The 57,671-nt window shown below is 60.3% G+C and carries 50 protein-coding genes and 1 pseudogene; 27 read left to right on the top strand and 24 right to left on the bottom strand.

Going from position 1 to position 57,671, the window contains the following annotated elements:
- Window positions 1-215 precede the first annotated feature (215 nt).
- The 7 genes from MA884_RS13665 to MA884_RS13635 all read left to right on the top strand — a co-directional run bounded on the left by MA884_RS13665 (window position 216) and on the right by MA884_RS13635 (window position 3,324).
- Complete coding sequence (locus MA884_RS13665) at window positions 216-395, top strand: hypothetical protein (protein ID WP_256231023.1); 180 nt, start codon at window positions 216-218, stop codon at window positions 393-395.
- A 315-nt stretch (window positions 396-710) separates the two neighbouring features.
- A complete protein-coding gene (locus MA884_RS13660) occupies window positions 711-1,094 on the top strand; it encodes a DUF3757 domain-containing protein (RefSeq protein ID WP_256231022.1) in 384 nt (127 codons plus the stop codon).
- A gap of 227 nt (window positions 1,095-1,321) precedes the next feature.
- On the top strand, window positions 1,322-1,534 hold the full coding sequence (locus tag MA884_RS13655) for a cold-shock protein (protein WP_256231021.1): 213 nt from the start codon (window positions 1,322-1,324) through the stop codon (window positions 1,532-1,534).
- 26 nt (window positions 1,535-1,560) lie between these two features.
- Window positions 1,561-1,755 carry a hypothetical protein gene (locus tag MA884_RS13650; protein WP_256231020.1) on the top strand — a complete coding sequence of 65 codons (195 nt, stop codon included), beginning with the start codon at window positions 1,561-1,563 and terminating at the stop codon, window positions 1,753-1,755.
- 243 nt (window positions 1,756-1,998) lie between these two features.
- Window positions 1,999-2,202 carry a cold-shock protein gene (locus MA884_RS13645; RefSeq protein WP_256231019.1) on the top strand — a complete coding sequence of 68 codons (204 nt, stop codon included), beginning with the start codon at window positions 1,999-2,001 and terminating at the stop codon, window positions 2,200-2,202.
- Window positions 2,203-2,824: 622 nt separating this feature from the next.
- Window positions 2,825-3,028 carry a cold-shock protein gene (locus MA884_RS13640; RefSeq protein ID WP_256231018.1) on the top strand — a complete coding sequence of 68 codons (204 nt, stop codon included), beginning with the start codon at window positions 2,825-2,827 and terminating at the stop codon, window positions 3,026-3,028.
- 77 nt (window positions 3,029-3,105) lie between these two features.
- Window positions 3,106-3,324 carry a hypothetical protein gene (locus tag MA884_RS13635; protein ID WP_256231017.1) on the top strand — a complete coding sequence of 73 codons (219 nt, stop codon included), beginning with the start codon at window positions 3,106-3,108 and terminating at the stop codon, window positions 3,322-3,324.
- 94 nt (window positions 3,325-3,418) lie between these two features.
- Here MA884_RS13635 and fdhA read toward each other — a convergent pair whose 3' ends face one another.
- The 8 genes from fdhA to MA884_RS13595 form a co-directional block, all read right to left on the bottom strand.
- Window positions 3,419-4,618: a formaldehyde dehydrogenase, glutathione-independent gene (gene fdhA / locus MA884_RS13630; protein ID WP_256231016.1), complete on the bottom strand. Its 1,200-nt coding sequence runs from the start codon at window positions 4,616-4,618 to the stop codon at window positions 3,419-3,421.
- Window positions 4,619-4,773: 155 nt separating this feature from the next.
- The gene (gene purU / locus MA884_RS13625) at window positions 4,774-5,631 is read right to left on the bottom strand and encodes a formyltetrahydrofolate deformylase (RefSeq protein ID WP_256231015.1); all 858 of its coding nucleotides are present in this window, start codon (window positions 5,629-5,631) and stop codon (window positions 4,774-4,776) included.
- Window positions 5,632-5,814: 183 nt separating this feature from the next.
- On the bottom strand, window positions 5,815-6,447 hold the full coding sequence (locus tag MA884_RS13620) for a sarcosine oxidase subunit gamma (protein WP_256231014.1): 633 nt from the start codon (window positions 6,445-6,447) through the stop codon (window positions 5,815-5,817).
- A 160-nt stretch (window positions 6,448-6,607) separates the two neighbouring features.
- On the bottom strand, window positions 6,608-9,625 hold the full coding sequence (locus MA884_RS13615; protein ID WP_256231013.1) for a sarcosine oxidase subunit alpha: 3,018 nt from the start codon (window positions 9,623-9,625) through the stop codon (window positions 6,608-6,610).
- Window positions 9,622-9,951 carry a sarcosine oxidase subunit delta gene (locus MA884_RS13610; RefSeq protein ID WP_003206305.1) on the bottom strand — a complete coding sequence of 110 codons (330 nt, stop codon included), beginning with the start codon at window positions 9,949-9,951 and terminating at the stop codon, window positions 9,622-9,624. The genes MA884_RS13615 and MA884_RS13610 overlap by 4 nt, the downstream gene beginning before the upstream one ends.
- Before the next feature lie 14 nt (window positions 9,952-9,965).
- Window positions 9,966-11,216, bottom strand: a complete 1,251-nt coding sequence (locus MA884_RS13605; RefSeq protein WP_003177603.1) for a sarcosine oxidase subunit beta — start codon at window positions 11,214-11,216, stop codon at window positions 9,966-9,968.
- A 21-nt stretch (window positions 11,217-11,237) separates the two neighbouring features.
- Window positions 11,238-12,491 (bottom strand): serine hydroxymethyltransferase, encoded by a 1,254-nt coding sequence (gene glyA, locus MA884_RS13600; protein ID WP_123343752.1) that lies wholly within the window; start codon window positions 12,489-12,491, stop codon window positions 11,238-11,240.
- 445 nt (window positions 12,492-12,936) lie between these two features.
- Complete coding sequence (locus MA884_RS13595) at window positions 12,937-13,641, bottom strand: TraX family protein (protein WP_256231012.1); 705 nt, start codon at window positions 13,639-13,641, stop codon at window positions 12,937-12,939.
- Between the two features lie 194 nt (window positions 13,642-13,835).
- On the opposite strand from MA884_RS13595, the gene MA884_RS13590 reads away from it, so the two are divergent.
- Window positions 13,836-14,876, top strand: a complete 1,041-nt coding sequence (locus MA884_RS13590; protein ID WP_256231011.1) for a low specificity L-threonine aldolase — start codon at window positions 13,836-13,838, stop codon at window positions 14,874-14,876.
- 138 nt (window positions 14,877-15,014) lie between these two features.
- On the opposite strand, the gene gbcB is transcribed toward MA884_RS13590, so the two are convergent.
- Complete coding sequence (gene gbcB / locus MA884_RS13585; RefSeq protein WP_256231010.1) at window positions 15,015-16,115, bottom strand: glycine-betaine demethylase subunit GbcB; 1,101 nt, start codon at window positions 16,113-16,115, stop codon at window positions 15,015-15,017.
- Between the two features lie 283 nt (window positions 16,116-16,398).
- Here gbcB and gbcA point away from each other — a divergent pair, with 283 nt between their 5' ends.
- Window positions 16,399-17,694, top strand: a complete 1,296-nt coding sequence (gbcA, locus tag MA884_RS13580; protein WP_256231009.1) for a glycine-betaine demethylase subunit GbcA — start codon at window positions 16,399-16,401, stop codon at window positions 17,692-17,694.
- A gap of 107 nt (window positions 17,695-17,801) precedes the next feature.
- Here the strand turns inward: gbcA and MA884_RS13575 are convergent, their stop codons facing one another.
- From MA884_RS13575 to MA884_RS13535, 9 genes are all read right to left on the bottom strand, one after another.
- The gene (locus MA884_RS13575; protein ID WP_256231008.1) at window positions 17,802-19,046 is read right to left on the bottom strand and encodes a metallophosphoesterase; all 1,245 of its coding nucleotides are present in this window, start codon (window positions 19,044-19,046) and stop codon (window positions 17,802-17,804) included.
- A gap of 27 nt (window positions 19,047-19,073) precedes the next feature.
- A complete protein-coding gene (locus MA884_RS13570; protein WP_256231007.1) occupies window positions 19,074-20,942 on the bottom strand; it encodes a hypothetical protein in 1,869 nt (622 codons plus the stop codon).
- A gap of 154 nt (window positions 20,943-21,096) precedes the next feature.
- Window positions 21,097-24,549, bottom strand: coding sequence for a GMC family oxidoreductase N-terminal domain-containing protein (locus MA884_RS13565; RefSeq protein WP_256231006.1), 3,453 nt, complete (start codon window positions 24,547-24,549; stop codon window positions 21,097-21,099).
- 1,120 nt (window positions 24,550-25,669) lie between these two features.
- Window positions 25,670-26,440: an electron transfer flavoprotein subunit beta gene (locus MA884_RS13560; RefSeq protein WP_256231005.1), complete on the bottom strand. Its 771-nt coding sequence runs from the start codon at window positions 26,438-26,440 to the stop codon at window positions 25,670-25,672.
- Window positions 26,441-26,455: 15 nt separating this feature from the next.
- Window positions 26,456-27,676: an electron transfer flavoprotein subunit alpha/FixB family protein gene (locus tag MA884_RS13555; protein ID WP_256231004.1), complete on the bottom strand. Its 1,221-nt coding sequence runs from the start codon at window positions 27,674-27,676 to the stop codon at window positions 26,456-26,458.
- Entirely contained in the window at window positions 27,676-29,640 is a 1,965-nt protein-coding gene (gene dgcB, locus MA884_RS13550; protein WP_256231003.1) for a dimethylglycine demethylation protein DgcB, read from the bottom strand. The genes MA884_RS13555 and dgcB overlap by 1 nt, the downstream gene beginning before the upstream one ends.
- A gap of 110 nt (window positions 29,641-29,750) precedes the next feature.
- A complete protein-coding gene (gene dgcA / locus MA884_RS13545) occupies window positions 29,751-31,811 on the bottom strand; it encodes a dimethylglycine demethylation protein DgcA (protein ID WP_256231002.1) in 2,061 nt (686 codons plus the stop codon).
- Window positions 31,812-31,826: 15 nt separating this feature from the next.
- On the bottom strand, window positions 31,827-32,357 hold the full coding sequence (locus tag MA884_RS13540; RefSeq protein WP_256231001.1) for a DUF5943 domain-containing protein: 531 nt from the start codon (window positions 32,355-32,357) through the stop codon (window positions 31,827-31,829).
- A gap of 78 nt (window positions 32,358-32,435) precedes the next feature.
- Window positions 32,436-33,413: a dipeptidase gene (locus tag MA884_RS13535; RefSeq protein ID WP_256231000.1), complete on the bottom strand. Its 978-nt coding sequence runs from the start codon at window positions 33,411-33,413 to the stop codon at window positions 32,436-32,438.
- 235 nt (window positions 33,414-33,648) lie between these two features.
- Between MA884_RS13535 and MA884_RS13530 the strand changes: the two genes are divergently transcribed.
- The 5 genes from MA884_RS13530 (at window position 33,649) to MA884_RS13510 (ending at window position 35,869) form a co-directional block, all read left to right on the top strand.
- The gene (locus tag MA884_RS13530) at window positions 33,649-34,050 is read left to right on the top strand and encodes a lysozyme inhibitor LprI family protein (RefSeq protein ID WP_256230999.1); all 402 of its coding nucleotides are present in this window, start codon (window positions 33,649-33,651) and stop codon (window positions 34,048-34,050) included.
- Between the two features lie 152 nt (window positions 34,051-34,202).
- The gene (locus MA884_RS13525; RefSeq protein ID WP_256230998.1) at window positions 34,203-34,664 is read left to right on the top strand and encodes a hypothetical protein; all 462 of its coding nucleotides are present in this window, start codon (window positions 34,203-34,205) and stop codon (window positions 34,662-34,664) included.
- Window positions 34,665-34,858: 194 nt separating this feature from the next.
- Entirely contained in the window at window positions 34,859-35,113 is a 255-nt protein-coding gene (locus MA884_RS13520; RefSeq protein ID WP_256230997.1) for a type II toxin-antitoxin system RelE/ParE family toxin, read from the top strand.
- Window positions 35,097-35,420 carry a helix-turn-helix domain-containing protein gene (locus MA884_RS13515; protein ID WP_256230996.1) on the top strand — a complete coding sequence of 108 codons (324 nt, stop codon included), beginning with the start codon at window positions 35,097-35,099 and terminating at the stop codon, window positions 35,418-35,420. Before MA884_RS13520 ends, MA884_RS13515 begins: the two co-directional genes overlap by 17 nt.
- Before the next feature lie 32 nt (window positions 35,421-35,452).
- Window positions 35,453-35,869: a DUF3010 family protein gene (locus tag MA884_RS13510; protein ID WP_256230995.1), complete on the top strand. Its 417-nt coding sequence runs from the start codon at window positions 35,453-35,455 to the stop codon at window positions 35,867-35,869.
- Window positions 35,870-36,060: 191 nt separating this feature from the next.
- Here the strand turns inward: MA884_RS13510 and MA884_RS13505 are convergent, their stop codons facing one another.
- Both MA884_RS13505 and MA884_RS13500 read right to left on the bottom strand, forming a co-directional pair.
- Window positions 36,061-37,233 (bottom strand): ATP-binding protein, encoded by a 1,173-nt coding sequence (locus tag MA884_RS13505; protein ID WP_256230994.1) that lies wholly within the window; start codon window positions 37,231-37,233, stop codon window positions 36,061-36,063.
- A gap of 68 nt (window positions 37,234-37,301) precedes the next feature.
- On the bottom strand, window positions 37,302-38,261 hold the full coding sequence (locus tag MA884_RS13500) for a GlxA family transcriptional regulator (RefSeq protein ID WP_256231111.1): 960 nt from the start codon (window positions 38,259-38,261) through the stop codon (window positions 37,302-37,304).
- 169 nt (window positions 38,262-38,430) lie between these two features.
- Here MA884_RS13500 and MA884_RS13495 point away from each other — a divergent pair, with 169 nt between their 5' ends.
- The 5 genes from MA884_RS13495 (at window position 38,431) to MA884_RS13475 (ending at window position 43,282) form a co-directional block, all read left to right on the top strand.
- Window positions 38,431-39,375, top strand: a complete 945-nt coding sequence (locus MA884_RS13495) for a choline ABC transporter substrate-binding protein (protein ID WP_256230993.1) — start codon at window positions 38,431-38,433, stop codon at window positions 39,373-39,375.
- Window positions 39,376-39,446: 71 nt separating this feature from the next.
- Complete coding sequence (locus MA884_RS13490; protein WP_256230992.1) at window positions 39,447-40,334, top strand: 3-keto-5-aminohexanoate cleavage protein; 888 nt, start codon at window positions 39,447-39,449, stop codon at window positions 40,332-40,334.
- Window positions 40,335-40,492: 158 nt separating this feature from the next.
- Window positions 40,493-41,458, top strand: coding sequence for an L-carnitine dehydrogenase (locus MA884_RS13485; RefSeq protein WP_256230991.1), 966 nt, complete (start codon window positions 40,493-40,495; stop codon window positions 41,456-41,458).
- Between the two features lie 163 nt (window positions 41,459-41,621).
- Complete coding sequence (locus MA884_RS13480) at window positions 41,622-42,098, top strand: thioesterase family protein (RefSeq protein ID WP_256230990.1); 477 nt, start codon at window positions 41,622-41,624, stop codon at window positions 42,096-42,098.
- Between the two features lie 20 nt (window positions 42,099-42,118).
- Window positions 42,119-43,282, top strand: a complete 1,164-nt coding sequence (locus tag MA884_RS13475; protein ID WP_256230989.1) for a gamma-butyrobetaine dioxygenase — start codon at window positions 42,119-42,121, stop codon at window positions 43,280-43,282.
- Window positions 43,283-43,370: 88 nt separating this feature from the next.
- Here MA884_RS13475 and MA884_RS13470 read toward each other — a convergent pair whose 3' ends face one another.
- Window positions 43,371-44,285, bottom strand: a complete 915-nt coding sequence (locus MA884_RS13470) for a hypothetical protein (RefSeq protein WP_256230988.1) — start codon at window positions 44,283-44,285, stop codon at window positions 43,371-43,373.
- Complete coding sequence (locus MA884_RS13465) at window positions 44,282-45,589, bottom strand: AAA family ATPase (RefSeq protein WP_256230987.1); 1,308 nt, start codon at window positions 45,587-45,589, stop codon at window positions 44,282-44,284. The genes MA884_RS13470 and MA884_RS13465 overlap by 4 nt, the downstream gene beginning before the upstream one ends.
- A gap of 444 nt (window positions 45,590-46,033) precedes the next feature.
- On the opposite strand from MA884_RS13465, the gene MA884_RS13460 reads away from it, so the two are divergent.
- A complete protein-coding gene (locus tag MA884_RS13460) occupies window positions 46,034-46,297 on the top strand; it encodes a hypothetical protein (RefSeq protein ID WP_256230986.1) in 264 nt (87 codons plus the stop codon).
- 109 nt (window positions 46,298-46,406) lie between these two features.
- Here MA884_RS13460 and MA884_RS13455 read toward each other — a convergent pair whose 3' ends face one another.
- Entirely contained in the window at window positions 46,407-47,510 is a 1,104-nt protein-coding gene (locus MA884_RS13455; RefSeq protein ID WP_256230985.1) for a GlxA family transcriptional regulator, read from the bottom strand.
- A 445-nt stretch (window positions 47,511-47,955) separates the two neighbouring features.
- A complete protein-coding gene (locus MA884_RS13450) occupies window positions 47,956-49,332 on the bottom strand; it encodes an L-serine ammonia-lyase (protein ID WP_256230984.1) in 1,377 nt (458 codons plus the stop codon).
- 426 nt (window positions 49,333-49,758) lie between these two features.
- On the opposite strand from MA884_RS13450, the gene MA884_RS13445 reads away from it, so the two are divergent.
- The 7 genes and pseudogenes from MA884_RS13445 to MA884_RS13415 form a co-directional block, all read left to right on the top strand.
- Complete coding sequence (locus tag MA884_RS13445) at window positions 49,759-50,706, top strand: choline ABC transporter substrate-binding protein (RefSeq protein WP_256230983.1); 948 nt, start codon at window positions 49,759-49,761, stop codon at window positions 50,704-50,706.
- Between the two features lie 66 nt (window positions 50,707-50,772).
- A complete protein-coding gene (choW, locus tag MA884_RS13440; protein WP_256230982.1) occupies window positions 50,773-51,618 on the top strand; it encodes a choline ABC transporter permease subunit in 846 nt (281 codons plus the stop codon).
- Window positions 51,615-52,793, top strand: coding sequence for a choline ABC transporter ATP-binding protein (gene choV / locus MA884_RS13435; RefSeq protein WP_256230981.1), 1,179 nt, complete (start codon window positions 51,615-51,617; stop codon window positions 52,791-52,793). The genes choW and choV overlap by 4 nt, the downstream gene beginning before the upstream one ends.
- A 293-nt stretch (window positions 52,794-53,086) precedes the next feature.
- Window positions 53,087-53,680: a transcriptional regulator BetI gene (gene betI, locus MA884_RS13430; protein WP_256230980.1), complete on the top strand. Its 594-nt coding sequence runs from the start codon at window positions 53,087-53,089 to the stop codon at window positions 53,678-53,680.
- 108 nt (window positions 53,681-53,788) lie between these two features.
- The gene (gene betB, locus MA884_RS13425; protein ID WP_256230979.1) at window positions 53,789-55,261 is read left to right on the top strand and encodes a betaine-aldehyde dehydrogenase; all 1,473 of its coding nucleotides are present in this window, start codon (window positions 53,789-53,791) and stop codon (window positions 55,259-55,261) included.
- A 148-nt stretch (window positions 55,262-55,409) separates the two neighbouring features.
- Window positions 55,410-57,113 carry a choline dehydrogenase gene (gene betA / locus MA884_RS13420; protein ID WP_256230978.1) on the top strand — a complete coding sequence of 568 codons (1,704 nt, stop codon included), beginning with the start codon at window positions 55,410-55,412 and terminating at the stop codon, window positions 57,111-57,113.
- Window positions 57,114-57,489: 376 nt separating this feature from the next.
- Window positions 57,490-57,671 (top strand): annotated as a pseudogene (locus MA884_RS13415) (IS110 family transposase); the annotation flags it as partial.

Below are 57,671 nucleotides of genomic sequence, written 5' to 3'. Positions count from 1 at the left end.
CTCGGGTTTGGCGACTCGATACACTATGGTCAGAAGCCCTGCTTTTGGCACGGGCTTTTGCACTCGCAGAATTGCTCAATGGCAGTTGTGCGCGGGAGGCCTTCGGGTCTGCCGGCTTCCATGGTGTCCGGTTCGCCAACCTGCGTACAGCTGCCACCCATTCGTTTGGCGACGGGTGAGTGGCGGCATCATCGAACTCCATGGAGATCTACCGAATGAACCGATACATGCCCCTCACCGGCGTCGACTGCTCCCCCGCTGCCCTGCTCATCGACACCCAAGCCCCCCTCGACGTCCTCCACGACTTCGCCTTGCTCCTGGCGATTCCGTTGCGCGATGGCTGCGATGTGCTGGACGTGATCGGCCGCCGATTGCAGGCACAAGCCATGGCATGACCGCTGCGTCAGTCATCCGACTATCAACGCGCAAACCGTTATTTCCTCTCGGTCTTGCCTACTGTCAACGTTGACAGTAGGCAGCTGTATGTACCGGCTCTTAAGTTGCAGGCGCACCGTCCGCACCTGCACCCAGCGCTTATATCTCAGGGGGTGCTCATCAGCGAACTCGAGGGTTCGATACAACGATCGATTTCCCATTATTCCAAACAGGTCTAAACCGCTGTCAACTCTGACAGTAGCCACAGCCAGCAACGCCCCTCAGCATCAAAGCTCCTTTCAATTAATGAGTGAACAGCGAACATGCAAAGGAAAATGAAAATTGGACTGATGGCGATCGCCTTGTCCACAGGCTATGTTCACGCGGATATCGCCACCTGCCCCCACGTTGCAACCATCAAACAGCAAGCGCTTGACAGTGGCTTCAGCTATAGCGCACCGGGCCCCGAACAACGGATGTGGACGGGAGAGAATGAGTATGCCGACGAAAACTATCTGACTAAGGTTCATTTCACAGATGCTCGTTTCAACACCAACAGCCAGGCCGTCATCTGTAGCTACGAGGGTGAAGGCGACGCGGGTGTAAGGCTCGCCCTGAAGCCTTTCAATCAATGGAAAGCGGCAGCAGGAACAGCTTGGCAGGGAGAAACCTGCAAGGCTTCGGATATTTCAAAGTGCTCTTTTGAGTATATGAAATAGAAGGCGACACCTGCCGCCCCCCCAAGCGCAAGCAATGACCTACTCGTTGGTCCATCCGACTATCAATGCAAGCGGTTATTCCCTCTCGGTATTACCTTCTGTCAACGTTGACAGTAGGCAGCTGTTCATACGGTCCTTAAGCTGCAGCCGTGACAACGAAAAACAAGGCTATGGGCAAACCACAGTCCCTGTGCCTTTCTTCATTCGGGCAAGCAGGAAAAATAAAAATGAACGACCGAATCAAAGGAACCGTGAAGTGGTTTAACGATGCAAAGGGCTATGGCTTCATTACCTGCGGCAATGGAGGCGAGGAGTTGTTCGTTCATTACTCGGCGATAGCCGGCGAGGGTTATAGAACATTGAAACAGAAGCAAACGGTCTTCTTTGAAATCGAGAAGAGCGACAAAGGCATGCAAGCCATGAGAGTGACGCCGGATTAACCCTCGGCTCACGCAGGAGTCAATCGATGTCGGCGAACCGCAAAACGCTGCTCTGCCGCTACCATTACGATCCAGTGGATCGCCTCGCCGACTGCACGCCATCGGAACTGGCCCGGACCCAGCGCTTCTACCTAAACAGCCACCTGACCAGTGAAATAACAATGAAGGGCCATGGAAGTTATCAAACGGGGGAAGGCAATTCGATACATTCGATAAAATAGAGCGTCTCCAAGTGTGTTTCTTTATTGCCTAAAATCTCATGGTGTGCTGAGCAACCTTGGGTACTCTCTAAGCTCAGGCTAACGAACAAATCAAGAATAATAGGACCAGCAGTTACTCCAGAAACCCATAAGTTGCTGTCAACTCTGACAGTAGGCCACCCCTTTCCACTGAGTTAATCTCAATCATGCATCAACGAAACACAAGCGAACGCCATCTCAACCCTTCATTCAGGCGGAACGACAATGAGCAGCGGAACGGTTAAGTGGTTCAACGAAAATAAGCACCATGGATTTATCACACCCGATGACGGCAGCGCTGATGTCTATGTTCAGGAATCAGCTATAAGAACTGTCGGCTACCAGACCTTACATGAAGGGCAAAGAGTGACCTATGAAGCCGTCATGGGACCAAATGGCATGCAAGCCACAGATGTTTACCCTGCATGAATTGGCCCCAGTGCGGGTGTGTTTCGACAGCCCGCACCCTGACCGCACGCCTAAGCTCTTTGCCAATGAAGTCGCAGCTTGTAAAGCGTTACGACTTCGCTGAAGGCCTCCCGTGCCGACGCTGCCGCCCTTGCCAACCGCGGAACCCGGCGCGACGCCGCGTCGGATTAACGACGATCAATGAAAATGGACAAGACATCTTATTAGCGTCAAGTTGATGTTAAGCGACGATGGTCAATACCACGCGATCAGCACGCCCGCATCGAACTCGCCGTCCCCCTTCCGCCAGCGATATTCCAATAAAAGAGATACAAGGACAAGAATCTTCAATTAGCAACTAAAAGCACACTTATTAAAGTCGAGCCGCGGGTTAAAACTTGACCCCCAAAAAATTCACCAATGAAATCAAAAATAAAGTCATCATCACAGTCTGAGCGCCGGTGAACAAAACCAACATTTTCGGGCATAACCAGACCAACAGTTATTACCTATCGCCCTCACACACTGTCAACTCTGACAGTAGCCAACCCTTTCCACTGAGTTAAGCTCAATCACGCATCAACGAAACACAAGCGAACCCCATCGCTAACTCGCATCAACCATTCACCCAGGCGGAACGACAATGAGCAGCGGAACGGTTAAGTGGTTCAACGACGATAAGGGCTATGGTTTTATCACACCGGATGACGGCGGTGATGATCTCTTCGTCCATTTCAATGCGATAAAAACTGAAGGTTTCAAGTCCTTGAAAGAAGGACAAAAAGTGACCTATGAGGCCGCCAAAGGTCAAAAAGGCATGCAAGCTGAAAACGTTTATCCTGCATGAATTGGTCCCGGTACGGATGTGTTTCGACAGCCCGTACCCTGACCGCAGGCCCAAGCTCTTTCAATAGGAGTTTTGCCATGGAAAAGCAGCCTGTAAAGCGTTACGACTCGGCTGGAGGCGGTACTGGGTTAACGAACCCCCATGAAAATCGACGAGACATCTTCTTTAGCGTCAGGCCAATCGAAGAAGGCGGGCCGGTCATAAAACCCGGACAGAAAGTGGCGTACGAGTTGATGTTGGGCGACGATGGGCAATATTACGCGATCAATCTTCAGGTCATCAGCGACGACGAGTAAGCCCAGTCGCTTCAGTACTGCAAGCTGCCGCTTGCGCTGTGCCGAATAAAAAGGGCGACATCACTGCCGCCCTTTTTCCGTCTTGCCTACTGCCTTACGCCGCGCTGAACAACTTGTGCGGGTCAATCACAAATTTCTTCGGCACGCCCGCATCGAACTCGCCGTAGCCTTTAGGCGCGTCGTCCAGGCTGATGACCTGTACGCCGACGATTTCGGCGATGTTGATGCGGTCCCACATGATCGCCTGCATCAGTTGGCGGTTGTACTTCATCACCGGGGTCTGGCCGGTGTGGAAGCTGTGAGACTTGGCCCAGCCCAGGCCGAAACGGATGCTCAGGCTGCCCATTTTTGCCGCGGCATCGACCGCGCCCGGGTCTTCGGTGACGTAGAGGCCGGGGATGCCGATTTTGCCGGCCACGCGAACTACGCCCATCAAGGAGTTGAGCACAGTGGCCGGGGCTTCGTGCTTGACGCCGTCATGGCCGTGGCCGCGGGCTTCGAAGCCTACCGCATCGACAGCACAGTCGACTTCAGGCTCGCCCAGCAGCGCGGCGATCTGTTCGTGCAACGGGGTGTCGGTGGACAGGTCGGCAATTTCGAAACCCTGAGCCTTGGCGTGAGCCAGGCGGACCGGATTGACGTCGCCGATGATCACCACCGCCGCGCCCAACAGGCGAGCGGAAGCAGCCGCAGCCAGGCCAACCGGGCCGGCACCGGCGATGTAGACGGTGCTGCCAGGGCCAACACCCGCGGTGACGGCGCCGTGGTAGCCGGTCGGCAGAATGTCGGACAGGCAGGTCAGGTCGCGGATTTTCTCCATGGCCCGGTCGCGATCCGGCAGTTTCAGCAGGTTGAAGTCGGCGTACGGCACCATCGCGTACTCGGCCTGGCCGCCGGTCCAGTCGCCCATGTCGACATAACCGTAGGCACCGCCCGGACGCGCCGGGTTAACGCTCAGGCAAACGCCGGTGTGCATTTCCTTGCAGGAACGGCAGCGCCCGCAAGCCACGTTGAACGGTACCGACACCAGGTCGCCAATTTGCAGGTTCTCGACGTCGCTGCCTTTTTCGATCACTTCGCCGGTGATTTCGTGGCCCAGGACCAGGCCGGTCTGGGCAGTTGTGCGACCGCGCACCATGTGTTGGTCGGAGCCGCAGATGTTGGTGGATACCACGCGCAGGATGACACCGTGCTCAATCTTCCTGCCGCGCGGGTCCTGCATTTTTGGATAGTCGATTTTCTGTACTTCGACCTTGCCGTTGCCGAGATACACGACACCACGATTACCAGACATGCTTTCACCTCGCTGTTGTTTTTGTGGAACTGCGTTGCCCAGGCAGGCAGCGCGTTGATTGCTCGGGTTGATGCCTGAGCTTCAAGCGGCAAGCTACAAGCCGCAAGAAGCACGCATACCGCCTTTTCTTGCGGCTTGAAGCTTGAAGCTTGTGGCTAAAGCACCACAGTGCGATTGGCGTTCAGAAATACTCGTCTTTCAATGTGATACCCCACCGCCCGGGCCAGGGTCAGCCCTTCGATGTCCCGTCCCTTGGCGATCAGGTCTTCGGGATAGTGGCTGTGGTCCACCACTTCCACGCCCTGGGCGATGATCGGGCCTTCGTCCAGGTCGTTGTTGATGTAGTGCGCCGTGGCGCCGACCAGTTTCACGCCTTTGTTGTAGGCCTGGTGATACGGCTTGGCGCCCTTGAAGCCCGGCAACAGCGAGTGATGGATGTTGATCGCCTTGCCGTCGAGTTTGCGGCACAGCTCCGGCGACAGCACTTGCATGTAGCGGGCGAGAATCACCAGCTCGGCGCCGGTGTCTTCGATCACCTGCCACACCTGCCGCTCCTGGGACGGTTTGTCGTTCGGGTCCAGGGGGAAATGGTAGTAGGGAATCTGGTGCCAGTCGGCCAACGGCTTGAGGTCGGGGTGGTTGGACACCACCGCCACGACGTCCATGGACAGCTGGCCGATACGCTGACGGTAGAGCAAGTCGTTGAGGCAGTGATCGGCCTTGGAGACCATGATCACCACCTTGGGCCGGTAGTTGGGCGCTGTCAGTTCGAAAACCATGCCAAAAGCCTCGGCGCGCTCGGCCAGGCCAGCGCGAAAGTGCTGTTCGTCAAAACCATCGGGCTGGCGGAACTCCACCCGAATGAAGAAACGCCCCGACAGCCGGTCGTCAAAGGAATGGTGCTCGGTGACGTAGCAGCCCTGCTCGAACAAAAAGCGCGTCACCGCGTCCACCGTGCCGAGCACGCTAGGGCAGTCGGCGGTGAGGATCCATGTGTCTGGGGCGCGGCTCATTGCGGTGACTCCTGTTTGTTATGGATAACCCTGCGCCGGACACAGAACCTGTGGCGGAGGATTTATCTGTGGGAGCAAAGCTTGCTCGCGATAAAAACAACGCGGTCTATCTGGAGCTCAAGCGCCTGCATCGCGAGCAAAGCTTTGCTCCCACAGTTTTGCTACCACAAGGACTGCGGTGTCTCAGCCCTGCACGCTCAATCCATACTCAGCCGCTGCATCCTGCAACCACAGCCACCAGTAATCGGAGAAGCTGCGGCGAATCAGCAGTTCCCAAGTGTCTTCACCGGTATGGCGGATCACCAGTTGCGACTTGGCGAACACCGTGCCCACGGCCTTGCCCACCGGGAAGTTGTTTGGGTGTACATCGTAGCTGGTGGATTTCATCAGCACGTCGCGCACGTTCGGGCCGGACAGCTCGAGGATCTGCTGGCCGCCGCTGACGTTGACGATCTGGATGTGCAGGTCGCCCAGGGCTTCACGCAGTTTCTGCTCGGCGGCGAATTCTTCGCCGGTGGGCACCACTAGCAGCCATTCATCCGGGCCGAGCCATTGCAGGCTGGTTTCGCCCTTGACGATGACGGTCAGCGCACCCGGCAGCTCCAGGCCCAGAGCCTTGTGCACGCCGGCGGCGAATGCGGGATCATGACCATCGCCACGGATGGTCAGGTGGCCCAGAAGCTTCTTCTCGCGCACGGTCACGCCGGCGTTCTTGCGACCCTTGCCCACCAGGCTGGCGAGGTCGGCATGGTGCAGCGACGACTCGGCCTTGGCCCCGGTGGCTGGGCGTTGTTGGTACACGTTGACTGCGGTCATATGGAGCACCTGTCTTGAATTCTGCTTTGACCTGCCGATGCGTGGGGCTGTGGGAGCATGGCTTGCCCGCGATCAACGATAACGCGGTCTGACGGCTACCGTGTCGCCTGCATCGCGAGCAAGCTTTGCTCCCACATGCCCCCACCACAGGGCTTAAGATTTAAATGTTCTGCCGATCCCCCTTCGGATCGAAGAACACCGAAGAAACAATCTCTGCCTCGATCACGCTGCCGTCGGCCAGTGGCGCGAACACTCGCTCGCCCATCCGCTTGAGGCCGCCCTTGACCACACCCATGGCAAATGAATAACCCAGGGAGTTGTGGGCGTAGCTGGAGGTCACGTGACCGACCATGGACATCGGGATCGCCTGCTTGGTGTTGAACACCAGTTGCGCGCCTTCCGGCAGCCAGACATTCGGGTCGATCGGCTTGAGGCCCACCAGTTGCTTGCGGTCCTCGCGCACACAGTCTTCGCGATTCATACCACGCCAGCCGATCCACGAGAACGGTTTGGTACGGCCCACACACCAGCCCATGTTCAGGTCATCCGGGGTCATCGAGCTGTCAGTGTCCTGACCGACAATGATGAAGCCCTTCTCGGCCCGCAATACGTGCATGGTCTCGGTGCCATACGGGGTCAGGTTGTACTTCTTGCCCGCCTCGACGATCTGCTCGAGCACGCCCATGGCGTAGTCGGCCTGCACGTTGACTTCGTACGACAGTTCACCGGTGAACGAGATACGGAACACCCGCGCCGGTACACCACCCACCAGGCCTTCTTTCCAGGTCATGAACGGGAAAGCGTCCTTGTCCAGGTCGATGTCGGTGACTTCGCTCAGCAGCTTGCGGCTGTTGGGGCCCGACAGCGTCATGGTCGCCCAGTGGTCGGTGACCGAAGTGAAGTACACCTTCAGGTCCGGCCATTCGGTCTGGTGATAGATCTCCAGCCATTGCAGCACGCGCGCGGCGCCACCCGTGGTGGTGGTCATCACGAAGTGGTTGTCCGCCAGACAGGCCGTCACACCGTCGTCGAAGACCATGCCGTCTTCCTTGCACATCAGGCCGTAGCGGGCCTTGCCCACGTCGAGCTTGGTCCAGGCGTTGGTGTAGATGCGGTTAAGGAACTCGCGGGTATCCGGGCCCTGGATATCGATCTTGCCCAGGGTCGAGGCATCCAGCAGGCCGACGCTGTCGCGCACGGCTTTGCATTCGCGCTTGACCGCAGCGTGCATGTCTTCGCCGTTCTTCGGGAAGTACCAAGGGCGCTTCCACTGGCCGACGTCTTCGAATTCAGCACCATTTTTCACATGCCAGGCATGCAGCGCGGTGAAGCGTACCGGCTCGAAGATATGCCCGCAGTGCCGCCCGGCTATCGCGCCGAAGGTCACAGGTGTGTAGTTCGGACGGAACATCGTGGTGCCCATCTGCGGGATGCTCACGTTCAGCGAACGGGCCGCGATGGCCAGGCCGTTGACGTTGCCCAGCTTGCCCTGGTCCGTCCCGAAGCCCAGTGCGGTGTAGCGCTTGACGTGCTCGACCGACTCGAAGCCTTCGCGGGTGGCGAGTTCGATAGCGGCGGCGGTCACGTCGTTCTGCAGGTCGACGAATTGCTTCGGCGCCCGTGCGGTGGTTTTTTCATGCGGCACCTGGAACAGCGCCAGGGTCGGTTCTTCGTGACGGCTGAGGGCTTTGGGCAACACACCCTCCACCGCTTTGAAACCGGCTTCGCTGGCCGCGCGCACGCCACCTTCGAAACCGTCAGCCAAGGTGTCACCCAGGCTGTAGACGCCGTTCACGCCGCCGACGCAAACGCGCTTCTGCGGTGCTTCGCCCGGTACGAAACCGAGGATGTCTTCACGCCAGATCGGCTTGCCGCCCAGGTGCGAAGCCAGGTGGACCACCGGGCTGTAGCCGCCGGAGCTGGCCACCAGGTCGCAGTCCAGCCATTCGCCGGGGCTGGTGACTTTGTGGGCACGGACGTCGATCGCGGCAACACGTGCCCCGGTGACGCGCTTGCTGCCACGGGCTTCGACCACGGCGCTGCCGGTGAGGATGCGGATACCCTTGGCGCGGGCCTCTTCCACCAGCGCACCACGCGGGTTGCTGCGGGCGTCAGCCACGGCCACCACTTGCAGGCCGGCGTCGAACCAGTCCAGGGCCACGCGATAGGCGTGGTCGTTGTTGGTGCTCAGCACCAGTTTCTTGCCCGGAGCCACGCCGTAGCGACGCACGTAGGTGGACACCGCGCCGGCCAGCATGTTGCCCGGCACGTCGTTGTTGCCGTAGACCAGCGGCCGCTCGCAGGCGCCGGTCGCCAGCACCACGCGCTTGGCGCGGACCCGGTTGATGCGCTGGCGGACCTGGCCGATTGGCGCACGGTCACCCAAGTGGTCGGTGAGGCGCTCGTGGATGGTCAGGAAGTTATGGTCGTGATAACCGTTGACCGTGGCGCGTGGTAGCAGCACCACATCTGGCATCGATTTGAGTTCAGCGACAACAGCGGCCACCCATTCGCTCGCCGGCTTGCCGTCCAGGCTCTCGCGGGAATCGAGCAGGCTGCCGCCGAACTCTTCCTGCTCGTCGGCCAGGATGACGCGCGCACCGCTGCGGGCCGCAGCCAGTGCGGCGGCCAAACCAGCAGGGCCGGCACCGACGATCAGCACGTCGCAATGACGGTTCATGTAGTCGTAGGTGTCCGGATCGTTCTCGGTTGGCGAGCGACCCAGGCCAGCGGCCTTGCGGATGTACTTCTCGTAGGTCATCCAGAACGATTGCGGGTACATGAAGGTTTTGTAGTAGAAACCCGGCGGCATCAGCTTGCCGCCGACCTTGCCGAGAATGCCCATCATGTCGTTGTTCACGTTCGGCCAGCCGTTGGTGCTGGTGGCGACCAGACCCTGGTACAGCGCCTGTTGCGTGGCGCGCACGTTAGGGATTTGCGTGGCTTCGGTGGCACCGATCTGCAGCACCGCGTTCGGCTCTTCGGCACCGGCAGCGTAGATGCCGCGCGGGCGGGAATACTTGAAGCTGCGGCCGATGATGTCGACACCGTTGGCCAGCAGCGCAGCGGCCAGGGAGTCGCCCTCGAAGCCTTTGTAGGTCTGGCCGTTGAAAGTGAAGCTCAGCGCTTTGTTGCGGTCGATCCGTCCGCCGTTGGACAGGCGATTGATCTGGCTCATACCTTCTCTCCCAGAGCCTGTGCAGCCGCTTTCGGACTGTCAGCCTTGTCGGTGAACTGCGGCTTTTGGCCGATCTTGTAGGTTTCGAGAATCTCGTAGGTCACGGTGTCACGGGTCACGTTGAAGTACTGACGGCAACCGGCGACGTGGTCCCACAGTTCATGGTGCAACCCGCGCGGGTTGTCACGGAAGAACATGTAGTCGCCCCACTGCTCGTCTGTGCAGGCATTCGGATCCAGCGGACGCGGGATGTGCGCCTGGCCGGATGCATGGAATTCCTCTTCGGAGCGCAGTTCGCCGCAGTGAGGACAGAAGATGTGCAACATAGGGATTTCTCCTGTTAGTGGGCGACGGCAGCAGCGCCGTGTTCGTCGATCAAGGCACCGTTGTGGAAACGGTCGATGGAAAACGGCGCGGCCAGCGGGTGCATTTCACCCTTGGCCAGGCTTGCAGCGAAGACGTTGCCCGAGCCCGGGGTGGCCTTGAAGCCGCCAGTGCCCCAACCGCAGTTGAAGAACATGTTCGGCACCGGCGTCTTGGAGATGATCGGGCAGGCGTCCGGCGTGGTGTCGACGATGCCGCCCCACTGGCGGTTCATGCGTACGCGGGACAATACCGGGAACATTTCGACGATGGCCTGGACCGTGTGTTCGATCACCGGGTACGAGCCACGCTGGCCGTAGCCGTTGTAGCCGTCGATACCGGCACCGATCACCAGGTCGCCCTTGTCGGACTGGCTGATGTAGCCGTGCACCGCGTTGGACATGATGACGCTGTCGATGATCGGCTTGATCGGCTCGGACACCAACGCTTGCAGCGGATGGGATTCGATCGGCAGGCGGAAGCCCGCGAGCTTGGCCATGTGCCCGGAATTACCGGCGGTGACCACGCCGACACGCTTGGCGCCGATGAAGCCTTTGTTGGTTTCCACACCGATGCACACGCCGTTTTCCTTGCGGAAACCGATCACTTCGGTCTGCTGGATCAGGTCCACGCCCAAGGCATCGGCAGCCCGGGCAAAGCCCCAGGCCACGGCATCGTGACGGGCCACACCGCCGCGACGCTGGACGGTGGCGCCCATCACCGGGTAGCGAGTGTTTTTCGAGCAATCCAGGTACGGAATCTCGTCGGCCACTTGCTTGGCGTTGAGCAGCTCGCCGTCCACACCGTTGAGGCGGTTGGCGCTGACGCGGCGCTCGGAATCACGGATGTCCTGCAGGGTGTGGCACAGGTTGTAGACGCCGCGCTGGGAAAACATCACGTTGTAGTTCAGGTCCTGGGACAGGCCTTCCCAGAGTTTCATCGCATGTTCGTACAGGTGGGCCGATTCATCCCACAGGTAGTTGGAGCGCACGATGGTGGTGTTGCGCGCGGTGTTACCGCCGCCCAGCCAGCCCTTCTCGACCACTGCCACATTGGTGATGCCGTGTTCCTTGGCCAGGTAGTACGCCGTGGCCAGACCATGCCCGCCACCGCCGACAATGACTACGTCGTAGACCTTTTTCGGGGTCGGCGTGCGCCACATCCGCTGCCAGTTTTCATGATGGCTGAGAGAGTGTTTGAAGAGGCCGAAGCCCGAATAGCGTTGCATAGTCATTACTCCAAAACCGACTCAGCGATAAACCGGGAAGTCCGCGCACAGGGCCGCCACTTGCTGGGCAACATTGGCCTCGACATCGGCGTCGCCGAGGTTGTCGAGGATGTCGCAGATCCAGCCGGCCAGCGTCACACACTGGGTGACCTTGAAGCCACGCGTGGTCACCGCCGGGGTGCCGATGCGCAGGCCCGAGGTCACGAACGGCGATTGCGGGTCGTTCGGCACGGCATTCTTGTTGACGGTGATGTGCGCACGGCCCAGGGCAGCATCGGCGTCCTTGCCGGTCAGGCCCTGACGGATCAGGCTGACCAGGAACAAGTGATTGTCGGTGCCGCCGGACACTACATCGTAGCCGCGCTTGATGAACACGCCAGCCATGGCCTGGGCGTTGTCGATCACTTGCTGCTGGTAGACCTTGAAGCCTGGCTCCGCCGCTTCCTTGAAGCACACCGCTTTACCAGCGATGACGTGCATCAGCGGGCCGCCCTGGGCGCCGGGGAATACGGCAGCATTGAGCTTTTTCTCGATCTCTTCATTGGCCTTGGCCAGGATCAGGCCGCCACGCGGACCGCGCAGGGTCTTGTGGGTGGTGGTGGTGACCACGTCGGCGTATGGCAGCGGGTTTGGATACAGGCCGGCGGCGACCAGACCGGCAACGTGGGCCATGTCGACGAACAACAGCGCTCCGACCTTGTCGGCGATCTGACGGAAACGCGGGAAATCCAGGGTCTTGGAATAAGCCGAGAAGCCGGCGACGATCATCTTCGGCTTGTGCTCGACCGCCAGGCGCTCGACTTCGTCGTAGTCGATCAGGCCGGTGGTGGTGTCGATGCCGTATTGCACCGCGTTGTAGAGTTTGCCCGAGGACGACACCTTGGCGCCGTGGGTCAGGTGACCGCCGTGGGCCAGGCTCATGCCCAGGATGGTATCGCCGGCCTGCAGCAAGGCCAGGTACACGGCGCTGTTGGCCGAAGACCCGGAGTGCGGCTGGACGTTGGCGTAGTCGGCGCCGAACAGCTGCTTGGCGCGCTCGATAGCCAGGGCCTCGACTTTGTCGACGTGCTCGCAGCCGCCGTAGTAGCGCTTGCCCGGATAGCCTTCGGCGTACTTGTTGGTCAGCCCGCTGCCCTGGGCCTGCATCACACGTTTGCTGGTGTAGTTTTCTGACGCGATCAGCTCGATGTGATCTTCCTGGCGTTGCTCCTCGGCATTCATCGCCGCCAGCAGTGCATCGTCGTAACCCTGGATCTGGTCTTGCTTGCTGAACATCGCGTCTCTCCCAGCGGCGGCGGTGCGCCTTTCGTCTCGGTGAGGCACTGACCACCGTTCGGTCGTGCCCTTTGGAAGCGATGGTATGGCCGGCGCAGGCAGGTCAAATGCCTATGGACGCCACGCAAAGGTGCGTTTACGACATGCGCTCAAAGAGTCTGAGTCAAGGCCTGTGGGATACCCCTGTGAGAGCAAGGCCTGTGGGATAGCACTGGGATAACCCTGTGGGAGCAAGGCATATGGGATAGCACTGGCATAACCCTGTGGGAGCAAGGCTTGCCCGCGATGAAAGCGACGCGGTCTCCCATGGACCGAGGCGCCTGGATCGCGAGCAAGCTTTGCTCCCACAGGGGTATCCCACAGACCTTGCTCTTACAGGGCTATCCCTGTGCTATCCCACAGACCTTGCTCTCACAGTTATCCCACAGACCTTGCCCCCACAGGGCTAGGCGGCGATCTGGCGAACTGTGAGCAAAATCAAAAAGTGCGCGGGATACAGCGCATAAGCCCAACGCCGCATCGCCGGGGGATGAATGCCGCCCGCCTGTCGCAAAAGCATCAGCCCAAGCCATGGCGCAAACAGGCACGCCAGCAACCCGCCGATCGCCACCGCATCCCCCAGCCAGGCCGCGCCATACAGCACCCGCCACTGGTTGGCCGCCAGGCACACCAGCCCTGGCAGCAACGCGAAGTACCAGGGCCGGCGAAACACCAGCAACATCGCCAACGGCAGCAGGACGCCGAAAAAACCGAACATCAGCCGCGACGAAAACAGCGCCGCCAGCAGCAACGCCCCCGCCGCCAGCAAACGCGCCTCCAGCGTATGGGTTTGCCAGCTACGCGCCACCAGCAACCCGAGGGTCAGGGTCGGCAGCACGTTCAAGGTAGCCGGCACAGGAATAAATAACCGATAAGGAATTTCGCTCACCGAGCTGAACAGCAACAGCCAGCCCAGGTAACGCCAAGGGCTCGCACTGGCCCCGTTGCGTGCCAGGTTCGCCGCCATCGCCAGGCAGAACCAGGGAAACGCCAGGCGCCCCGGCACATACAACCAATCGGCGGAGTAACCGACATATCGCAGATGATCGAGCACCATCGTCAATAGTGCCAGCCACTTGAGCAGATCCAGGGCTCCGTCACGCCGGCTCACGTGTACAGCCGCCCGAGGGTTTTGTGCGTTTCTGACAGAAACATCCAGTGTGTTCCCCCGCTAATCTTGGGTAAAGTGCGCACCACTATCGACCACCGCGTGCCGGACTCAAAGCACGCCGGACACGGAATTCTCCATCCGGGAATTCTGTCAGGGATCTCTTACCCAGGACTCTCTATTTCAGGAGCAAGGCCATGACCGACAAGAGTCAACAATTCGCCAGCGACAACTATTCCGGCATTTGCCCCGAAGCCTGGGCCGCCATGGAAGAAGCCAATCAAGGTCACCAACGCGCCTACGGTGACGACCAGTGGACCCATCGCGCGGCGGATGATTTCCGTGCCTTGTTCGAAACCGACTGCGAAGTATTCTTCGCCTTCAACGGCACCGCGGCCAACTCCCTGGCGCTGTCCTCGCTGTGCCAGAGTTACCACAGCGTGATCTGTTCGGAAACCGCCCACGTCGAAACCGACGAATGCGGCGCGCCGGAGTTCTTTTCCAACGGTTCCAAGCTGCTGGTGGCGCGCACTGAAAATGGCAAGCTGACCCCGGACTCGATCCGCGAGATCGCCCTCAAGCGCCAGGACATCCACTACCCCAAGCCTCGCGTTGTGACCCTGACCCAGGCCACGGAAGTCGGCAGCGTCTACACCCCGGAAGAAATCCGCGCCATCAGCGCCACCTGCAAGGAACTGGGGCTGAACCTGCACATGGACGGCGCACGCTTCTCCAATGCCTGCGCCTTCCTCGGCTGCTCACCGGCAGACCTGACCTGGAAGGCCGGCGTGGATGTGTTGTGCTTCGGCGGCACGAAAAACGGCATGGCGGTGGGAGAAGCGATCCTGTTCTTCAACCACGACCTGGCAGAAGACTTCGACTATCGCTGCAAACAGGCCGGGCAACTGGCCTCGAAGATGCGCTTCCTTTCCGCGCCCTGGGTCGGCCTGTTGCAAAACGACGCCTGGCTCAAGCACGCCCGCCACGCCAACCACTGCGCCCAACTGCTGGCGCAACTGGTGAGCGACATTCCCGGCGTGGAACTGATGTTCCCGGTCCAGGCCAACGGCGTATTCCTGCAACTCTCGGAACCAGCCATCGCCGCCCTCACCCACAAGGGCTGGCGCTTCTACACCTTCATCGGCAAGGGCGGCGCGCGGTTCATGTGCTCGTGGGATACCGAAGAAGCGCGGGTGCGGGAATTGGCGGCGGATATTCGGGAAGTGATGAGCGCGTAGGAGCTGCCGAGCGGAGCGAGGCTGCGATCTTTCCCCCGCCAGTTGAATCTCAAGCGAAAGATCAAAAGATCAAAAGATCGCAGCCTCGCTCCGCTCGGCAGCTCCTACAGGGCCGAGTGGGAATTGTGTGCGGGCAGATCAGAACTCGATCCGCACATCCCCCTTCGGCACACTGCAGCACGACAGGATGTAACCTTCGGCCTCGTCGTCCTCGGTGATGCCACCGTTGTGGTCCATCTCCACTTCCCCGCCCAGCTTCATGACCTTGCAGGTGCCGCAGATGCCCATGCCGCAAGCCTTGGGGATCATCATGCCGAGCTTGGCGGCGGCGGCGTGGACGGTTTCTCCCGGCCCCACGCGAATACTCTTGCCAGAGGCGGTGAACTCCACCAAATGCAGGTCCGCCATATCGACTTCCGGGGCATCGGCAGCCTGTTCGGCCTGCTCCACCGCGTCGGCGCGGGCTTCCGGTGGCGTGGCGCCGAAGGATTCCTCGTGGTAACGCGTCATGTCGAAGCCAGCGGCTTCCAGCAGGCGCTTGACCGCGTTCATGTAGGGCGTCGGGCCACAGCAAAACACTTCGCGCTCCAGGAAGTCCGGCGTCATCAGCTCCAGCATCTTGTGGTTCAGATAGCCGCGATACCCGGCCCAGGGCTCGCCCAGCCCATGTCTTTCGCAGATCAGGTGCAGGTTGAAGTTATCGATCCGCGACGCCATGTGCTCCAGCTCGCGGTGATAGATGATGTCCTTGGGCGAGCGGGCGCTGTGGATAAACACCATATCGACGTTGGCATTGGTGTCGTAGTACCAGCGCGCCATGGACATCACCGGCGTGATGCCGACGCCGCCGCTGAGGTAAAGCACCTTCGGGTTCGAGAAATCGATGGCATTGAACAGGCCAACCGGCCCGTGCACCGCCAGCTCCTGACCTTCGTGCAGGGTGTCGTGCAGCCAGTTGGAAACCTTGCCCCCCGGTACGCGCTTGATGGTCACCGAAAAACTGTAAGGCACCGACGGCGAGCTGGAGATGGTGTAGGACCGCATGATCGGCTGGCCTTCGATTTCCAGCTCAAGGGTCACGAACTGCCCCGGCTTGAAAAAGAACAGAATCGGCTGATCAGCCATGAAACAAAAGGTGCGCACATCCCAGGTTTCCTGGATGACTTTGACGCAACGGACAATGTGACGACCATTGGCCCAGGTCTGGGTGGTTACCGGGTTCAGGAAGCTGTTGGACATGCTGATCTCCACGGCCGACTGTCGGCCTCTTATGAGGCGATTCTGCGTATAGCGCGAACCGCCCATTTACCTATCTGCGACATTCACATGCTTACCGCGACCAGCCCCCAACGACCGGACCTTGCGCGTCGGGAACAGATTGGGCCATGTCGCCCATGGATAAGGTTCGGCCCCTGCGCGGCCCCACACTCGCCCCCAACAGACAAATAATATTTTCTGCCTTGCGTAGCACATTTGATCAGCCACTTTCGCCGGCCACGTAGAGGGCCATGAGGATAAAACGATGGACGTCACCGCAACCCTGAGCCTGGGCGATCCGCTGGAACCCGCACGCAAGGCCACCGCGCAAATGCTGCAGGAACGCGAGCGCACTTTCTCGCTGCCGCAGCCGTTCTACTCCGATGAGCGCCTGTTTGATATCGACATGCAGGAAATTTTCCAGAAGGAGTGGTTGATCGCCGGCATGACCTGCGAAATTCCGACCAAGGGCAACTACCTGACCCTGCAGGTTGGCAAGAACCCGATCATCGTGATTCGCGGCGCCGACGGCGTGGTGCATGCTTTCCATAACGTCTGCCGTCACCGCGGTTCGCGGCTGTGCACCAGCGAAAAGGGCAAGGTCGCCAAACTGGTCTGCCACTACCACCAGTGGACCTACGAGCTGGACGGTCGCCTGCTGTTCGCCGGCACCGAGATGGGCGCCGACTTCGACATGAAGCAGTATGGCCTCAAGCCTGTAAACGTGAAGACCGCTGGTGGCTACATCTTCATCAGCCTGGCGGAGAACCCGCCGGCCATTGACGATTTCCTGGCGACCTTGACCCATTACATGGAACCCTATGACATGGAAAACACCAAGGTGGCGGTGCAAACCACCTTGATGGAAAAGGCCAACTGGAAACTGGTGCTGGAAAACAACCGCGAGTGCTACCACTGCGGCGGCGCGCACCCGGAACTGCTCAAGACCCTGCTGGAATGGGACGACGTCACCGACCCGCGGGCCGACCAGGCCTTCAAGGACCATGTGGCGGCCTCTGCCGCAGCCTGGGACGCCGAGAAAATCCCTTACGCCCATGCCAGTTTCGGCCTGCGCAACCGTATCGTGCGCATGCCGCTGCTCAAGGGCACTGTGTCGATGACCCTGGACGGCAAGCAGGGCTGCGCCAAACTGATGGGCCGCATCAAGAACCCGGACCTGGGCTCGATGCGCATCCTGCACCTGCCCCACTCGTGGAACCACTGCATGGGCGACCACATCATCGTGTTCACCGTGTGGCCGATCAGCGCCCAGGAAACCATGGTCAGCACCAAGTGGATCGTGCACAAGGACGCGGTCGAAGGCGTGGACTACGACGTGGCGCGCATGCGCCAGGTCTGGGACGCCACCAACGACCAGGACCGTCGCCTGGCCGAAGAAAACCAGCGTGGCATCAACTCCACCGCCTACCAGCCAGGCCCGTACTCCAAGACCTATGAGTTCGGCGTGGTGAACTTCGTGGACTGGTACAGCGAGCGCATGCTCAACAACCTGGGGGCCGAGCCGGCGCCGTACCTCAAGGGTGTTCCGGTCCAGGGCTGACAGCAAAAGCATCGCGAGCAGGCTCGCTCCCACATTTGATCTTCGGTGCGCCAAAGATCCCTTGTGGGAGCGAGCCTGCTCGCGATAGCGGCCTCACATTCACCCGATTACTGTGAAGACCACCGCACCGACCCATCCTCCCCATAAAACGTCTCGACAATCTCCTCCCCCACCAGCCGCACCTTCACATACCCGTTCAACACCCGTTCCGGGTACGCCTCGTCCCCCGCCAGTTGCGTTTCCGACCACAACACCCCGGCATGTCCGTTCAACTCGCTGGTGGTGCCGTAGGGAATCGCCCCGTGCCCGGCACAGCGTGCGTGCAGCCCCCCTTGGGGCGCGTAGCAGATGCCATTGTGCAAATGCCCCCAATACCAGTAGTCCGGCTCACGCCCCAGGGCCACGCAGACCGGTTGGTAAAGCGCGGTCTTGTGATGCCCGGAAATATCGAAACCCTGGTGATGGCTGAGCACCATCAGCTTCTTGCGCTTGGGCAGGCTTTTCATCCAGTCGGTTTGTTGCGCGTTGAGGGTGCCGTCCATGTACAGGTTCATCACGTCCGATGCGTAGGCCGTGTCGAGACCGACTATCAGCCAATCGTCGTTATAAAGGGCGAAGTAACTGGTGCCTTGCTGCACCGGGAAACGCTTGGCCAGTTCCTTGAAATAGCCGTGGGCGCCGCTGTACATCTCGTGGTTGGAATTGAGGGTGAACGAGCCATGCTTGCCCTGGGGCCAGCCGACCATATCGACGTCTTCCTGGGAATGGGTGCCGGCGTAATACACATCGCCCAGATGAATGGTGAAGTCGGCCTCAGCCAGTTGCATCTGATTGGCGACAGCCACGGCCGGAGCATGACTATCAAAGGGGCCGGTGCCCCAGTCGCCAGCAATCGCCAACACCACGTCGCTGTCCATTTTCACCAGCGCCGGGTTGGTCGCGAACGGCGCGTGGTGACGCAGGTTCTCAATCCACTTGAGCAACGCCTCACTCCACAACAGGTCGAGCAATTCCCATTTGCGGCAACCGAGCAAGGTGCCGTCCTTGAGTACGCGGGTCGGCAGTTCGTCCTCGGTTTGTGGCAAGGCGCTGGCATTGCCGATCTTCAGGATCGAAAGACCGTGGGCCAGCTCCCACGGCACGGCCGGCTCGTCATCCGGCAGGTCGCCGTGGTCGATCACATGCCGGGCCTGGTCGTGGCCGCGCTGGAGCAGCTTGACGATAGCCTCGAACTCCTCGGGCTCCAGGTCGTTGACGAGTTTTTTCCAGGACATCTCTAGCCGCGTGACCAACCCGTGCAGGCGGACCTTGACCTTGTCGAACTCATGTTCCCAATGGTGCAGTAATGACATGTGAACGCTCCTTCGCAGTGCCCTGGGCTACAGGGTTTTCATGAATTCGATCAGGGCCCGCTTGTCGACGTCCGACAACTGCGTGCCATACAGGTGGCCGCCGTTGTGGTTGCCTTCCAGGCGGGTGTCGTATTTGAAATCCGCCGACGCCTTCATCTGCGCGCCGCGGGTGATGAAGCCGACCTTCTCCTGGTCGTAGATGTCGGAACCGGTGTAGAACACTTGCGGGCGCTGCTCGGGCGGCTGCAGCAAATCCCACAGGGTCGGCACCGAGCCGTTATGCAGGTATGGCGCCCTTAGCCAGATGCCGTCGGTGGGCGTGTTGCTGTAACTCTGGGTCTTGCGGTAGGCGCCGAAGTCGAACGGCGGTTTCTTGAAGCCGTGGAACGCCGTCACCAGCCCGACGGTGAAGGAATTCAGGCGATGGGGATCGGTGCCCAACTGGTCGATGTTGGTGGTGACCTGTCCCGTGTCGGTACGGCCGAAGGCGTGGCAAGCGGCGCAGTTCTGCTCCCAGATCGGTTTGCCCTGGGTGGCTTTCGCCTGGTCCAGGGCGAACGGCCAGGCCGGCGCCTTGTGGCCCAGCAGCCAATTGGTCACCCGGTTGAAACTCGGTGGCAGCACCGATTGCGGCGTCGCGCCCACGGCCATGGCCGCCGCGTAGTTGCGTTCGTGGATCTTGTTGTTATTGCCGTCCCAATGCAGGTACATCGACTCGCGGGGTTTCTGGTTCCAGACCTGCGGCAAGTCCACGGTGCCGATGGTGGAGTCATCCGGGAAGCCGAACACCACCATTTTGGTCGGGTTGAAGGTATCGGTCCGCCCCGGGCCTTGGGCCGGGCGCAGCTTCTGCCAGGCGTAAGCCTGCTTCTGCTTGAGCAGGGCGCTCTTGGCCATCGGGATGATCAGGTAGCGGTTGTACAGCTTTTCGAAAAAACCCAGCTGGAACTTGCTGTTGATCGCCGCCATGACCGCATCAGGGGTGAATTTCGGGTCGCTGGCACACTCGTAGGCAAACCACTGGAAGGCCTGCAGTTGCAGGGTGTTGGCCGGCGCGGTAGCGACCGGAACCGCCACGTCACTGGCATTGGCCCGGTACGAGCCGGTGTGGCACAGCGCGCAGTTCGGCTCCACGGTGGGATAGCCCAGTTGCCGCTTGGCCATGCCGATGGGCAGGTCATTGCCGTTCTCATAGAGAAACCCGAACACCTCGTAACCGCCGGGCTTGGGCAGTTTTTCCGGGCACATCTGCGGCAGCACGGCGAACAGGTAGTACGGAATCCGCGCCTCGATGCCCAGGCCGATGGCGGCGTATTTGTAGTGGTCTTCGTCGGAGGCGAAGTCCGGTTGCGGCACTTCCCGGATCATCTGGTACCAGGTCTGGTAGCCGATGAAGCCCAGCAGCAATACCACCACCAACGTGCCGACCTTGAAACCATGACTGTGCCAGCGCCGCGCCCAGCCGGCGCGCCACTCCCGCCAACCGGCACAGAGCAAGGCCAGTGGACGATGGGCCACCGGGCAGCCGAGGTACAGCAGCACGCCCAGGATCAGGAACATGCTCAGGTCGCCCATCAACATCGGCACGAACACCTGGCCCTGGTTGTTGGTGTTGATCAGGTAGATCCAGAACACCACCGCCACCAGCCGCGACAGCACGCACAGCCACGAATGCACCACGAAACGCGGCGCATTGAACCCCGAAGGCATGTAGAACAGGCTGATCCCCACCAGCAACATGCCAGCGTTTTCCAGCCAGGGATCGGACAATACGGGCGGCAGGCCGAGCATGGACGTCAGCAACGCCGGGGCAAACAGCGCCGGGATCGCGAAGACCATGTTCATGACGATCCCGACCCAGATGATGCGTTGGAACCAGCGGATGTAAGTGTTCATGGCATCCTTTTTTCCTTATTCCTGACTCACCACAAAACCCATGTGGCGAGGGAGCTTGCTCCCGCTGGGCCGCGTAGCGGCCCCAAGACTTCAAAAGCGACGACTGCTTCGCAGCCGAGCGGGAGCAAGCTCCCTCGCCACGGATGGCGATCAGCTAGCCGAGCGCCGTCTTCTCCAGGTGCTCAAGGATGATCGGGTACACATCCACCACCGCATCCTTGCCAAAGATGCAGTCGATGTGGCCGTAGCCCGGCACTTCGTGGCGGCTGAACAGTTGCGGGCCATGCATATCGCACAGTCGCTCGTAGGTCTTGAGGGTGCTCTGAGGGAGGTAACACTGGTTCTCGGCGCCGCTGATGAAGCAGATCGGCAATTTCAACCGATCGAAATGCGGCATGTAGACGTCGTTGCCCTTGAAGTCCACCAGGTGCCCCTTGCGCACGATCAGCGCCAGGTGCTCGAAGGTGTGCATGTTCGACTCACCGAACAACTCGTGCAGGTTGTCGTGCAGGGTTTCGTTGAGCGTGTCGTGGCGATACAGCGAGGCATACATGAAGGTAATGCGGTGGCAGACCGGGTTGGTGCAATAGCCCTGGGCCTCGATCCGGGCATAGCCATTAAGGGCTTTGTCGTAGAGTTTGTTGAACCAGTTCTCCTTGGTGTCGGCGTAAGCAGTGAGGGATTTGATACCGATGGCGTCGAGCATCCCTGGCAGGTGCAGGCCGGCTTTCAAACCGGTTGCGGTGGCGACCACCGTATCGGCGGCGATCTGCGAGCAGACCACCGAACGCACCCCTTGCAGCCCCGCCAGCATCGACATGAAGAACGTCGTCGCACCGTAGCAATGCACCACACATTGCACGTCGCGGGCCAGCGTGGCCTGCTGGATCTGCTCGATAGCAGCCTTGAAGTCGTACTGGGCTACCTGGTCGCCGTTCCATTCATGCTTGCTGGCCGGCAGCAGGATGCTCACCCGCAAGTCCAGCAGCCAGACGTCGTACTCGTGCTTGCACAGGTACTCCAGCAGGTTGGTCTGGATGGTGTCGGTGGAGAAAATATTCGAGCCCACGCCCAAGCCGTGCACCAGCATCACCGGGCCTTTGCTGCCCGCTTGATAGCGAGTCAGGCGTAACTCGACGTTGTCCTCGGTCTGGAAGAAATGCACGGTCGGCGCCGGTGCGTCCAGCGGCCGCTTGGTGCGCGGCGGTGCGTCCGGGTTGAAGTACACATCGCCGGCGAACACTCCGCCATAGCTCTCCCACAAGATCCCGGCGAAGAACTTGCCAAACCGCGCCAAGGCCTCCACGCGCTCACGCTCGTTGCGCGCGTTGAGCACTTTCATGGTGGTCATCTGCTTGGCGAAGTCGGCCGGCAGAATGTGCATCACCCCCGAGCCGATGACCTCGCCGCTCTTGTCCGGCCCGCGATACAGCGTGACATAGAGCGTGCTGGTGTCGTGCCAGATGTTCAGCACCCCGTTGTCCTCGGGCACGGTCTTGAAGGCACTGAAGTAATAGTCACTGCCGTCCTCGGCGGTCAGTTTCATGTCGTAGTTCATGTGCCGCACATCCACCTGTTCCTGATATTGCTCGAACAGGTTGAACACCCCGTTGCTGGCGACCAGCGGCTTGGGCGAGAGCATCGGCGCATCCAGTGTGCCCACCAGGGTTGCGGCGTGTTCCGGCTCCTTGATCAGGCGGTTGAGGTCGGCAGCGGTGATGGTCAGAGTGAACTCGATAGTCGAGTTGTCGGCCTTGCCGCTCTTGGCCGCCGCTTCGTAAAGCGATAGATCGGTGCCCTGGGGCTGGGTAAACGCCGTGGAAAAGTAACCCTTCATGGTTTCGGTGAACTGCACGCCGAGGGGCGGTGGCGCCACCGGTTTACGTGCAGCCGAAGGCAGGGTGTAGTCGATGATCCAGCCACGATCGGCCGCCAGCAGCCCCATGTTGCGCTCGCTCATCGCCGAGATGGTCAACAGCGGATTGACCGCCAGGGACGTGGGTATCACCGCACCGTCCGTCACGTACAGACCGGGATAGACATCCGTCCCGCTGGCGCCACTGAACACTTGGCCCTTGTGGTTGACCACGCCTTGCGTCGCGTCTTCCCCCATCACGCAGCCGCCCAAAGGGTGGACCGAAACGATGCTGTGCTTGAGCAGCTTGGTCCAGATCGGGTTCTCGACCCAGATCCCGCCCAACGCCTTGGTGCTCTGGTGCAAACGTTCATTGCCCAGGGTCACGTTTTCCTGCTCGCCGACGCCGGGCCAGTCGATGCGCAACTGGTCCTTGTTGTCGAGCACCATGCGCCCCTTGCCGTTGTCGTGACTCATGATCAGGTACGTCTGCATGTTATGCAGCGCGCCGTAGTACGGGCCGCGCAGAAAGCTCTCGGCTTCCCGGGCCTTGTACTTGAGACTGGCGCCCAGGCCCGTGTCGGTGGGCACGCCGATCATCCCGGCGAACGCCGCCATGCTCGGCACCATCGGCCGGCCAAGCGCGCCGGGGATCGAGCCTTCCTCGATGACCATGCGGCTGCGCCAGTCACCCTCGGTGCGCATGTCGATGATCGAGGTAATGCAGGGCCCCACCGGCTCCAGTTCCTTGGCCGAGTGGGCGCCGAAGCCGATGCCGTTGATGGTCTGGTCGCAGTTGTGGCCAAAGCCGAGGATGTCGCCATTGCCGCTCATGTTCTCGCCCAGTTGACTGGACATCGACAGGCCTTTTTCCTGGGAGCGCAGCATGATTTCGGTAGAGCCCAGAGTACCGGCGGACACCACCACGATGTCGGCGCGCACGAACAGGGTTGGCGCCGAGAACAACTCGCGGCCGCTGTCCAGGTACTGGAAATGCACGATCCAGCCATCACCGTCGCGCTCCAGATGCCGCACTTGGGCTTGGCAGAAAATCTCCGCGCCGTGGTTCCAGGCGTCCGGCAGATAATTCATCAACGTGGTGTTCTTGGCCTTGTTGTTACAGCCCGAGACGCAATCACCGCAACCGTTGCACGGCAACTGCTCGACGCCGACGTGGTTGAGGTTGTTGGGCAGTTTGTCGAAGGTCACGTTGATCGGCGGTTTGTAGAAATGTGCGTCCTGCTTGAGATAGCTCGCCGACTTGCGGTTGGCGTCGAGCTTGGGCAGGTTCGGCGAGGTATCAGGGTAAGGGTTGGGCTTGAGCATTTCCCGAGCCCGCGCATAACCGTCCTTGAGCAGCGTGTCGCGATGCTCACGCACCGCCTGCGGCCAACGCGGGTCCTCGAACACACCGGGCTCCGGCTCCAGCGAAACGTTGGCGTTGATCAGCGAAGTGCCACCCAGGCCGCAACCGACCACCACGTTCTGCTGGGCGTTGACGTGCAGGTCGAACAATCCGGTGCGCGACCCGATGTGACCGTCCGGATCATGCACCTGCAACTCCTCGGTGGCCGCCAGCATGGTGTTGGGGTATTCGCCGGGCTGGATCTCCCGGCCCCGCTCCAGCAGACAAACCTTGCGCCCGGCCCGGGACAAGCGTGACGCGGCAATGCCACCGCCGTAGCCGGAACCAATGACGATAACGTCGTAATGCTCCTTGATTTCGCTGATGGGGGTCGAGATCCGTGTCATGTTCAAGTCCTCTCAGGCAGATGGGGCAACTCTGCGGTTGCCTGCAAATCGACAGGCGCACGAACGCCTGGCCACTATCCCGTACGGGTTTGAGCGGCAGTCAACGGTGCTACAGGGGAAACTCAGGTGCGCAGCGGGGCGCTATAGACGCGCACGCTGATTGGTGGCGCGACGACGTCTGCGTTTGGGTAACCGGGTGGGAGGCGTCGGGGTACACGTTGCAGCTGAAACCGGGTATGAGCAGGGGGGCTTGCTATCCATCATGCGTTCTCCCTGAACCAGATGTGGATAAAGAGGCGGTGTCCTTGTGCCATGAGTGAAGACACCTGACAGGGCCACGTCAAGGTGGTTTCTTAGAACTGTATGAAATTTGAGCTATCGCGTTCAGGCCTATGCCCGCCGTGGCCCCTAGACTTTCGCGAACAAGTTATCCACATGTCCACCCACAGCTAATGGGGACAAGTGCATCGTTGCGACTGAGTTTTTTAGATAAAAGCTAAAGAAAAACCGTGACTTATGAACAATCAACGTTTCTTTCCCACATAGGTTAAAAACTGATCAGCCATGTGAAAGCCTTGTCTGGTATGGCGTCCAGAGGAGAGCGAACACCTTATCCACAGAAGCGCCAACAGTGTTTGGGGGTAATTTTGACGATTCTGTGGAAAACCACGTCTACGGCATAACTCGGGGTTTTAGCGGAATTTTCCGGGTAAAAATGGCAAATTGATCATTTTATAATCAATACCATGAAAGCCCCGCTGCGTATGGCTTGTAGCGGGTAGCGAACATCTTATCCACAGAAGCGCCAACAGAGATTGGGGGCAAGTAGGGTTCTGCGCTCAAGCTTATTCACAAACAAAATCGAGGAAAAACCGTGAGTTAGGCTGGTTGTTTTTTAAGCGTAAGCCTGGGGAGCTTGATCTGCGTGGGGTGTGGCCAGGGGCGAACAGGTTATCCACAGATGCGCGCACAGGGATTGTGGGTAACACACATCCCCTTGTGTGCGCGCCTTGTGGGAGCAAAGCTTGCTCGCGATGAAAACGCCTTGGTCTCTCAAGTGCCGAGGTGCCTGGATCGCGAGCAAGCTTTGCTCCCACAAGGTTTTTTGGTGAGCCTGGATTTAGCGAACCACCCCTTCCTCCACCAGCAACTTGAGAATCGCCTCGGCCCCCGCCTCCGGGCTCAGGCCCTTGAGCACCTGCCCGCCTCCGCCGCTGGCCTTGGCCGTGGCAGCTTTCATGCGGTCGGCGCCGCTCTTGGCCTTGATCACTTTCAAGCGTTTGGGTCGTGGTTTGGCCGGTTGCAGGGTCGCCACCGCCAACAGGGCATCGTCGATCACCTCGACTTCTTCAGCGTGCAGCGCCCCGCGTCGGGCCGGGCCGTAGGCGCTTTGCCGGGGTTTGGGGGCGGCGTTATCCACCGTGGCGAGGAACGGCAGGCGCACTTTGAGACGTCGCCGCTGGCCGCGAGGCAAGGCTTGCAGTACCAAGGCTACGCCACTGTCGATGGATTCGACCTCGGCCAGCCCTACCACCAGCGGCCAGCCGAGATTTTCCGCCAGCAGGAACGGCAACATGCCTGAACCTTCGCCGGTTTCCGCCTGACTGCCGGTGAGCACCACTTGGGCTCCCGCGTCGCGCAGATAGTCGGTCAGGGCCGGCAGTGCGTCGGCACCTGCGGGGTTATCCAGGACGTAGAGTGCGTCCAGGCCCATGCCCAGATAGGCGCGCAGAGCCGGTTCGGCCACATCACCTGCGTGCAGCACTTGCAGGTCGTTGCCGGCCAGTTGCAGGCCCAGTTCCACGGCTCGCGCGTCCTGCTCGGCGCGCCGGGGCCGACCGGAGGTGGGGTGGGCGCCGATGGACACCAGGCTGATCACTTGAGTACTCATGGTTGAATCCTTAGCTTAAGCCGCATCGCGCTTGGCTTCGTTGCGGTAAGCCTCTACCGCCGCGATCAAGGCCTGGAGAATCGCCGCGCTGTCGCCAATCACCGACAGGTCTGCCCGTTTGATCATGTCGCAGCCTGGGTCGAGGTTGATCGCTACCACCTTGTCGCAGGCGCCGATGCCTTGCAGGTGCTGGATCGCCCCGGAAATCCCCACCGCGACGTAGACCCGCGCCGTAACCCAGATACCGGAGGCGCCAACCTGGCGATCGCGGGCCATGAAGCCGTCGTCCACCGCCACTCGCGAAGCACCTTCGGTGGCGCCCAGGGCTGCAGCGGTCTGGTGGAAAAGCGCCCAGTCCTTGACCCCGTTGCCGCCGGAAAAAATGAATTCGGCTTCGGCCATCGGGATCGCGCCCGGGTCCACCGCCACCGCGCCCAGGTCTTCGATGCGCGACAAGCTGCGGGCCACGCTTGTGGATAACTCCACCGGCAAGGCTTCGTGGCGGGTTTCGCTGACCGGCTCGGCGCATTCGGCCGCGGCCAGGATCAACCGCGCCAAAGGCCGGGCCAGGTCTTGCAGGCCGGCGCCGGCGCGGCCGATGCACTCTTCGCCCTTGACCTGCCAGACCCGCGTGGCCGGGCGCTCGCCCAAGGCTGCGGCAAACCGCCGGCCCAGTTCGCCGCCGCCGGTGCGGCTGTCAGGCAGCAGCCAATGGCGTGGGTTGAATTGGTTATCCACAGCCCGCAGGCCCTGGACTCGCTGTTCCGGTGCATAACCGCTGAATGCCTCACCTTCCAATACCAGCAAGCGGTCGACACCGGCCGTGGCGAAAGCGTTTTCCTTGTGCTCACCGAAGACCACCGCCAGCACCGCGCCTTCGCTGCCAGCAAGCTGATGGGCCAGGCCCAGCAGATCGCGGTCGTGGCTGCTGAGGCGGCCACCGACCATGTCCGGCACCACGCAAATGTAAAAGGCCGGTTGCGGCACCTGATGCAGCGGCAATTGCACCTCAATGGCGGCCGTACGTTTGCTCGCGCCGCCCTGCTGGGCACCGCTGCGATCAATACGCTTGATGCCGTTGGGGCCGATGAATCCGACACCATGAACGTTCTTGCGAATGATACCGTTGGGCCCCATCCAGCTGTGCTGGACCGGTTGCATGGCCGCGTGTAGCGGGTGCAGACGGTTGCGGGCGATCCACTCGGCGCGAGGGTCGCGGCGGATGATGTCGCTCATTAATGCACCTCCGCGGGTTCACGTTTGGCCGGGGCCACAGGCTTGCTCGGGGCCGCATCTTCCAGCAGCGCATCGGCCACCAGTTCGGCAATGTCCTTGATCATCGGTCGTGGTTCGACCACGCCCTCCAGCATCGCGGTGCACTGTGGACAACCCACGGCCACCAGCTCGGCGCCGGTTTCGCGGATGTCGTCCATGCGCATGTCAGGGATGCGCTGCTTGCCCGGGATGTCGGTGATCGGCGCGCCGCCGCCACCGCCGCAGCAACGCGAACGGAAACCGGAACGTTGCATCTCCTTGACCTCGATGCCCAGCGCACGCAGCACCTGGCGCGGCGCCTCGTATTCGCCGTTGTAACGGCCCAGGTAACACGGGTCGTGATAGGTCACGCTGTCGCCCTTGTGCTGGCCGAGGTTCAGCGCACCGGCGTCGATGATCTCCGCCATGTAAGTGCTGTGGTGCTGCACCAGATAGTTGCCATCAAAGGCGCCGTATTCGTTTTTCAGCACGTGGAAGCTGTGGGGGTCGCAGGTGACGATGCGGTTGAAGCTGTATTTGGCCAGGGTCTGGATATTGCGCTTGGCCAACAGCTGGAACGTCGCTTCGTCACCCAGGCGCCGGGCCACGTCGCCACTGTCGCGTTCTTCGAGGCCGAGCACGGCAAAGTCGATTTTCGCCGCCTTGAGCACTTTGACGAAGGCGCGCAAGGTGCGCTGGTTGCGCATGTCGAAGGCACCATCGCCGACCCAGAACAGTACGTCGGTGGATTTCACTTCGCTGAGCAGGTTCAGGTTCAGGTCCGCCGCCCAGTTCATCCGCCCGCCCGGGGCGAAGCCGCCAGGGTTGTCGGTGGCGATGAGGTTTTCCAGCACCTCGGCGCCCTTGTTCGGCGTCGCGCCTTTTTCCAGGGTCAGGTGGCGGCGCATGTCGACGATGGCATCGACGTGCTCGATCATCATCGGGCATTCCTCGACACAGGCCCGGCAGGTGGTGCAGGACCATAGGGTCTCGGCGTCCACCAGGCCGTTGACGATCGGCTGATGTGGATTGCCGCTGTGCTCACCCACCGGTTTACCTCTGCCGTCAAGGGATGGGTAGGGGCTGCCGGCGAATTTCGCATCGGTGCCGCCGGCCAGACCGACGACCATGTCCTGGATGAGTTTTTTCGGGTTCAGCGGCTGGCCGGCGGCAAAGGCCGGGCAGGCGGCTTCACACTTGCCGCACTGTACGCAAGCGTCGAAACCGAGCAATTGGTTCCAGGTGAAATCCTTGGGTTTCTCAACGCCCAACGGTGCAGCGGGGTCGTTCAGGTCCAGAGGTTTGAGGCCGGTTGAGCGGCCGCCACCAAAGCGTTCGGCGCGGCGATGCCAGGCCAGGTGCAGAGCCCCGGCAAAGGCATGTTTCATCGGCCCGCCCCAGGTCATGCCGAAGAACATTTCCGACACACCCCAAAGCACGCCCAGGCCCAACAGCGCCACCAATACCCAGCCCCCGAAGTCCGCCGGCAAGATCCCGGCGACCGGCAAGGTCACCAGGAAGAAGCTAATGGAAAACGCGAACAGGCTCTTGGGCAAGCGCATCCATGGGCCTTTGGACAGCCGTGACGGTGGATTGCGACGACGCAGGGCAATGAAGATCGCGCCGCTGAACATCAGCAGCGTGGCGAACAGCAAGGCATAGCCCAGAATGCGGTTCTGCAGGCCGAAACCATGCACCAGAATCGCCAGCAGCGCCGCCAGCACAAACCCACCCGCCGTGGCGACGTGGGTATTGGCGATGTATTTGTCCCGCGCCACCACATGGTGCAAATCCACCATGTAGCGCTTGGGCATGGCGAAAAGGCCACCGATCAGGTCGACCTTGGACGGTCGCCCCCGGCGCCACATGTTCATCCGCCGCAAGGCGCCAAGGACCGCAAGGCCCAGGGCGGCGAACAGCAGGATGGGAAGAAGGGTGTTTAGCATCAGAGTCACCTCTGCGAGGTGCAAGCTACAAGCCACAAGCTGCAAGAAAGAGCAGCAGAGGCGCTGTGCTTTTACTTGTAGCTTGCCGCTGGCCGCTTGCCGCTACGCCGTCAGAAATCCTTACAAAGCCGAAGCGCGTCATAAATGGCGGCGTGCGTATTACGCTGCGCTACGCAGTCACCGATGCGGAACAGCAGGTAGCCATCGCCGCTCTGCGCAAGGCACGGCTGGGGCTTGATCGCGAACAGGGCTTCGACGTCGATCTGACCCTTGTTGCGCGAACCCTCCTTGAGCGCGTAGTAGATTTCTTCATCCGGCCGCACGCCGTTTTCCACTACCACCTGATCCACCACGCGCTCTTCCTTGGCACCGGTGTATTCGTTCTCCAGCACCGCCACCAGCTTGTCGCCTTCGCGGTAGACCTTCTCCAGCATCATGTCCCCGGTCATGATCACTTCCTTGGGGTACATGCTGCGGTAGTAGGTGGGGAACGAGGTCCCGCCAATGGCCACGCCCGGCTTGATGTCGTCGGTAACGATTTCGACCTGGCTGCCCTTGTCGGCGAGGAAGTCGGCCACCGACATGCCGGTGAATTCACAAATGGTGTCGTAGACCAGTACGTTCTTGCCCGGCGCAACCTTGCCATCGAGCACGTCCCAACTGCTGACCACCAGCCCTTCGGCGGCGCCCCAGTGCTCGTTCTGCTCGATGAATGGATGCCCGCCGACGGCCAGCACTACCACATCCGGACGCAGGTCCATGATGGTCGCCGCGTCCGCCGCCACGCCCAGGCGCAGGTCGACTTTCAGCCGGGCCAGTTCCAGCTGGAACCAGCGGGTGATGCCGGCGATCTGGTCCCGTTGCGGGGCTTTCGAGGCGGTGGTGATCTGCCCGCCGATGAATTCCTTCTTCTCGAACAGGGTCACGTCGTGGCCGCGCTCGGCCGCCACACGGGCCGCTTCCATCCCCGCCGGGCCGGCACCGACGACCACTACCTTACGTTTCGGTCCGGTGGATTTTTCGATGATGTGCGGCACGCCCATGTATTCACGGGAGGTCGCGGCGTTCTGGATGCACAGCACGTCCAGGCCCTGGTACTGCCGGTCGATGCAGTAGTTGGCGCCGACGCACTGCTTGATCTGGTCGATCTGGCCCATTTTGATCTTGGCGATCAGGTGCGGGTCGGCGATGTGGGCGCGGGTCATGCCGACCATATCGACGTAGCCGCCCTCCAGGATCCGCGTCGCCTGGTTCGGGTCCTTGATGTTCTGCGCGTGCAACACTGGGACCTTGACCACTTCCTTGATACCGGCGGCCAGGTGCAGGAACGGCTCCGGTGGATAACTCATGTTCGGGATGACGTTGGCCAGGGTGTTATGGGTGTCGCAACCCGAGCCCACCACGCCGATGAAGTCCAGCATGCCGGTGTCGTCGTAGTACTTGGCGATCTGCTTCATGTCCTCGTGGGACAGACCGTCCGGGTGGAATTCGTCACCACACAGACGCATGCCGACGCAGAAGTCGTCGCCCACTTCGGCGCGCACGGCTTTGAGCACTTCCAGGCCGAACTTCATCCGCCCCTCGAAGGTGCCGCCCCATTCGTCGGTGCGCTTGTTGACCCGCGGGCTCCAGAACTGGTCGATCATGTGCTGGTGCACGGCGGACAACTCAACACCGTCCAGGCCACCGGCCTTGGCGCGCTTGGCGGCGCTGGCGTAGTTGCCGATCACCCGCCAGATTTCTTCCGGCTCAATGGTTTTGCACGTGGCGCGGTGCACCGGCTCGCGCACGCCGGACGGCGACATCAGGGTCGGCCAGTTGAAGCCGTCCCAGCGCGAGCGACGACCCATGTGGGTAATCTGGATCATGATCTTGGCGCCATGCTTGTGCATGGCATCGGCCAGGTTCTGGAAGTGCGGGATGATGCGGTCGGTGGACAGGTTCACCGAACTCCACCATTCCTGCGGGCTGTCGATGGCGACTACAGAGGAGCCACCGCAGATCGCCAGGCCGATACCGCCCTTGGCCTTCTCTTCGTAATACTTCACGTACCGGTCGGTGGTCATGCCGCCGTCAGTGGCGTAAACCTCGGCGTGAGCGGTGCTGAGCACGCGGTTGCGGATGGTCAGCTTGCCGATCTGGATCGGCTGGAACATTGCTTCAAAAGCCATGGCGCGATCCTCGACTTACAACGGCTTGACGATGAACAGGCCGTCGTCGTGGCCTTCTTCGGAACCGCCGTAGACCTGCTCGGCCACGGTGCGGATCGAACTGCCACGGGCGGCGAGAATCTGGTCCATGGCACCGGCGAACCAGCCAGTGAACATGTAGTCGACCTTACGCCCGACCTTGCCGTACACATAGACGAACGCCGAGTGTTCCAGCTTGACGCTGGCGGTGCCTTTTTCCAGGTCGATGTCCTGGATCTTGAACAAGCCCCAACCGCGCTGGGACAGACGTTTCATGTAGTGCTCGAATACGGCGACGCCTTCCAGGCCGTGGCATTCGGCTTCTTTTTCACACCAGTGCCAGGCGGATTTGTAGCCCGCCTTGTAGAGAATCTCGGCGTAGGCGTCGGCGCCCAACACTTCTTCGATGCCCATGTGGTTATTGACGAAAAAGTGGCGCGGCACGTAGAGCATCGGCAGGGCGTCTGAGGTCCAGATACCGGTTTCACTGTCGACTTCGATAGGCAATTGAGGGGCGATTTTGGCCATGGAAACTTAACTCCGGAAATTCGTGGTATGCCTGCGGCGCAAATGACCGCAGGTAGAGGATTCAGTGGTGCGGCGGCTTTATTCGCCCCAGACGTCTTTCAGGACATTGACCCAGTTCTCGCCCATGATCTTGCGCACCACCCGCTCTGGATGGCCGCGCTTGAGCAGCGTCTCGGTGAGGTTCGGGAACTCGCCCACGGTGCGGATGCCCAGGGGGTTGATGATCTTGCCGAAGCTGGTCAGACGACGGGCATAACCCTTGTCGTGGGTGAGCATTTCGAAGAAATCCTGACCGTGACCCTGAGTAAAGTCAGTGCCGATGCCGATGGCGTCCTCACCGACGATGTTCATGGTGTATTCGATGGCCTCGGCGTAATCGTCAATGGTCGAATCGATGCCCTTGGCCAGGAACGGCGCGAACATGGTCACGCCGACAAAACCACCGTGGTCGGCGATGAACTTCAGTTCTTCATCGGACTTGTTGCGCGGGTGTTCTTTCAGGCCGGACGGCAGGCAGTGGGAGTAGCAGACCGGTTTCTTCGATTCGAGGATGACCTCTTCCGAGGTTTTGGAGCCAACGTGGGACAGGTCGCACATGATGCCGACCCGGTTCATCTCGGCGACGATTTCGCGACCAAAGCCCGACAGGCCGCCGTCGCGCTCGTAGCAGCCGGTGCCCACCAGATTCTGGGTGTTGTAGCACATCTGCACCACGCCAACGCCGAGCTGCTTGAAGATCTCGACGTAGCCGAGCTGGTCTTCGAAAGCGTGGGCGTTCTGGAAGCCGAAGATGATGCCGGTCTTGCCCTGAGCCTTGGCGCGCTGAATATCGGCGGTGGTTTTGACCGGGATCACCAGATCGCTGTTTTCGCGGATCAGTTTCTGGCTGGCCGCAATGTTGTTGATGGTGGCCTGAAAACCTTCCCACACCGACACCGTGCAGTTGGCGGCGGTCAGGCCGCCCTTGCGCATGTCTTCGAACAGGTCACGGTTCCACTTGGCAATGATCAGCCCGTCGATAACGATGCTGTCGGCGTGCAATTCGGCTGGGCTCATCAGGCAGTCCCCTTTTGTCAGCGATTCATGCGCCGAATCGTGTGCCGGCGCTTTGGGGCCAGCATATGCCTCGGTGCATTGGCGACCGGGTGCAAAAACGACAGGGGAATTGCCGAAAGCGTCAATCCACGACAAAGGGCTATGAGTGGGCCACCCTGCCCGTCTGTTCTTTACCCGACGCTTGCGCCAGAATCCGCCGCATCACTGGCTTTCACTGGACTCGAGCGGCAACGCAATGAAATCAATCATCCTGGCTTTGGCCCTGATCAGCACCGTCGCCCACGCGACCGAAGACACCGAACACAACCCGTGCGATGCCGTGGAAAACGACGTCCAGACCCTCTCCTGCTCGGCCTACGGCAAAGCCGCCGCCGAACAACTGCTCGCCGACAACCTGCAGAGCCTCTTTGAGCGCCTGCAAACCCTCTACGCCGACGACAAGGCCCAATTCAACGACATCACCAGCAAAGTCAGAGTTGCCCAGCAACTGTGGCAAAAACAACGCGACGCCGACTGCGCCATCGCCGCCTTCCCGGCCAAACCCGGCAGCGAAGCCTACAAAATCGCCGAAAACGACTGCATGGCCCAGGTGAGCGATGACCGGTCGGAGTTTTTGGAGTCGATTGGGCAGGAATAACGATTGTTGAGGTATGCCCGCTTCAAACCGGCCCCTTCGGGCTTGGACCTGTCAACTCTGACAGTTTACGGTGCTGGAACGCGGGTTTATTGTCGGCTCGTACCCCTTGGCGGGGTCATAGCAATTCTCTTCCAGGGATTCAAGGAGCCGCCATGTTGACTCAACACACTCTTCCCCAGACCCAGACCAATCCATCATCCGGCAGCGTTACCGCGCAGATAGAGGACGACACCTCTTTCGTCACCGATACGCTGAACTTTGCTTACGACTACTACACGACGGACCGACAGCTACGTCTGACGCTTTCCGCCGTCCAGATGCCGGACAACGCGGCGCCTGAGCGGGTCATTCGCGGGATCGAAATGGTTTTCAACGCCGATGTCACCCACGAAACCCTGATTATCGGAGAGCAAAAGGTGCACGTCACCTACTGGAAAATGTGGGCGGAAAACGGCCAGACACGCTTCCAGACCAACGATGCCGACAATGGCTCCGTCTCGGTAATCTTCGATCATCAGCAAGAAACCTACATCGGCAATTTCACTTTCGGGCCTGCGGGGAGCGTTATCCAGGGCAACTTTTCAATCAAGGGACGCGATAACTTCACGCTTTGAGGCACCCACCTCAACTAGCAGGACCAAGGAAGATAGGAGCAACGGACTGCTCCTCGGCCGACAGGCAACCCTCGCTCCTGCAACCGAAGGGGCTCTCCACTCTCCAGGGCAATATCCAGACACTTCTCACACATTGGCCCAGGAGAAAATATAAGTCAGGATTCGCAAATCTTATAAAAGACTTATATCCTTCCATGAACACCATCCAATGGGCCAGAAAAGCCGTTAAGCAGCTTCTGAAATTGCATTCTGCCCACCAGGCTCAGGTTCGGGACGCCGTTACGGCGCTCGCCCAGATGCCCGACGCGGCGAATGTCAAAGCGCTTGTCGGCCATGACTACGCCTATCGCCTTCGGGTAGGCCGTTATCGAGTCATGTTCGATTGGGACGGGGCGATCAAGATCGTCAGCATTCAAGAGGTCAGGAAACGCGATGAACGTACCTACTGATATCCAGATCATCAATGACGCAGACGGGCATCCGGCATTTGTGGTCATTCCATATGCCCAATACGTCGCGCAGAAACTGGAACCCGATCTGATTCCCCATGAAGTCGTCAGCAGCATTGTCGACGGCGCCACGCCCATTCGTGCCTGGCGCGAACACCTGAACCTGACTCAAGATGAAGTCGCCAGGCGCCTGGGTATTTCTCAACCGGCGTTTGCCCAACAAGAGTCAGTCGCCAAGCCTCGCCGAGCCACCCGCGAAAAAATTGCTGCGGCCTTTGGTATCCATGCTGACCAGTTGGAGCTGTAAGCTGCACGCCACCCTCCAGCAAAAGGATTCACATGAAAACGTGCGGCATCGAAATCAAAGGCAGCGAAGCGATCATCGCCGTTGCCTCGCTGGATCAACAGGCGCTGAGTCACGTCCCGCTGAACACCAAGAAAATCGCCCTGGACGACGATGACGAAGCCGCCAACGTCAAGGCTTTCGCTGCCCAGGTCCGGGCGTTCGTGACGGACAACGGCATCGAACGCATTGCCATCAAGAAGCGCAGCAAGAAAGGCGAGTTCGCCGGCGGCCCGACGACGTTCAAGATCGAAGGGGTTTTCCAGTTGCTCGATGGTTGCGAGGTGACGCTGCTGTCGCCGCAGACCATCAATGCGCAGAACAAGAAACACGACTTCGCATTGCCCGCGACGCTGAACAAGTATCAGCATGAGGCCTACAAGGCGGCCTGCTCGGCGCTGATGAAGAAATAGACCCTTCCAGGCGGACACAGTACCGGTGGTAATGGGATTTTTTGTGGGAGCAAGGCTTGCCCGCGATGGAAGCGGCGCAGTCCTTTAGAAACCGAGCCGGCTGTTTCGCGAGCAAGCTTTGCTCCCACAAGATCCCCTCGCCACATAGCTCAATGGTCAATGCTCGACGGCACACTGGATCAGAATCCCCCCTACTGCTTGCGATACCCCTTCAACCAGTCTGCAAAAGCCTTGTCCTCCAGCGCATAACCGCCGCGATTGGACTTCCACACCAGCTCCTTTTCACGCAGAGCGTCGATGCAGGATTGGATGGTCTGCGTGCCGGGCACAACTTCGCTTCCCATCATCCTGAGCACCTTGCCCACAGCCTCCAGCGTTGAATCGGTGAAGGGCGCGAAGGGTTCGTTGTTTTGCGAGCGTTCGGCCATGACCTGCAACACTGCCCGCTGCGGCACTGTCAGGGCGTTCCAGGCGCTTTCAAATTCGGTCCAGACGCCGGCGCGCAGCATTTGGGCGCTGTTACGCAGCAATTCGCCCAAATGGCTCGCCTCACCCAGCTCCAGGGCAATTTCGCCAACGACGCTGCGCAACATTTCAGGGCGGCGCCCGACCAGCTCAAACGCCTGGTCGAGGTCATCAGCATTGAACTGGTTGGTTTGGGCCAGATGCGCGTTCAAATGGGCGGCATAGGCTTTGGTGAACTCTTTGCCCAGCAGTGGGAATGGCGTGATGCTGGAACCATAGAAGGGTTGATTACGGCTGAGTACCAGGTGAGCGAGCTTGTCGCGATTGGAGCCGGTGAACACCAGGCGCAGGCCGCTGGTAGCGTCTTCACGCCCCTGGTTGAGCTGATCGCGGGCGGCCTTGAGGCCGAACATTGCATTGACCCCGGCCTCGGTGGTCAACGCATGCTGGGCTTCGTCGATCACCAGCACCACGGTTTTATCGGCAGCGCTGTGCAATAACTCCAGCGCCTGGGTCAGCGTCGCACCTTCGGGCAGTTGCGGCAGGCTGAAATCCCAGGACAACGTGCGCAAGAAGCTGAGTTTGTCGATGCCCATGGACTTGGCCAGCTTGCGAATGCCTTTTTCATAAGGCACCAGCGCTGCGGCGATGACCGAGGCAATCAGGTCGGCAGGGTCTTTTTCCTTGTTGGCCCACAGGTCGACGTAAACAGCGAGCCAGCCACGCGCCTCGCATTCGGGAATCAAGTCTTCGCGCAGAAACGTACTTTTCCCGGTACGTCTCGGGGCGGCCAGGAACAGGCCTGAGGTGTAATCCTGGATCCCGGCGCCGACCAGCCCATCGACAATATTGCGGGCCAGATCGGGGCGCCGAAAGACAAAACCGGAGTGCTTGGACATGGTTTTATACTCAATTATGGCGACAGGTATAATTTATAGTCGCGAGTATAATTGAGTATAAAAGCCTGTCAAACCACCTCTCGCCCATCCCCCTGGCGCCGCCGATCTTCCCGCGGGCACCGTTCAAACCTCGCCCGATAACTGCGGGTGAAGTACGACGGTGATTCGAAACCGCAGGCGATGCTCACCTCCAGCACACTCATGTCGGTCTGGCGTAGCAACTGCCGGGCCTTCTCCAGGCGCAGGCGCAGGTAGAAATTGCTCGGGGTGTCGTTCAGGTGCAGGCGGAACAGGCGTTCGAGCTGGCGACGAGTGACCTTGATCGACTCGGCCAGCGCCAAGGTGCTCAGGGGCGGTTCACTGTGGGTTTCCATCTCACCGATGACGTGCACCAGTTTCTTGTTGCGAATGCCATAGCGGTTGGCGATTTCCATGCGCTGGTGGTCTTTGCGCGGGCGGATGCGGCCGAGCACGAATTGTTCGCTGACCTCAATCGCCAGTTGCGGGCCATGGGCCTGGCCGATCAGGTCCAGCATCAGGTCGATGGACGCGGTGCCACCGGCGCAAGTGATGCGGCGACGGTCAATTTCGAACAGTTCCTGGGTCACACTCAGTTGTGGATAAGACTCCTTGAACGCCTCGATCGCTTCCCAATGCAAGGTCACCCGATGCCCTTCCAGCAGCCCCGTCTCGGCCAGGACCACACTGCCGGTGTCGATACCGCCCAGGGTCACGCCTTCGTTGTCCAGCCGATGCAGCCAGCGCTCCAACGCCGGGGTCACGAACTTGAGCGGTTCGAACCCCGCCACCACCCAGAGGGTCGCGCCCTTCTTCAACGGCTCCAGCGCGGCATCGGCGTTGACCGACATGCCATTGCTTGCCAGCACCGCCCCGCCATCGGCGCTCAACACATGCCAGCGGTACAGCTCACCGCGAAAGCGGTTGGCGACCCGCAACGGTTCGATGGCCGAAATGAAACCGATGGCCGAAAAACCCGGCATCAACAAGAAGTAGAAATCCTGGGACATGTAGCGCACTCGGTTGGCGGGTAGCGTGCGGTCCTTGATACGCCACAGGTCGCTGCAGTGCAAGAGTGAGTCGCCGCTGTGCGCTTTGCAAAGGGCCCGGCTGCGTAACTTGGCATCACCGGTGCGCAGATGCCGGAACCCATAACAATAAGCTGCCGAGGAACCCGACATGAAACGACTGATCAGCTCCTGCGTTCTTGCACTCAGCACTACCACTTTCCTGAGTTCCGCTGCGATGGCGGCCGATCCCGCCGCGTGCCAGAACGTGCGCCTGGGCGTGGTCAACTGGACCGATGTCATCGCCACCAGCGCCATGACCCAAGTGTTGCTCGATGGCCTCGGCTACAAGACCAAACAGACCAGCGCCTCCCAGCAAATCATCTTCGCCGGCATCCGCGACCAGCGCCTGGATATGTTCCTGGGCTATTGGAACCCGCTGATGACCCAGACCATCACCCCGTTCGTCGAGGCCAAACAGGTCAAGGTCCTGGAACAACCCAACCTCAAGGACGCCCGCGCCACCTTGGCCGTGCCGACTTATCTGGCCGACAAGGGCCTGAAGACTTTCGCCGACATCGCCAAATTCGAGAAAGAACTGGGCGGCAAGATCTACGGTATCGAGCCTGGCTCCGGCGCCAATACCCAGATCAAGGCGATGATCAGCAAAAACCAGTTCGGCCTGGGCAAGTTCCAGTTGGTGGAGTCCAGCGAGGCCGGCATGCTCGCGGCGGTGGACCGCGCCGTGCGACGCAATCAAGCCGTGGTGTTCTTCGGCTGGGCGCCGCACCCGATGAACGTCAACGTGCAAATGACCTACCTGAGCGGCAGCGAAGACGCCCTCGGCCCGAACGAAGGCATGGCCACCGTGTGGACCGTCACCGCCCCGGACTACGCCCAGCAGTGCCCGAACGTCAGCCGCCTGCTGACTAACCTGACGTTCACCGCCGCGGACGAGAGCCGGATGATGCAGCCGCTGCTGGATCACAAGGACCCACTTGAATCGGCCAAGCAATGGCTCAAGGATCATCCGCAAGACAAGCAGCGCTGGCTCGAAGGCGTCACCACCTTCGATGGCAAGCCTGCCGCCGACAACCTGAAACTGACCAGCAACTGAACAAACGCCATCCATCTGCGCAGCGCCAATCGGCTGCGCAGTGACTCATCACGCCTGTAAGGAACCGCACCATGAACCACGACGTCATCATCACCTGCGCACTCACCGGTGCTGGCGACACGACCGCCAAAAGCCCGCACGTACCGGTCACTCCGAAACAGATCGCGGCGGCCGCCGTCGAGGCTGCCAAGGCCGGCGCCACGGTGGTCCACTGCCACGTTCGCGATCCGCAGACCGGCAAGTTCAGCCGTGACGTGGCGCTGTACCGCGAAGTGATGGAGCGCATCCGAGAGGCGGACGTGGACATCATCGTCAACCTCACCGCCGGCATGGGCGGTGATCTGGAGATCGGCGGCGGCGAAAATCCCATGGAGTTCGGCCCCAATACCGACCTGGTAGGCCCGCTGACCCGCCTGGCCCACGTCGAGGAGCTGCTGCCGGAGATCTGCACCCTGGATTGCGGCACCCTGAACTTCGGTGATGGCGACACCATTTACGTTTCCACCCCGGCGCAACTGCGGGCCGGGGCCAAGCGCATCACCGAACTGGGGGTCAAGGCCGAGCTGGAAATCTTCGACACCGGCCACCTCTGGTTCGCCAAACAGATGATCAAGGAAGGCCTGTTGGACAACCCACTGTTCCAGCTTTGCCTGGGCATCCCTTGGGGGGCGCCGGCCGACACCACCACCATGAAAGCCATGGTCGATAACTTGCCGGCGGACGCCGTGTGGGCCGGCTTCGGTATCGGCCGCATGCAAATGCCGATGGCAGCCCAGGCCGTGCTGCTGGGTGGCAACGTGCGGGTCGGGCTGGAAGACAACTTGTGGCTGGACAAAGGCGTGCTTGCCACCAACGGCCAACTGGTGGAGCGCGCCAGCGAAATCCTCAGCCGCCTCGGCGCGCGCGTGCTCACCCCGGCCGAGGGGCGCAAGAAAATGGGCCTGGCCCAGCGCGGTTGATCAACCGAACACCCAGCGCCCCATGGGGCACTACCTGTGGGAGCAAGGCTTGCCCGCGATGACGGTATGTCAGTCGACATAAAGGTTGAATCTACCGCCGCCATCGCGGGCAAGCCTTGCTCCCACAGGGGATTACCAAACCCTTTCAGGAAATCACCATGAGCTTTATCACCGACATCAAAACCTTCGCCGCCCTGGGCAGCGGTGTGATCGGCAGCGGTTGGGTCAGTCGTGCCCTGGCCCATGGCCTGGACGTCGTGGCCTGGGACCCGGCGCCGGGCGCCGAGGCAGCACTGCGCAAACGCGTGGCCAACGCTTGGGGCGCACTGGAGAAACAAGGCCTGGCACCCGGCGCCTCTCAGGACCGGCTGCGCTTTGTCGCGACCATCGAAGAATGCGTGCGCGACGCCGACTTCATCCAGGAAAGTGCCCCTGAGCGCCTGGAACTGAAGCTCGAGCTGCACGCCCAGATCAGCGCCGCCGCCAAGCCCAATGCGCTGATTGGTTCCAGCACATCGGGACTGCTGCCAAGCGAGTTCTATGAAGGTTCCATCCACCCGGAACGCTGCGTGGTCGGGCACCCGTTCAACCCGGTCTACCTGCTGCCGCTGGTGGAAGTGGTCGGCGGCAAAAACACCGCGCCCGAAGCGGTCCAGGCGGCGATGCGGGTGTATGAGTCCCTCGGCATGCGCCCACTGCATGTACGCAAGGAAGTGCCCGGTTTCATCGCCGACCGGCTGCTCGAAGCGCTCTGGCGCGAGGCGCTGCACCTGGTCAACGATGGCGTGGCCACCACCGGGGAAATCGACGATGCCATCCGTTTTGGCGCCGGGTTGCGCTGGTCGTTCATGGGCACGTTCCTGACCTACACACTGGCCGGTGGCGATGCTGGAATGCGCCACTTCATGGCTCAGTTCGGTCCGGCGTTGCAACTGCCGTGGACCTACCTGCCGGCGCCGGAGCTGACCGAAAAACTGATCGATGACGTCGTGGACGGGACCAGCGCGCAGCTGGGTAGCCACAGCATCTCGGCCCTGGAGCGCTATCGTGATGATTGCCTGCTGGCGGTGCTGGAGGCGGTGAAGACCACCAAAGAAAAGCATGGGATGGCCTTCAGCGAGTAAACCTTGGCTTTTGGGGTCAGCAGGTCTGGCCCCATCGCGAGCAGGCTCGCTCCCACAGGTTTTGAGGTGTGAATGCGATCTGTCTCACCCAGAAGATCATTGTGGGAGCGAGCCTGCTCGCGATAGCGCCAACCCAGTCACCATAACTCTCGGAACCAGAAACATGCCCACCCTCACCACCTACCAAACCCGCATCCTCCCCGAATGGGTCGATTACAACGGCCACCTGCGCGATGCCTTTTACCTGTTGATCTTCAGCTACGCGACCGACGCACTGATGGATCATCTGGGCATGGACAGCCAGAACCGCGAAGCCAGCGGCCACTCGCTGTTCACCCTCGAACTGCACTTGAACTACCTGCACGAAGTGAAGCTCGACGCCCAGGTCGAAGTGCGCACACAGATCATCGGCCACGACACCAAACGCCTGCATCTCTACCACAGCCTGCACCTGGTCGGCGGTGATAAGGAACTGGCCGGCAACGAGCAGATGCTGCTGCACGTCGACCTGGCCGGCCCGCGTTCGGCGCCCTTCACCGAACAGACCCTGGGCAAGCTCAAAGCCTTGCTCACGGAACAATCCGACCTGTCGCCGCCGGCCTACATCGGCCGGGTCATCGCATTGCCACCGGCCCGATAAACCCCGAACAGGAGATCGCCATGAACACCGCCGCCGCTTTTGCCGACTTCCGCCGTTACCCCCTGATCTGTGCATTGACCGCTGTGACGCCCTTGACCGATCGGGTGCAGGTCACCTGGGCCGACGGCCGGATCAGCCCCTTCCATCATCAGTGGCTGCGGGACAACTGCCCCTGCCCGCAATGCGTCTACACCGTGACCCGCGAGCAGGTGCTGGAAATCGTCGATGTACCTGAAGACCTGGCCCCCGGTGCGACCCGTATCGACAGCGAAGGTTGCCTGTGCGTGGATTGGCACGACGGCCACCAGAGCCGTTTCGACCCGGGCTGGCTGCGTGCCCATGCCTACGATGACCAATCCAGGGCTGAACGCCTGGCCAGCAAGCCCAAACGCCGGCTCTGGCAGCGCGACCTGAAACTGCCGGTGTTTGATTACCAGGCGCTGATGGACGACACCGATACGTTGCTGCAATGGCTGCTGGCGGTGCGCGACATCGGCCTGACCCAGGTGCGCGGCGTCCCCACCGAACCCGGCTCGCTGAAACTGATCGCCCAGCAGATTTCGTTCATCCGCCAGAGCAACTTCGGCGTACTGTTCAATGTGCAATCCAAGGCCGATGCCGACAGTAACGCCTACACCGCTTTCAACCTGCCGCTGCACAGCGACCTGCCCACCCGGGAGCTGCAACCAGGATTGCAGTTTCTGCATTGCCTGGTGAATGATGCCGACGGCGGCGAGAGCATATTTGTCGACGGTTTTGCCATCGCCCAGGCGCTGCGCCAGGAAGACCCCGATGCCTTTGCCGCGCTCTGCGAAATCCCGGTGGAGTTTCGCAACAAGGACCGCCACAGTGATTACCGCTGCCTGGCGCCCATCATCGCGCTCGATGCTCTGGGACAGGTCTCGGAAATCCGCATGGCGAACTTTCTGCGCGGGCCGTTCGACACCTCGGTCGAGCAGATGCCCAGGTTATATCGCGCCTACCGCCGCTTCATCGCCCTGACCCGCGAGCCGCAATTTCGCTTGATGCAAAGGCTTGAGCCCGGTCAGCTATGGTGCTTCGACAACCGCCGCACCCTGCACGCCCGCAATGCCTTCGACCCGGCCACTGGAGCCCGACATTTTCAAGGGTGCTATGTGGATCGCGATGAGTTGTTGTCGCGGATTCTGGTGTTGCAAAGGTAGTGGCCTACACGGTTAATTCGAGTGCACAAATTAGGACACTAGCGCGCCGTGGTGGCGATGAATCCGACTGGATCAATCCATCACGGCGCTAACGATCACCAGCATGAAATGACACGCCTAGCGCGTCGCTCAAACTCACAGCCGCTTGTCTTGCGCCTTGGAAGGCGATATCTACCGATGCTTCGACTACCCCTATAGACAACTCATAAAAATCCCCGCCCATCGGTGTCGCGAGCTCCAAAGCTATCAACGCAGCAACAGCATCCGAATCGCTTTCTGCCGTCCAAATAGTCATACGTTGTCGCCCGCCATCCGCGTTACGACGCCCTTCTCTTCTTGTCAGCTCCCGAACGGCTTCCAAACCTATACCGCATGCGCGCTCATAAGCGGCCTTGATTTGTGCGTGGGATGGCACAACAACAGGTCTCAGTTCGACATTTCGCTTCTCGACGGCATTGGCGATCAGGGGGGCTTTCTTACGTAACCCTTCCAGGCTCAACTCGCCATCTTCATACATTCTCAACCATTCACGGCGAGTGCGAAGCAAACGCTCGTCATCTCGAATAGGTAGATCTGCCAGTGTGCTCTCTGCGCGCTTTCGAAAAGCCGGGGGGACTTTGTCTGTGAGCACCAACTGAAGTGAGGGCAGCACTATTTCAAACCAGCCCTCACCAACGTGAAAGGGATCAAGTAAATCGGCTGCTTTCTTCTTACTTTTTGAACTGTTCAGCCAGCCTGCCATATATCGATAATTGGACCACTCGTAGGCAAGCAACATGTCCTCATGACAACTGACAAAATGGTCGACGGTCCCGTCCGGTATCCACATGGCTGCAACCGCACATCGATCACTGAAGCCTTGTGCCAGATCGGGCTTGAATACTGACCATAAGTCTGTGGGACGGGTCTTGTCAGGATTAGCAACAAGCCATTCAGCTCCCTTCTCCCGGCATTTCTTATTAAAGTCTTCTGGCTCATCGATAGGATTAGGAACTGGGATCATTTCTTCCGCCTGTTCGCGCCGGCGTCCGCACCTTTCTCAACGGATACAATCCATCGCGGCCAAAAATGATCCGTTTCAGGCAACGTTTTCAGAAGTGCCTGATGGATGTCTTTTTGTGAACCAAGGTGCACCGGGAGGCTCTGCTGATCTCCACGCATCCACGCCTCAGCAGCTTCAATCGCCCACTCAGCATCGACGGATCGAGCCTGGCTTAAACCGAAAGACTCCGATACCAACCAGCTAACCACGTCCCCTTGCTTGGCCCATATTTCCTTGGAGATTTTCGCCTCGCCTTCTTCGAGATTAATGTTGAACACTGCATCGATTTCTTCATCGAAGTCAGGTTCGACGGAGGCGAGCACCAAAGGCGAATGGGTGGCAATGATCAACTGAACTGCTACTTCCTCGCCCGTCATGGCTTGAACAACCTTAAGCAATGCAGGAACGATACGACGTTGCCATTGAGGATGAAGATGACATTCCACCTCATCGACCAGAAAAATTATTTCCTTTGCCGGTTTAGTTTTTCTTTGTTTGCACGCCCGTTTATGTCCATTCCAAGTCCATACCAGCATGTAGGCCAACGCTGCAATACGCCTCATTCCCGCCGAAGCATGCACCAACGGAACATCGAGGCCATACGGCATTCTCAACGTCGGGTATTCAGTTTCATCGAGCGCACCGATATGGCATGGCTCACCAGGTGAGAGTTTTTCAATGCCTGAAGGAGAGAGAGCATCAAGTGCCCGAGTCAATTCTTCGAACGCTGCATCTCCACTGTTTCGCTGCCATCGAACCCAATCGTGGATGAGGCCGTTGCAGATATTCGTGCCCTTTTCGGATGTCGCACCGTTCCACACCTCATCGGGTGTGAAATTGAAAGCACGGATCTTTTCTTCGACTTCCGCCGGTGAATCATTCCAGTAGTTCCGAGCAGGATCCCAAGCGGAAAAACTCCCATCTACCCCGGCATATATCACCACCCCAGGAATTGAGGGTCGCGCCTTCGGCTGTCGCCACACACCTTGGTCGAAAGGAATCTCGCCCTCCTTAACACCTGCTGTGACCTTACTGAAGGCGAAACCAATGCTGGCGCTGGCGGCGCTCTCCCTAGGAACAGCCTCAACACCTCTCGCCCAGGTTCGCGTCAGAACCCACCATGCAGCGTCCAGCAGGAAACTTTTTCCCAATCCGTTGTCGCCAGTGATGAAATTCAGACGAGGAGCAAACTCGACAGGTCCGAAAGCACCTGCCGGGCCAACACCTTTAAGGGTCAAAAGTTTCAGCATTACGTTACCTTCCATTTTGTCCATCTGACTGGAGGTTCGGTCCGGATAGACAAGTTTCAGCCTTTAAACCTCGCCTCATCGGGCTCAGCGCAGGTGAAGAGCAAGCATAGACAGTCCAGTCTTATGGCCGTAATGCTAATGCGAAACAACGACTCGTAGCCATCCTTTGCGTACACCCCCCACAAAACAGGTTTTCCAAAACTCCGAACGCAAAAAAATCCCCGATCAAGCCGTGACTGGATCGGGGCAGTTGCGTTACTGGAGGAGCTGTTGCGCGAGGGTGACCAAACCGTCGTGATTCAGCTTGGGGCCAGTGTGCCCAGTCCAGGCCTGGGCAAGTTAGCCGAAAACGACGCCCCCATAGTCATTCATGACATCGCGACCATTTGCCCTTGCCGCCGCTTCGACCGGCTACCAGAATCGAGTCACGACCCCAATCCCTGAACAAGGAAAAGCGTCATGATGTATGCCGATTTGATCGACCAGGAAGACCTGCTGGGCCAGCTCAAGGCCCTGGGCCTCCAGATACCCAGCGGCTCCACTGCCGAACAGGCATGCGAGTGCGCCGTGCGGGGATTGGACATTACCCGAGCCAATGAACTACGCCGGATGGTCAAGGACATGTACACCAGCAGCGCGACCATTCTGCCGGACGTGCGCCGGGCGATTGATCTGCAACTGTTGCCGGCTTTGGCGGAATATCAGAAAAACCAGAGCGTCTGAAAAACCAATCGCGAGCAAGCTTTGCTCCCACGGATCTCTGAGGTGCACGCTGTCTACCTCACCCAGAAGATCCCCTGTGGGAGCAAAGCTTGCTCGCGACGAAGGCGCCCTAGAGCCTCACACTGGCGAACGTCGACTCATTACGTGCCTGGCTCAACGCCGACAGCGGGCCGGACAGTGGCGACAGCACCAGGGCCTGTGGCAGCGGCATCATCGCTACCTGTTGCGCAGTGTTGGAACCTACGCGCTCGTCGCGCGGTGGAATGCCGAAGTATTCGCGGTAGCACTTGGAGAAGTGCGGCGTGGAAACGAAGCCGCACACCGACGCCACTTCGATGATCGACATCGGCGTCTGCTTGAGCAGTTGCCGCGCCCGGATCAGCCGCAGCTTGAGGTAATAGCGCGACGGCGAGCAGTGCAGGTATTTCTGGAACAAGCGCTCCAGCTGACGCCGGGAGACGGCGACGTACACCGCCAATTCGTCCAGGTCGATCGGCTCCTCGAGATTGGCTTCCATCAGCGCGACAATTTCCTGCAACTTCGGCTGATTGGTGCCAAGCATGTGCTTGAGTGGCACGCGCTGATGATCCTGCTCGTTGCGAATGCGCTCATAGACAAACATCTCGGAGATCGCCGCCGACAGCTCGCGGCCGTGATCGCGGCTGATCAGGTGCAGCATCATGTCCAGTGGCGCGGTGCCGCCGGAACTGGTGAAGCGGTTACGGTCGAGGGTGAACAGCCGGGTGCTCATCGATACTCGCGGGAAGGCTTCCTGCATCGCCGCCAGACATTCCCAATGCACACTGCAATCGAAGCCATCCAGCAGGCCCGCACAGGCCAACGCCCAACTGCCGGTGCAGACCGCACCGAGGCGCCGGGACTGACGGGCCTGGCTTTGCAGCCACGACACGTGTTCACGGGTGACGGTGCGCTGGATGCCGACACCGCCACACACAATGACGGTGTCAATGGGCGGCGCTTTGTGCATGGAGGCGTCCGGCGTGATTTGCAAGCCATCACTGGCCCAGACCTGGCCGCCATCAACGGTGAGAGTGGTCCAGCGGTACAGCTCACGACCGGACAGCTGGTTGGCCATGCGCAGCGGTTCCACCGCGGACGCCAGGGAAATGAGCGTGAAATTATCCAGCAGCAAAAAGCCGATGGATTGAGGCGCACGGTTCTGGGATTGAGCCCCTGAGTTGGACGTCGTCATCGCGGTATCTCCTCACACAAAGCGGGTGATGGCCTCAGGCGGAGGCTCTTTTTATTGGTTGGTGCCCTCAGTCTCTACACAAGAGACGGGCTTTACATCGATAGAGCAATTGCCATGCCTAAATTGAATGCGTGTTCAATAAATCCTGAAAACGACATCGCGGCCAGTCTAAATAAGGCGCGCGATGAGTGTGGGTTATGGGTGCCATCAGTGGCGACTGGCACCCGTCACAGTAGGCCGTGAGCAGAACGGTATCACTTGTGGGAACTGGGCTGCGCCACTCGCGCGACGGGTATCACCACAAGTGCGAATGACGAACGGTCGAGGGACGAACAGCGCTGGGTCCGACAAACGGTGCCATGTCTGTTTGCGACGCGCTAAAAGGTGGCGCGTTTGTGGATCGGTGGGCATTTTGTGAGCGATATGCGATCTCCTCTGGAGCAGATCAGCACTCCACCGCACTGACCGCCAGTCCACCGCGCGATGTCTCTTTATATTTGTCATGCATGTCGGCGCCGGTATCGCGCATGGTGCGGATCACCCGGTCCAGGGAGATGAAGTGCTGGCCGTCTCCGCGCAGCGCCATCTGCGCGGCGTTGATGGCTTTAACCGCGGCTATCGCGTTGCGCTCGATACACGGCACCTGCACCAGGCCGCCCACCGGATCGCAGGTCAGGCCGAGGTTATGTTCCAGGCCGATTTCCGCCGCGTTGCACAGTTGTGCGGGCGTCGCGCCGAGAATCTCCGCCAGGCCAGCCGCCGCCATGGCGCACGCCGACCCCACTTCCCCCTGGCAACCGACTTCGGCACCGGAGATAGAGGCATTCTTTTTACACAGGATCCCCACCGCCGCCGCACCGAGGAAGTAATCCACGACGTTGGCATCGGTGACCGCTTCGCTGAATTTCATGAAGTAATGCAGCACCGCCGGAATGATCCCCGCCGCACCATTGGTCGGGGCCGTGACCATGCGCCCACCGGCAGCGTTTTCTTCATTGACCGCCAGGGCGAACAGGTTGACCCATTCCATGGCACTGAGGGTCGAGCCGATGACATTGGGTTTGTTCAGCTCTTGCAGGCTGCGGTGCAACTTGGCTGCTCGCCGGCGCACATTCAAACCGCCGGGCAGGATGCCCTCATGCTTGAGCCCCTGCTCGACGCAGTCCTGCATCGCCCGCCAGAGTTTCATCAGGCCGCTGCGGATTTCCTCCTCCGAGCGCCAGACCTTTTCGTTGGCCATCATGAGATCGGCCACCCGAAGGTTATGGGTGCTACACAACTGGAGCAGTTCTTCGGCACTGGAAAAATCGTAAGGCAACTCGGTGACATCCAGATCCACCACGCCGCTGGACGCCTGGGCCTGATCGACGACGAAGCCACCACCGACGGAATAATAGGTGTCGCGATGCAACTCGCCGTGGTCACCCTCGGCCACCAGCGTCATTGCGTTGGGGTGGAACGGCAGGTTCTCGTCGAGCAGGCGCATGTCCCGGGACCAGACGAACGGCACCGGCAGACGACCGTCCAGCAGCAGGGTCTGGGTTTCACGCAACAATTGGATGCGCGTGCCAATCTGCGCCGGATCGATCGCGTCCGGCCACTCGCCCATCAAACCCATGATCACCGCGTTGTCGCTGCCGTGGCCGATGCCCGTTGCCGACAACGAGCCGAACAGTTGCACCTCGACCCGGCGCACGTCGTGCAGCAGCGACTTCGCCCGCAATGTTTCAACAAACAGCGCCGCAGCGCGCATGGGCCCCACGGTGTGGGAACTGGACGGGCCGATACCAATTTTGAACAGGTCGAACACGCTGATTGCCATTGCCGAGAACCTCCAGAACAGGCACATCCGGGCGCAGGAGCGCCCGGTGGCGGAGCTGCTACGCTCAACGCCGGGATGCCCGCATCATCGGGCTTTTGCCTTGGCGTTCGACGTCTGACACCGACGCAATCATGCCCACCGACGTCGCCCGCCCTTTGCCCCAGGTTTACGACGTTTTTTGCGTATCAGAGGCCAGCCAAGGGCGAAAAAAATCTGTAAGCGACGTCACTGACACTGGATGCGACCCTCCCTGTACTGGATACGACGCACCCTGTAGGCGACAGATTTGCACTGGTACATGATCGGTTACGGCTCGTTTGCAAGGCCGCGTGTCAGAGAGTGCTCACGCGCCCCCAACCGCAACATCCAAAAAAAGCGCGGAGGTCCTTGAACGGACACCGCCGATAAAACACCAGGAGTCCACCCATGAAAGGTTCCACGCCGTTGTTGTTGGCCGCCATGCTGAGTCTTCCGATGCTGGCCAACGCTGCTGAACCCGCGCAGTGCAGCACCGTCAACTTCTCTGATGTCGGCTGGACCGACATCACCGTGACCACCGCCACCACCAGCGTGGTACTCGAGGCCCTGGGCTACAAAACCAAGACCACCATGATTTCCGTACCGGTGACCTACAAGTCCCTGGCCGACGGCAAGAACATGGACGTGTTCCTCGGCAACTGGATGCCGACGATGGAAAACGACATCAAGGCTTACCGCGAAGCCGGCACCGTGGATACGCTGCGCGCCAACCTGGAGAACGCCAAGTACACCCTGGCAGTGCCCGAAGAGCTCTATAACAAAGGACTGAAAGATTTCGCCGACATCGCCAAGTTCAAGAAGGAACTGGACGGCAAGATCTACGGCATCGAACCGGGCAACGACGGCAACCGCCTGATCCAGAGCATGATCGACAAGAATGCCTTCGGTCTCAAGGACGCCGGCTTCAAGATCGTCGAGTCCAGCGAAGCCGGCATGCTGTCACAGGTTGATCGCGCCGAGCGCCGCAGCACCGCCGTGGTGTTCCTGGGCTGGGAACCGCACCCGATGAACACCCGTTTCAAAATGAAGTACCTCACCGGCGGCGACGAGTACTTCGGTCCGAACTTCGGCCAGGCAACCATCTACACCAATACCCGCAAGGGCTACGCCCAGGAATGCAGCAACGTAGGTCAGTTGTTGAAAAACCTGGTGTTCACCCTGGACATGGAAAGCACGCTGATGGGCAACGTGCTCGACGACAAGATGAAGCCTGACGCGGCCGCCAAGGCCTGGCTGAAGAAAAACCCACAGGTACTCGATACCTGGCTTGCTGGCGTGACCACCATTGACGGTAAACCTGGCCTGGAGGCCGTGAAAGCCAAACTTGCGCAGTGATGCTTTTATGCCGGGCGGGTTCGCTCGCCCGGGCTGTTTATTCCTTGCATGCGGATGTTCACTACCATGCTGATTGATCAGAAAATACCCTTGGGCCAGTACATCGCGGACTTCGTCGACTGGTTGACGCAACACGGCGCCAACACATTCGATGCAATCGCCATGTCACTGGAAACGATGATTCACGGCGTGACGTTTGCGCTGACCTGGTTCAACCCGTTCGTCCTGATAGGACTCATCGCCCTGCTGGCGCATTTCATCCAGCGCAAATGGGGCCTGACCGTTTTCGTTATCGCCGCCTTTCTGCTTATCCTGAATCTGGGTTACTGGCAGGAAACCATGGAAACCCTGGCCCAGGTGCTGTTCGCGACCCTGGTCTGTGTCTTGATCGGCGTGCCGCTAGGCATTGTTGCCGCGCACAAGCCGTTGTTCTACACCCTGATGCGTCCAGTGCTCGATCTGATGCAGACCGTCCCGACCTTTGTTTACCTCATTCCTACCCTGACCCTTTTCGGGCTGGGCGTAGTCCCAGGCCTGATCTCCACGGTGGTGTTCGCGATTGCCGCGCCCATCCGCCTGACCTACCTGGGCATCCGCGACGTTCCGGACGAACTGATGGACGCCGGCAAAGCCTTCGGCTGCTCCCGTCGCCAGCTTCTCTCACGTATCGAACTGCCGCATGCGATGCCCAGCATCGCGGCCGGTATCACCCAATGCATCATGCTGTCGTTGTCGATGGTGGTCATCGCCGCACTGGTGGGAGCCGACGGCCTGGGCAAACCCGTGGTCAACGCACTGAACACCGCTGATATCGCCCTGGGCTTTGAAGCAGGCCTGGCGATCGTATTGCTGGCCATCATGCTCGACCGAATCTGCAAGCAACCCGACGCCAAAGTAGGGGGTGACGCATGAGCATAATCCGCTTCGAAGAGGTCGACGTGATCTTCTCCAAAGATCCACGTGAAGCCCTCAAGTTGCTCGACCAGGGCATGACTCGCAACGAAATCCTGAAGAAAACCGGGCAAATCGTCGGTGTGGAAAAAGCTAGCCTGGACGTTGAAAAAGGCGAAATCTGCGTACTGATGGGGCTTTCCGGCTCCGGCAAATCCAGCCTGCTGCGCTGCATCAACGGCTTGAACACCGTCAGTCGCGGCAAGCTGTTCGTCGAGCACGAAGGCCGACAGATCGACATCGCCTCCTGCACCCCGGCCGAACTGAAGATGATGCGCACCAAACGCATCGCCATGGTGTTCCAGAAGTTCGCCCTGATGCCCTGGTTGACGGTACGCGAGAACATCAGCTTTGGCCTGGAAATGCAGGGCCGGCCGGAAAAGGAACGCAAGAAGCTGGTGGATGAAAAACTTGAGCTGGTGGGCCTGACCCAGTGGCGCAACAAGAAACCGGACGAGTTGTCCGGCGGCATGCAGCAACGGGTCGGCCTGGCCCGCGCCCTGGCGATGGATGCCGATATCCTGCTGATGGACGAACCTTTCTCGGCCCTCGATCCACTGATCCGCCAAGGCCTGCAGGACGAATTGCTGGAATTGCAACGCAAACTGAGCAAGACCATCGTGTTCGTCAGCCATGATCTGGACGAAGCCCTGAAGCTGGGCAGCCGGATCGCGATCATGAAAGACGGCCGGATCATCCAGTACAGCAAGCCGGAAGAAATCGTGTTGAACCCGGCGGACGACTATGTGCGCACCTTCGTCGCTCACACCAACCCGCTCAACGTGCTCTGCGGCCGCAGCCTGATGCGCACCCTGGACAACTGCAAGCGCATCAACGGTTCGGTGTGCCTGGATCCGGGCGGCGATTCCTGGCTCGATCTGGCCGAAGGCAATACCATCAAGGGCGCCCGGCAGAACGGCGCGGCGCTGGACCTGCAAAACTGGGCGCCGGGCCAAGCCGTCGAAGGCCTGGGCCGACGTCCGACCCTGGTGGACTCCAACATCGGCATGCGCGATGCGCTGCAGATTCGCTACCAGACCGGTAACAAACTGGTGCTTCACGATAACCAACAGGTTGTCGGGATTCTTGGCGACAGTGAGCTGTACCACGCACTGCTCGGCAAGAACCTGGGCTAAGCGAAACCGACGAAAACGCCGCGAGATGATCGCGGCGTTTTCGTTTGAGTGGTTCTGAACTGCTGACCCGCTGGACTTGGAATGCAAATCCCTTCTTCACAACAGCTATCAGCCTACATGCCAACCGACGAGTGTTATAAAGACCTCCCCAAAAGTCCTCGCCCCGGCAAATAGCGACGACTTGTCATAGAACTTATTTTTTGTTGATTGAACGTTCAATCAAAACAAAATAGACTGGCCTTCATTCCGATAGACCGCACTCGTCCATCGGATGGCCTAAGGAGATGTACCAGATGCCCAAGGTCGGTATGCAACCCATCCGCCGCCAGCAATTGATCGAAGCCACTATGCAAGCGGTCGATCAGGTCGGGATGGGGGACGCCAGCATTGCGCTGATCGCCCGTTTGGCCGGTGTCTCCAACGGCATCATCAGCCACTACTTCAAGGACAAGAATGGCCTGATCGCGGCCACGGCCCAGTACCTGATGAGTGTCCTGAGCGAGAACGTCACCGCACGCCGTCAGGCGTTGGAGGACCCAAGCCCACGGGCTCACCTGCAGGTGATCATCGAAGGCAACTTCGACGCCAGCCAGGTCAATGGCCCGGCAATGAAAACCTGGTTGGCCTTCTGGGCCACCAGCATGCACCACCCGTCTTTGCACAGGTTGCAGCGGATCAACGATCACCGTCTGTATTCCAACCTGTGTTGCCAGTTCCGCCGCGTATTGCCCCTCGATGAGGCACGCAGCGCGGCACGGGGCCTGGCCGCGTTGATTGACGGTTTGTGGCTGCGCGGGGCGCTGTCGGGAGACGCGTTCGATACCGCCCAGGCACATCGGATCGCTTACGAATACATGGATTTGCAACTGGCTAAAGCAGGGGTTTAAGAGCACACAGAACCGCTCGATTCCTGAACCGCCGCCGACCCGCGTAGTCAGCTGTAGAACGACACGCCCCGGTGGCCAGCCAACCACTCATGCACTTGCGAGGATTTTATGGCCCGTTTCGAACTGCAAAAACTCTACATCGATGGCGCGTACAGCGATGCCAGCGGCGACGCCACTTTCGAAGCTATCAACCCGGCCAACGGTGAAGTTCTCGCCCAGGTGCAGCGGGCAACAAAAGAAGACGTCGAGCGCGCCGTGGTCAGCGCCGAAAAGGGCCAGAAAGTCTGGGCCGCTATGACCGCCATGCAGCGCTCGCGCATCCTGCGCCGCGCCGTGGACATCCTGCGCGAGCGCAACGATGAACTGGCCGCCCTGGAGACCCTCGACACCGGCAAGGCCTACTCCGAAACCCGCTACGTCGACATCGTCACCGGCGCCGACGTGCTGGAATACTACGCCGGCCTGGTGCCAGCCATCGAAGGCGAACAGGTGCCACTGCGCACCACTTCGTTCGTCTACACCCGTCGCGAACCCCTGGGCGTGGTGGCCGGCATCGGCGCGTGGAACTACCCGATCCAGATCGCGTTGTGGAAATCCGCCCCGGCCCTGGCGGCCGGTAACGCGATGATCTTCAAGCCGAGCGAAGTTACCTCGCTGACGACCCTGAAACTGGCCGAGATCTACACCCAGGCCGGTGTTCCTGCGGGCGTATTCAACGTGCTGACTGGCAGCGGCCGTGAAGTCGGCACCTGGCTGACCGAACACCCACGCATCGAGAAAATATCTTTCACCGGCGGCACCGACACCGGCAAGAAAGTCATGGCCAGCGCCTCGAGTTCGTCGCTCAAGGACGTGACCATGGAACTGGGCGGCAAGTCGCCGCTGATCATCTTCGACGACGCCGACCTGGATCGCGCCGCCGACACCGCGATGATGGCCAACTTCTACAGCTCCGGCCAGGTCTGCACCAACGGTACCCGGGTGTTCGTGCCAAGCCACCTCAAGGCCGCTTTTGAAGCCAAGATCGCCGAACGCGTGGCGCGTATTCGCATCGGCAATCCAGAAGATGAAAACACCAACTTCGGGCCGCTGGTCAGCTTCGCCCACATGGAAAGCGTGTTGGGCTACATCGAAAAAGGCAAAGCCGAAGGCGCGCGCCTGCTGTGCGGCGGCGGTCGCTTGACCGACGGCGAATTGGCCAAGGGAGCGTTTGTTGCTCCGACCGTATTCACCGATTGCACCGACGAGATGACCATCGTGCGCGAAGAAATCTTTGGCCCGGTGATGAGCATCCTCACCTATGAAACCGAAGAAGAAGTGATCCGCCGCGCCAATGACACCGACTTCGGCCTGGCCGCCGGCGTCGTGACCCGCGACCTGAACCGCGCCCACCGGGTGATTCATCAGCTCGAAGCCGGTATCTGCTGGATCAACGCCTGGGGCGAATCGGCCGCCGAAATGCCGGTCGGCGGTTACAAGCAATCGGGTGTAGGCCGGGAGAACGGCATCAGCTCGCTGAACAACTTCACGCGCATCAAATCGGTACAGGTCGAACTGGGCGATTACAGCTCAGTGTTCTGAGCAGCGGTGAGCGGCGAGCTACAAGCTTCAAGTTAGAAGCAAGATCAAAAGCTGCTTGTGCTTGCCGCCCGCTTCAATCGCGCAGACACCGCTCGCTGCTTTTTCTTGCAGCTTGAAGCTTGGAGCTTGCAGCTCCCCCGGAGAACCTATGACTACAGAATACGACTACATCATCATCGGTGCCGGCTCGGCCGGTAACACCCTGGCCACCCGCCTGACCGAAGACGAGGGCGTCACCGTCCTGCTGCTCGAAGCCGGCGGCCCGGACTATCGCCTGGATTTCCGCACGCAAATGCCCGCCGCCCTGGCGTTCCCGCTGCAGGGTCGTCGCTACAACTGGGCCTACGAGACCGACCCGGAGCCACACATGAACGGCCGCCGCATGGAGTGCGGTCGCGGCAAGGGTCTGGGGGGGTCTTCGCTGATCAACGGCATGTGCTACATCCGCGGTAACGCCTTGGACTACGATAACTGGGCCAGGCTGCCGGGCCTCGAAGACTGGGCCTATCTGGACTGCCTGCCGTATTTTCGCAAAGCCGAAACCCGCGACATCGGCCCGAACGATTACCACGGCGGCGACGGCCCGGTCAGCGTGACCACGCCCAAGGCCGGCAACAACCCGTTGTTCCACGCCATGGTCGAAGCCGGCGTGCAGGCCGGTTACCCGCGTACCGAGGACCTCAACGGCTACCAACAGGAAGGTTTCGGCCCGATGGACCGCACCGTCACGCCCAACGGCCGGCGCGCCAGCACCGCTCGCGGTTACCTGGATGTGGCCAAGAAGCGCTCGACGCTGACCATCGTCACCCATGCCCTGACCGACAAGATCGTGTTCGAAGGCAAGCGCGCGGTCGGTGTGCGTTATCTGGTGGGCGCCGCCGAGGAGCGTGTCGAGGCCCGGGCACGCAAGGAAGTGCTGCTGTGCTCCGGCGCCATCGCCTCGCCGCAGATCCTGCAACGCTCCGGCGTCGGCCCGGCCAAACTGCTGGAAAGCCTCGACATCCCGGTGGTCCATGACCTGCCAGGCGTCGGTGAAAACCTCCAGGACCACCTGGAGCTGTACCTGCAATACGCCTGCACCCAGCCGGTCTCGCTGTACCCGTCGCTGCTCTGGTACAACCAGCCGGCCATTGGTGCCGAATGGCTGTTCAACGGCACCGGCATCGGCGCCAGTAACCAGTTCGAAGCCGGCGGTTTCATCCGCACCCGTCCGGACTTCGATTGGCCGAACATCCAGTATCACTTCCTGCCGGTGGCGATTAACTACAACGGCAGCAACGGCGTGAAGGAACACGGTTTCCAGGCACACATGGGCTCCATGCGCTCGCCAAGCCGGGGCCGGATCCAGGCCAAGTCCAAGGACCCGCGCCAACACCCGAGCATCCTGTTCAACTACATGGCGACCGAGCAGGACTGGCAGGAGTTTCGCGATGGCATCCGCCTGACCCGCGAGATCATGCAGCAGCCGGCGCTCGACCCGTTTAGGGGTCGCGAAATCAGTCCGGGCATCGACGTGCAGACTGACGAGCAATTGGACCAGTTCATCCGCGAGCACGCGGAAACCGCTTTCCATCCGTCCTGCTCGTGCAAGATGGGGGTCGATGACATGGCGGTGGTGGACGGCGAAGGCCGCGTGCATGGCATGCAAGGGCTGCGCGTGGTCGATGCCTCGATCATGCCGATCATCACCACCGGCAACCTGAACGCGCCAACGATCATGATCGCCGAGAAAATCGCCGACAAGATCCGTGGCCGCCAGCCACTGCCACGCAGCACCGCGCCGTACTACGTGGCCGGCGACGCGCCCGTGCGGGGTGAGCCGATGCGTGAAGTCGGGCCTCTGGCGCAGTAAGACGCCACACCGCCATCGCGAGCAGGCTCGCTCCCACAGGGAATCTGCGGCGGACACAGATCTTGTGCCCGACACCGTCAACTGTGGGAGCGGGCTCGCTCGCGAAGAGGCCATCACATCCAATATCTTCTCTGACTGTCGCACCGCTTTCGCGAGCAAGCCCGCTTGTGTCTTGCATCGTGATTAGACTGAAGGTGAGAGCGGTGGGTGGCAAGCTGAACGCCCGAAGTGCTTAAAGCACGTGTGGGAGCCCATGCTGCCACTCACCTCTCCACTCTGGTCATTGAGCCCGAACAGTTGAACGAGCCCACCTCGAACAGTTACAAGCGTGGGCCAAGCCAGAGCGCTCTCACCTTGAGTGTAAGAGGGTTTGGCCATGTTTTCCTATCCAGCAGGTATTGATGTTTCCAAAGACAGTCTTCAGGTTCAGGTTGATCTGTTAGATGTCGGGGTGAGTTGCCCTAACGCCGAGGGTGATTTCCCTGGATTAATTAGTTGGCTGTTGCTCCATCAGGTCGGTCGCGTGTTGCTGGAAGCCACAGGCGGTTACGAACGAAA

This window comes from Pseudomonas sp. Q11, assembly GCF_024494355.1.
In the GTDB taxonomy this organism is placed as follows: Bacteria; Pseudomonadota; Gammaproteobacteria; order Pseudomonadales; family Pseudomonadaceae; genus Aquipseudomonas; species Aquipseudomonas hefeiensis.
The sequence above is the reverse complement of the archived record's forward strand: the minus strand, read 5'-3'. Positions and strand labels throughout refer to the sequence as shown.

Bases quoted from the DNA above. Each gene is read 5' to 3' on its own strand.
- MA884_RS13665 (WP_256231023.1), top strand. From the start codon at position 216: ATGAACCGATACATGCCCCTCACCGGCGTCGACTGCTCCCCCGCTGCC.
- MA884_RS13660 (WP_256231022.1), top strand. From the start codon at position 711: ATGAAAATTGGACTGATGGCGATCGCCTTGTCCACAGGCTATGTTCAC.
- MA884_RS13655 (WP_256231021.1), top strand. From the start codon at position 1,322: ATGAACGACCGAATCAAAGGAACCGTGAAGTGGTTTAACGATGCAAAG.
- MA884_RS13650 (WP_256231020.1), top strand. From the start codon at position 1,561: ATGTCGGCGAACCGCAAAACGCTGCTCTGCCGCTACCATTACGATCCA.
- MA884_RS13645 (WP_256231019.1), top strand. From the start codon at position 1,999: ATGAGCAGCGGAACGGTTAAGTGGTTCAACGAAAATAAGCACCATGGA.
- MA884_RS13640 (WP_256231018.1), top strand. From the start codon at position 2,825: ATGAGCAGCGGAACGGTTAAGTGGTTCAACGACGATAAGGGCTATGGT.
- MA884_RS13635 (WP_256231017.1), top strand. From the start codon at position 3,106: ATGGAAAAGCAGCCTGTAAAGCGTTACGACTCGGCTGGAGGCGGTACT.
- fdhA (WP_256231016.1), bottom strand. From the start codon at position 4,618: ATGTCTGGTAATCGTGGTGTCGTGTATCTCGGCAACGGCAAGGTCGAA.
- purU (WP_256231015.1), bottom strand. From the start codon at position 5,631: ATGAGCCGCGCCCCAGACACATGGATCCTCACCGCCGACTGCCCTAGC.
- MA884_RS13620 (WP_256231014.1), bottom strand. From the start codon at position 6,447: ATGACCGCAGTCAACGTGTACCAACAACGCCCAGCCACCGGGGCCAAG.
- MA884_RS13615 (WP_256231013.1), bottom strand. From the start codon at position 9,625: ATGAGCCAGATCAATCGCCTGTCCAACGGCGGACGGATCGACCGCAAC.
- MA884_RS13610 (WP_003206305.1), bottom strand. From the start codon at position 9,951: ATGTTGCACATCTTCTGTCCTCACTGCGGCGAACTGCGCTCCGAAGAG.
- MA884_RS13605 (WP_003177603.1), bottom strand. From the start codon at position 11,216: ATGCAACGCTATTCGGGCTTCGGCCTCTTCAAACACTCTCTCAGCCAT.
- glyA (WP_123343752.1), bottom strand. From the start codon at position 12,491: ATGTTCAGCAAGCAAGACCAGATCCAGGGTTACGACGATGCACTGCTG.
- MA884_RS13590 (WP_256231011.1), top strand. From the start codon at position 13,836: ATGACCGACAAGAGTCAACAATTCGCCAGCGACAACTATTCCGGCATT.
- gbcB (WP_256231010.1), bottom strand. From the start codon at position 16,115: ATGTCCAACAGCTTCCTGAACCCGGTAACCACCCAGACCTGGGCCAAT.
- gbcA (WP_256231009.1), top strand. From the start codon at position 16,399: ATGGACGTCACCGCAACCCTGAGCCTGGGCGATCCGCTGGAACCCGCA.
- MA884_RS13575 (WP_256231008.1), bottom strand. From the start codon at position 19,046: ATGTCATTACTGCACCATTGGGAACATGAGTTCGACAAGGTCAAGGTC.
- MA884_RS13570 (WP_256231007.1), bottom strand. From the start codon at position 20,942: ATGAACACTTACATCCGCTGGTTCCAACGCATCATCTGGGTCGGGATC.
- MA884_RS13565 (WP_256231006.1), bottom strand. From the start codon at position 24,549: ATGACACGGATCTCGACCCCCATCAGCGAAATCAAGGAGCATTACGAC.
- MA884_RS13560 (WP_256231005.1), bottom strand. From the start codon at position 26,440: ATGAGTACTCAAGTGATCAGCCTGGTGTCCATCGGCGCCCACCCCACC.
- MA884_RS13555 (WP_256231004.1), bottom strand. From the start codon at position 27,676: ATGAGCGACATCATCCGCCGCGACCCTCGCGCCGAGTGGATCGCCCGC.
- dgcB (WP_256231003.1), bottom strand. From the start codon at position 29,640: ATGCTAAACACCCTTCTTCCCATCCTGCTGTTCGCCGCCCTGGGCCTT.
- dgcA (WP_256231002.1), bottom strand. From the start codon at position 31,811: ATGGCTTTTGAAGCAATGTTCCAGCCGATCCAGATCGGCAAGCTGACC.
- MA884_RS13540 (WP_256231001.1), bottom strand. From the start codon at position 32,357: ATGGCCAAAATCGCCCCTCAATTGCCTATCGAAGTCGACAGTGAAACC.
- MA884_RS13535 (WP_256231000.1), bottom strand. From the start codon at position 33,413: ATGAGCCCAGCCGAATTGCACGCCGACAGCATCGTTATCGACGGGCTG.
- MA884_RS13530 (WP_256230999.1), top strand. From the start codon at position 33,649: ATGAAATCAATCATCCTGGCTTTGGCCCTGATCAGCACCGTCGCCCAC.
- MA884_RS13525 (WP_256230998.1), top strand. From the start codon at position 34,203: ATGTTGACTCAACACACTCTTCCCCAGACCCAGACCAATCCATCATCC.
- MA884_RS13520 (WP_256230997.1), top strand. From the start codon at position 34,859: ATGAACACCATCCAATGGGCCAGAAAAGCCGTTAAGCAGCTTCTGAAA.
- MA884_RS13515 (WP_256230996.1), top strand. From the start codon at position 35,097: ATGAACGTACCTACTGATATCCAGATCATCAATGACGCAGACGGGCAT.
- MA884_RS13510 (WP_256230995.1), top strand. From the start codon at position 35,453: ATGAAAACGTGCGGCATCGAAATCAAAGGCAGCGAAGCGATCATCGCC.
- MA884_RS13505 (WP_256230994.1), bottom strand. From the start codon at position 37,233: ATGTCCAAGCACTCCGGTTTTGTCTTTCGGCGCCCCGATCTGGCCCGC.
- MA884_RS13500 (WP_256231111.1), bottom strand. From the start codon at position 38,261: ATGTCCCAGGATTTCTACTTCTTGTTGATGCCGGGTTTTTCGGCCATC.
- MA884_RS13495 (WP_256230993.1), top strand. From the start codon at position 38,431: ATGAAACGACTGATCAGCTCCTGCGTTCTTGCACTCAGCACTACCACT.
- MA884_RS13490 (WP_256230992.1), top strand. From the start codon at position 39,447: ATGAACCACGACGTCATCATCACCTGCGCACTCACCGGTGCTGGCGAC.
- MA884_RS13485 (WP_256230991.1), top strand. From the start codon at position 40,493: ATGAGCTTTATCACCGACATCAAAACCTTCGCCGCCCTGGGCAGCGGT.
- MA884_RS13480 (WP_256230990.1), top strand. From the start codon at position 41,622: ATGCCCACCCTCACCACCTACCAAACCCGCATCCTCCCCGAATGGGTC.
- MA884_RS13475 (WP_256230989.1), top strand. From the start codon at position 42,119: ATGAACACCGCCGCCGCTTTTGCCGACTTCCGCCGTTACCCCCTGATC.
- MA884_RS13470 (WP_256230988.1), bottom strand. From the start codon at position 44,285: ATGATCCCAGTTCCTAATCCTATCGATGAGCCAGAAGACTTTAATAAG.
- MA884_RS13465 (WP_256230987.1), bottom strand. From the start codon at position 45,589: ATGGAAGGTAACGTAATGCTGAAACTTTTGACCCTTAAAGGTGTTGGC.
- MA884_RS13460 (WP_256230986.1), top strand. From the start codon at position 46,034: ATGATGTATGCCGATTTGATCGACCAGGAAGACCTGCTGGGCCAGCTC.
- MA884_RS13455 (WP_256230985.1), bottom strand. From the start codon at position 47,510: ATGACGACGTCCAACTCAGGGGCTCAATCCCAGAACCGTGCGCCTCAA.
- MA884_RS13450 (WP_256230984.1), bottom strand. From the start codon at position 49,332: ATGGCAATCAGCGTGTTCGACCTGTTCAAAATTGGTATCGGCCCGTCC.
- MA884_RS13445 (WP_256230983.1), top strand. From the start codon at position 49,759: ATGAAAGGTTCCACGCCGTTGTTGTTGGCCGCCATGCTGAGTCTTCCG.
- choW (WP_256230982.1), top strand. From the start codon at position 50,773: ATGCTGATTGATCAGAAAATACCCTTGGGCCAGTACATCGCGGACTTC.
- choV (WP_256230981.1), top strand. From the start codon at position 51,615: ATGAGCATAATCCGCTTCGAAGAGGTCGACGTGATCTTCTCCAAAGAT.
- betI (WP_256230980.1), top strand. From the start codon at position 53,087: ATGCCCAAGGTCGGTATGCAACCCATCCGCCGCCAGCAATTGATCGAA.
- betB (WP_256230979.1), top strand. From the start codon at position 53,789: ATGGCCCGTTTCGAACTGCAAAAACTCTACATCGATGGCGCGTACAGC.
- betA (WP_256230978.1), top strand. From the start codon at position 55,410: ATGACTACAGAATACGACTACATCATCATCGGTGCCGGCTCGGCCGGT.